General features: G+C 56.4%; 54 protein-coding genes (2 of these 54 running past the window's edge). 20 read left to right on the forward strand and 34 right to left on the reverse strand.

Features of this window, described 5'->3' with window-relative positions:
- The 4 genes from NBV64_RS12750 to NBV64_RS12765 form a co-directional block, all read right to left on the reverse strand.
- On the reverse strand, positions 1-429 hold the start of the coding sequence (locus NBV64_RS12750) for a quaternary amine ABC transporter ATP-binding protein (protein WP_250755905.1). 849 nt of this gene lie to the left of the window's left edge; the window shows 429 of its 1,278 coding nt (coding positions 1-429); it begins with the start codon at positions 427-429; its stop codon lies off the left edge, out of view.
- Entirely contained in the window at positions 426-1,283 is an 858-nt protein-coding gene (locus NBV64_RS12755; protein WP_009456478.1) for an ABC transporter permease, read from the reverse strand. Before NBV64_RS12755 ends, NBV64_RS12750 begins: the two co-directional genes overlap by 4 nt.
- A 164-nt stretch (positions 1,284-1,447) precedes the next feature.
- Positions 1,448-2,491: an ABC transporter substrate-binding protein gene (locus NBV64_RS12760; RefSeq protein WP_009456480.1), complete on the reverse strand. Its 1,044-nt coding sequence runs from the start codon at positions 2,489-2,491 to the stop codon at positions 1,448-1,450.
- Positions 2,492-3,030: 539 nt separating this feature from the next.
- A complete protein-coding gene (locus NBV64_RS12765) occupies positions 3,031-4,269 on the reverse strand; it encodes a class I SAM-dependent methyltransferase (protein ID WP_009456482.1) in 1,239 nt (412 codons plus the stop codon).
- Positions 4,270-4,619: 350 nt separating this feature from the next.
- Between NBV64_RS12765 and NBV64_RS12770 the strand changes: the two genes are divergently transcribed.
- The 12 genes from NBV64_RS12770 to NBV64_RS12825 all read left to right on the forward strand — a co-directional run bounded on the left by NBV64_RS12770 (position 4,620) and on the right by NBV64_RS12825 (position 18,056).
- Entirely contained in the window at positions 4,620-5,768 is a 1,149-nt protein-coding gene (locus tag NBV64_RS12770; RefSeq protein ID WP_250755906.1) for a Bcr/CflA family multidrug efflux MFS transporter, read from the forward strand.
- Between the two features lie 140 nt (positions 5,769-5,908).
- Entirely contained in the window at positions 5,909-6,145 is a 237-nt protein-coding gene (rpmB, locus tag NBV64_RS12775) for a 50S ribosomal protein L28 (protein ID WP_003802782.1), read from the forward strand.
- A gap of 35 nt (positions 6,146-6,180) precedes the next feature.
- The gene (rpmG, locus tag NBV64_RS12780) at positions 6,181-6,348 is read left to right on the forward strand and encodes a 50S ribosomal protein L33 (RefSeq protein ID WP_003802781.1); all 168 of its coding nucleotides are present in this window, start codon (positions 6,181-6,183) and stop codon (positions 6,346-6,348) included.
- A gap of 212 nt (positions 6,349-6,560) precedes the next feature.
- Complete coding sequence (gene leuS / locus NBV64_RS12785; RefSeq protein ID WP_009456487.1) at positions 6,561-9,221, forward strand: leucine--tRNA ligase; 2,661 nt, start codon at positions 6,561-6,563, stop codon at positions 9,219-9,221.
- Positions 9,222-9,223: 2 nt separating this feature from the next.
- On the forward strand, positions 9,224-9,856 hold the full coding sequence (locus NBV64_RS12790; protein WP_026483068.1) for an LPS-assembly lipoprotein LptE: 633 nt from the start codon (positions 9,224-9,226) through the stop codon (positions 9,854-9,856).
- 2 nt (positions 9,857-9,858) lie between these two features.
- The gene (gene holA, locus NBV64_RS12795) at positions 9,859-10,920 is read left to right on the forward strand and encodes a DNA polymerase III subunit delta (protein ID WP_250755907.1); all 1,062 of its coding nucleotides are present in this window, start codon (positions 9,859-9,861) and stop codon (positions 10,918-10,920) included.
- A 68-nt stretch (positions 10,921-10,988) separates the two neighbouring features.
- The gene (locus NBV64_RS12800) at positions 10,989-12,284 is read left to right on the forward strand and encodes a glutamate-5-semialdehyde dehydrogenase (RefSeq protein WP_425541738.1); all 1,296 of its coding nucleotides are present in this window, start codon (positions 10,989-10,991) and stop codon (positions 12,282-12,284) included.
- Positions 12,285-12,287: 3 nt separating this feature from the next.
- Positions 12,288-12,704, forward strand: coding sequence for a CopD family protein (locus tag NBV64_RS12805; protein WP_035272539.1), 417 nt, complete (start codon positions 12,288-12,290; stop codon positions 12,702-12,704).
- Positions 12,705-12,714: 10 nt separating this feature from the next.
- On the forward strand, positions 12,715-15,462 hold the full coding sequence (locus NBV64_RS19180; protein WP_425541739.1) for a THUMP domain-containing class I SAM-dependent RNA methyltransferase: 2,748 nt from the start codon (positions 12,715-12,717) through the stop codon (positions 15,460-15,462).
- A 213-nt stretch (positions 15,463-15,675) separates the two neighbouring features.
- Entirely contained in the window at positions 15,676-16,194 is a 519-nt protein-coding gene (locus tag NBV64_RS12815) for an RDD family protein (RefSeq protein ID WP_026483072.1), read from the forward strand.
- Positions 16,195-16,237: 43 nt separating this feature from the next.
- Positions 16,238-17,149 (forward strand): Hsp33 family molecular chaperone HslO, encoded by a 912-nt coding sequence (hslO, locus tag NBV64_RS12820; protein WP_009456504.1) that lies wholly within the window; start codon positions 16,238-16,240, stop codon positions 17,147-17,149.
- Positions 17,150-17,228: 79 nt separating this feature from the next.
- Complete coding sequence (locus NBV64_RS12825) at positions 17,229-18,056, forward strand: hypothetical protein (protein ID WP_250755908.1); 828 nt, start codon at positions 17,229-17,231, stop codon at positions 18,054-18,056.
- 360 nt (positions 18,057-18,416) lie between these two features.
- Here NBV64_RS12825 and ftsB read toward each other — a convergent pair whose 3' ends face one another.
- The 4 genes from ftsB to NBV64_RS12845 form a co-directional block, all read right to left on the reverse strand.
- Positions 18,417-18,722 (reverse strand): cell division protein FtsB, encoded by a 306-nt coding sequence (gene ftsB / locus NBV64_RS12830; RefSeq protein ID WP_009456508.1) that lies wholly within the window; start codon positions 18,720-18,722, stop codon positions 18,417-18,419.
- A 45-nt stretch (positions 18,723-18,767) separates the two neighbouring features.
- A complete protein-coding gene (gene eno, locus NBV64_RS12835; protein ID WP_009456510.1) occupies positions 18,768-20,054 on the reverse strand; it encodes a phosphopyruvate hydratase in 1,287 nt (428 codons plus the stop codon).
- 354 nt (positions 20,055-20,408) lie between these two features.
- A complete protein-coding gene (locus NBV64_RS12840; protein WP_021446859.1) occupies positions 20,409-20,855 on the reverse strand; it encodes a MarR family winged helix-turn-helix transcriptional regulator in 447 nt (148 codons plus the stop codon).
- Between the two features lie 2 nt (positions 20,856-20,857).
- Positions 20,858-22,426 carry an MFS transporter gene (locus NBV64_RS12845; RefSeq protein ID WP_031232598.1) on the reverse strand — a complete coding sequence of 523 codons (1,569 nt, stop codon included), beginning with the start codon at positions 22,424-22,426 and terminating at the stop codon, positions 20,858-20,860.
- Between the two features lie 164 nt (positions 22,427-22,590).
- Here NBV64_RS12845 and NBV64_RS12850 point away from each other — a divergent pair, with 164 nt between their 5' ends.
- Complete coding sequence (locus NBV64_RS12850; RefSeq protein ID WP_250755909.1) at positions 22,591-23,316, forward strand: SDR family NAD(P)-dependent oxidoreductase; 726 nt, start codon at positions 22,591-22,593, stop codon at positions 23,314-23,316.
- A 125-nt stretch (positions 23,317-23,441) separates the two neighbouring features.
- Here the strand turns inward: NBV64_RS12850 and NBV64_RS12855 are convergent, their stop codons facing one another.
- From NBV64_RS12855 to NBV64_RS12890, 8 genes are all read right to left on the reverse strand, one after another.
- Positions 23,442-23,726, reverse strand: a complete 285-nt coding sequence (locus NBV64_RS12855) for a DUF1330 domain-containing protein (protein WP_009456520.1) — start codon at positions 23,724-23,726, stop codon at positions 23,442-23,444.
- Between the two features lie 18 nt (positions 23,727-23,744).
- Positions 23,745-24,596, reverse strand: coding sequence for a 3-deoxy-8-phosphooctulonate synthase (gene kdsA, locus NBV64_RS12860; protein ID WP_009456521.1), 852 nt, complete (start codon positions 24,594-24,596; stop codon positions 23,745-23,747).
- A 76-nt stretch (positions 24,597-24,672) separates the two neighbouring features.
- Positions 24,673-25,053: a VOC family protein gene (locus NBV64_RS12865; protein ID WP_009456523.1), complete on the reverse strand. Its 381-nt coding sequence runs from the start codon at positions 25,051-25,053 to the stop codon at positions 24,673-24,675.
- Between the two features lie 88 nt (positions 25,054-25,141).
- The gene (gene pyrG, locus NBV64_RS12870; protein ID WP_009456525.1) at positions 25,142-26,788 is read right to left on the reverse strand and encodes a CTP synthase; all 1,647 of its coding nucleotides are present in this window, start codon (positions 26,786-26,788) and stop codon (positions 25,142-25,144) included.
- Positions 26,789-26,936: 148 nt separating this feature from the next.
- Complete coding sequence (locus NBV64_RS12875) at positions 26,937-28,715, reverse strand: aminopeptidase P family protein (protein WP_250755910.1); 1,779 nt, start codon at positions 28,713-28,715, stop codon at positions 26,937-26,939.
- 93 nt (positions 28,716-28,808) lie between these two features.
- Entirely contained in the window at positions 28,809-29,462 is a 654-nt protein-coding gene (locus NBV64_RS12880) for a CoA transferase subunit B (protein WP_009456529.1), read from the reverse strand.
- Positions 29,463-29,481: 19 nt separating this feature from the next.
- On the reverse strand, positions 29,482-30,180 hold the full coding sequence (locus NBV64_RS12885; RefSeq protein WP_009456533.1) for a CoA transferase subunit A: 699 nt from the start codon (positions 30,178-30,180) through the stop codon (positions 29,482-29,484).
- A 122-nt stretch (positions 30,181-30,302) separates the two neighbouring features.
- The gene (locus tag NBV64_RS12890; RefSeq protein ID WP_009456536.1) at positions 30,303-30,725 is read right to left on the reverse strand and encodes an acyl-CoA thioesterase; all 423 of its coding nucleotides are present in this window, start codon (positions 30,723-30,725) and stop codon (positions 30,303-30,305) included.
- Between the two features lie 182 nt (positions 30,726-30,907).
- Between NBV64_RS12890 and NBV64_RS12895 the strand changes: the two genes are divergently transcribed.
- Positions 30,908-32,554, forward strand: a complete 1,647-nt coding sequence (locus tag NBV64_RS12895; protein ID WP_035272529.1) for an electron transfer flavoprotein-ubiquinone oxidoreductase — start codon at positions 30,908-30,910, stop codon at positions 32,552-32,554.
- Positions 32,555-32,639: 85 nt separating this feature from the next.
- Here the strand turns inward: NBV64_RS12895 and NBV64_RS12900 are convergent, their stop codons facing one another.
- From NBV64_RS12900 to NBV64_RS12910, 3 genes are all read right to left on the reverse strand, one after another.
- Complete coding sequence (locus tag NBV64_RS12900; protein WP_031232600.1) at positions 32,640-33,527, reverse strand: DMT family transporter; 888 nt, start codon at positions 33,525-33,527, stop codon at positions 32,640-32,642.
- A 164-nt stretch (positions 33,528-33,691) separates the two neighbouring features.
- Positions 33,692-35,677, reverse strand: coding sequence for an acetate--CoA ligase (gene acs / locus NBV64_RS12905; protein ID WP_250755911.1), 1,986 nt, complete (start codon positions 35,675-35,677; stop codon positions 33,692-33,694).
- Positions 35,678-35,774: 97 nt separating this feature from the next.
- Positions 35,775-37,079 carry an MFS transporter gene (locus NBV64_RS12910; protein WP_026483086.1) on the reverse strand — a complete coding sequence of 435 codons (1,305 nt, stop codon included), beginning with the start codon at positions 37,077-37,079 and terminating at the stop codon, positions 35,775-35,777.
- 346 nt (positions 37,080-37,425) lie between these two features.
- On the opposite strand from NBV64_RS12910, the gene NBV64_RS12915 reads away from it, so the two are divergent.
- Positions 37,426-38,145: a C40 family peptidase gene (locus NBV64_RS12915; RefSeq protein WP_031232602.1), complete on the forward strand. Its 720-nt coding sequence runs from the start codon at positions 37,426-37,428 to the stop codon at positions 38,143-38,145.
- A 112-nt stretch (positions 38,146-38,257) separates the two neighbouring features.
- Here the strand turns inward: NBV64_RS12915 and NBV64_RS12920 are convergent, their stop codons facing one another.
- The 3 genes from NBV64_RS12920 to NBV64_RS12930 form a co-directional block, all read right to left on the reverse strand.
- Positions 38,258-38,593 carry a DUF2325 domain-containing protein gene (locus tag NBV64_RS12920; RefSeq protein ID WP_009456553.1) on the reverse strand — a complete coding sequence of 112 codons (336 nt, stop codon included), beginning with the start codon at positions 38,591-38,593 and terminating at the stop codon, positions 38,258-38,260.
- Positions 38,594-38,799: 206 nt separating this feature from the next.
- A complete protein-coding gene (locus tag NBV64_RS12925; protein WP_009456554.1) occupies positions 38,800-39,750 on the reverse strand; it encodes a CysB family HTH-type transcriptional regulator in 951 nt (316 codons plus the stop codon).
- Positions 39,751-39,836: 86 nt separating this feature from the next.
- Complete coding sequence (locus tag NBV64_RS12930; RefSeq protein WP_009456555.1) at positions 39,837-41,330, reverse strand: CoA-acylating methylmalonate-semialdehyde dehydrogenase; 1,494 nt, start codon at positions 41,328-41,330, stop codon at positions 39,837-39,839.
- Positions 41,331-41,495: 165 nt separating this feature from the next.
- On the opposite strand from NBV64_RS12930, the gene NBV64_RS12935 reads away from it, so the two are divergent.
- Positions 41,496-42,389, forward strand: a complete 894-nt coding sequence (locus NBV64_RS12935) for a LysR family transcriptional regulator (RefSeq protein WP_009456556.1) — start codon at positions 41,496-41,498, stop codon at positions 42,387-42,389.
- A gap of 67 nt (positions 42,390-42,456) precedes the next feature.
- Here NBV64_RS12935 and lptF read toward each other — a convergent pair whose 3' ends face one another.
- Entirely contained in the window at positions 42,457-43,566 is a 1,110-nt protein-coding gene (lptF, locus tag NBV64_RS12940; RefSeq protein WP_021446865.1) for an LPS export ABC transporter permease LptF, read from the reverse strand.
- Positions 43,567-43,622: 56 nt separating this feature from the next.
- Between lptF and NBV64_RS12945 the strand changes: the two genes are divergently transcribed.
- The 4 genes from NBV64_RS12945 to epsC all read left to right on the forward strand — a co-directional run bounded on the left by NBV64_RS12945 (position 43,623) and on the right by epsC (position 47,529).
- Positions 43,623-45,116: a leucyl aminopeptidase gene (locus NBV64_RS12945; RefSeq protein WP_009456557.1), complete on the forward strand. Its 1,494-nt coding sequence runs from the start codon at positions 43,623-43,625 to the stop codon at positions 45,114-45,116.
- Positions 45,117-45,118: 2 nt separating this feature from the next.
- Positions 45,119-45,541, forward strand: coding sequence for a DNA polymerase III subunit chi (locus NBV64_RS12950; RefSeq protein ID WP_009456558.1), 423 nt, complete (start codon positions 45,119-45,121; stop codon positions 45,539-45,541).
- Positions 45,542-45,622: 81 nt separating this feature from the next.
- Positions 45,623-46,333 (forward strand): Bax inhibitor-1/YccA family protein, encoded by a 711-nt coding sequence (locus NBV64_RS12955; protein ID WP_009456559.1) that lies wholly within the window; start codon positions 45,623-45,625, stop codon positions 46,331-46,333.
- A 266-nt stretch (positions 46,334-46,599) separates the two neighbouring features.
- Entirely contained in the window at positions 46,600-47,529 is a 930-nt protein-coding gene (gene epsC, locus NBV64_RS12960) for a serine O-acetyltransferase EpsC (protein WP_021446866.1), read from the forward strand.
- 246 nt (positions 47,530-47,775) lie between these two features.
- On the opposite strand, the gene rarD is transcribed toward epsC, so the two are convergent.
- The 11 genes from rarD to rpoE form a co-directional block, all read right to left on the reverse strand.
- On the reverse strand, positions 47,776-48,681 hold the full coding sequence (gene rarD / locus NBV64_RS12965; RefSeq protein WP_250755912.1) for an EamA family transporter RarD: 906 nt from the start codon (positions 48,679-48,681) through the stop codon (positions 47,776-47,778).
- Complete coding sequence (locus NBV64_RS12970) at positions 48,678-49,283, reverse strand: PIN domain-containing protein (RefSeq protein WP_250755913.1); 606 nt, start codon at positions 49,281-49,283, stop codon at positions 48,678-48,680. The genes rarD and NBV64_RS12970 overlap by 4 nt, the downstream gene beginning before the upstream one ends.
- Position 49,284: 1 nt before the next feature.
- Positions 49,285-49,875, reverse strand: coding sequence for a DNA repair protein RecO (recO, locus tag NBV64_RS12975; RefSeq protein ID WP_026483095.1), 591 nt, complete (start codon positions 49,873-49,875; stop codon positions 49,285-49,287).
- Entirely contained in the window at positions 49,868-50,758 is an 891-nt protein-coding gene (gene era / locus NBV64_RS12980; RefSeq protein WP_009456562.1) for a GTPase Era, read from the reverse strand. Before era ends, recO begins: the two co-directional genes overlap by 8 nt.
- A complete protein-coding gene (rnc, locus tag NBV64_RS12985) occupies positions 50,755-51,513 on the reverse strand; it encodes a ribonuclease III (RefSeq protein WP_009456563.1) in 759 nt (252 codons plus the stop codon). The genes era and rnc overlap by 4 nt, the downstream gene beginning before the upstream one ends.
- Positions 51,513-52,397, reverse strand: coding sequence for a signal peptidase I (lepB, locus tag NBV64_RS12990; RefSeq protein ID WP_009456564.1), 885 nt, complete (start codon positions 52,395-52,397; stop codon positions 51,513-51,515). The genes rnc and lepB overlap by 1 nt, the downstream gene beginning before the upstream one ends.
- Before the next feature lie 64 nt (positions 52,398-52,461).
- Positions 52,462-54,255 carry a translation elongation factor 4 gene (gene lepA, locus NBV64_RS12995; protein WP_009456571.1) on the reverse strand — a complete coding sequence of 598 codons (1,794 nt, stop codon included), beginning with the start codon at positions 54,253-54,255 and terminating at the stop codon, positions 52,462-52,464.
- Positions 54,256-54,498: 243 nt separating this feature from the next.
- Positions 54,499-56,007: a DegQ family serine endoprotease gene (locus tag NBV64_RS13000; protein WP_250755914.1), complete on the reverse strand. Its 1,509-nt coding sequence runs from the start codon at positions 56,005-56,007 to the stop codon at positions 54,499-54,501.
- 24 nt (positions 56,008-56,031) lie between these two features.
- A complete protein-coding gene (locus NBV64_RS13005; RefSeq protein ID WP_230940648.1) occupies positions 56,032-57,057 on the reverse strand; it encodes a MucB/RseB C-terminal domain-containing protein in 1,026 nt (341 codons plus the stop codon).
- On the reverse strand, positions 57,054-57,551 hold the full coding sequence (locus NBV64_RS13010; protein WP_250755915.1) for a sigma-E factor negative regulatory protein: 498 nt from the start codon (positions 57,549-57,551) through the stop codon (positions 57,054-57,056). The genes NBV64_RS13005 and NBV64_RS13010 overlap by 4 nt, the downstream gene beginning before the upstream one ends.
- Before the next feature lie 6 nt (positions 57,552-57,557).
- Positions 57,558-57,671, reverse strand: partial view of an RNA polymerase sigma factor RpoE gene (gene rpoE / locus NBV64_RS13015; RefSeq protein ID WP_009456579.1) — the final stretch only. It continues 489 nt past the right edge of the window; the window shows 114 of its 603 coding nt (coding positions 490-603); the start codon falls outside the window, past its right edge; the stop codon is at positions 57,558-57,560.

Below are 57,671 nucleotides of genomic sequence, written 5' to 3' on the forward strand. Positions count from 1 at the left end.
TTTCTCTTCACGGGCGGCACGTCCTATGCCCTGCACTTGCAGACCGTAAGCCGCGTTCTCCAGCACCGTGCGATGCGGGAACAGGCCAAAACGCTGAAAGACCATGCTGATCTTTTGCTGGCGGAACTGCATCAGCGCCTTGCCATCCAGGCTCATCACATCCACGTCATCGACCAGAATCTGCCCGGCTGTCGGTTCGATCAGGCGGTTGAAATGGCGGATCAGGGTGGACTTGCCCGAACCGGACAAACCCATGATGACGTAAATGCTGCCATGCTCAATGGACAGGCTGATGTCACGTAGCCCCAAGGTGTGGCCGCTTTTGGCCAGTAGCTCGTCCTTGCGGACACCGTTGCGGGCCTCTTCCAGCCAGCGCTCGGGTTGGGAGCCAAAGATCTTGTAGATATTGCGAACTTCAATCTTGCTCATGAGGCCTCCCGTGTCTGAAAGCGGCGGCCAAATTCTTGTGTGATACGGTCAAACAGAATAGCCAGCAGCACAATACCCAAACCGGCCATCAGGCCACGGCCTACTTGCAGACGGTTGATACCTTGCAGCACTTCGTAGCCCAGACCTCGCACACCGATCATGGAGGCGATCACTACCATGGCCAGCGCCATCATGGTTGTCTGGTTAATACCCGCCATGATGTTGGGCATGGCCAATGGCAATTGCACCCCGTAGAGCTGCTGCCAGCGGTTGGACCCGAAAGAACGCGAGGCTTCCAGCACTTCGCTGTCGACCAGGCGTATACCCAGATCGGTCAGACGAATTACCGGCGCAATGGCGTAAATAATGGTGGCAATCAGGGCGGCGATCTTGCCCAGGTTGAACAGCATCACTACCGGAATCAGATACACAAAGCTGGGCATGGTTTGCATCACGTCCAGCACCGGCATCATGATGCGGCGCAGCCAGTTGAAGCTGGCCATCAACAGACCTAGCGGTATGCCTATCAGCACAGACAGGAAAACGGCCACGATCATCAGCGCCAGGGTCTGCATGGCAGCATCCCACAGGCCGATCAAACCAATGACGAACAGCATGGCACCCATGGCCACGGAAAACAGGACGCGACGGCTGGCAGCCCAGCCCAGCACGACCACCACCAGCACAACGGCCCACCAGGGACTGCTGCGCAAGATGGACTCCATAAAGACCAGCATGTCCAGCAAAGGCTGGGTCATGGCGCGCAAGGTACTGGAATAATTGGCAACCAGATCACCCACGAACTGATCGATGGGCAAACGTAAGGCGCGCGGATCAATCAACTCAGGAAACATAAAAAACACTCCGTAAAACTCGTGCATGCGGCGCGGGCATATCGCCCGGCCATGAGCCTGCCGGCCACAATGGGACCAGGCAGAAAAGCGAGGTACGACTCAGTACCCGCACCCGCATGGGGTGCAGTCACCGAGGCCGGCCTCGCCCTACAACGACACGAATACTAAAGAGCGGCTTTTACGCGCTGAGCCACTTCCATGGGCACCCACTTAGACCAGGTGTCCTCGTGCTCTTTCAGGAACCAGTGCGCCACATCCTCAGGCTCGCCTTCGGTTTTTTCCATGTGGGCCATGGTGTCGTTCATCAGCTCCAGGGGCATGCTGACATTGGCCAGGAAGGCCGTCAGTTCGGGAGCCTGCTTGGAGAACTCCGTATTCACAGCCGTGAACACCGGATTTTCGGGGTAATCGCTAGGCTCTGGATTGGCACAATCCGGGTCCGTCAGACACCCGTGCTTTTTCTCGTCATAAGCGGGCAGTTCCAGCTTGACCAGATCCATGGAACCCACCAGCGGCGTAGGGTACCAGTAGTAGAACACCACGTTTTCCTTGCGCTGATAAGCAGAGGTCAGAGCCGCTTTCTGCGTGGCACCAGTACCGGGCGAGAACAAGGTGAAGGTATCACCCAGCTTCAAGGCATTGAACAGATTGCCGCTGACCACTTCACAACCCCAACCTGCCGGGCAGCCATAGAAGCGGCCTTTACCGGGTTCTTCAGGGTCCTTGAATTCATCCTTGAACTTGGGCAGGTCCGCTGCGGACTTCAGTTCAGGCAGGCGCTCGGCGGTGTAGCGTGGAATAAACCAGGCTTCGCCACCCATATAAATATCACCAATACGTTTTACGTTTCCCTTGGCTTCAGCCTGTTTCCAGGGATCAGCCACACTGTTGAGCCAGATTTCAGTGTTGACATCCAGGTCGCCTCGCTCCAATGCGGCCAAGGCCGGAAGCGTCTCGACCGAGATGACCTCAGTCTTGCAGCCATAACCCTTGTCAGCGATAAAACGCTCGACTTCAGTCAGGACCAGATTGGATTCCCAATTCATGCCGCCAAAGCGAACCGTGCGGTCCAGTTCGCAGGCAACCGGGGTAGCGGCTTGTGCGGCGGACGACAAACCCAGCAACACGCTGGTCAGCACAGAGGCTTGAATCAGGGGAAAGCGGTGCAAGCGCGACTTGGCACCGGCGTGAGGGAAGTATGAAGACATGATGCTCCTCCTTGAGTTACTGTGGACGCGTCCTGCATGATCAGTCGGCGCCAAGGCTAAAGGGGTGTGCGGAAGACGATGCTCTTATCGCCAATACATACCTACGTATAGAGCGAGTGCCAGGCACTCACGAAAAACCCGGAACAATATTCAGGGCTGAGCCCTTTTTGTACTGTTCGCTGCCTTGACCGAAACAAAACGGCTGGGCCAGGGTTACACCGCGCGGCGCGATGATTTGGTGCGAATAGAACACGCAGTTTCAGGCGGTTCTAGATCGAATTGATGAATCTGGTAAGGAGGCCATTCTACGGGCCTTTGCAATCAAAAACAAATTCTTACCTCGAAAAACCATCAAAATCCTGGAATATGTCAATGGCAAAAACGCAACAAAACCCTTGTTTGGCGTGGTTTTAGCGTTTTTCTAAATTTTTTTTTGTTACCTATTAATTCAGAATTGATGGAGTGGCGTAAAAGCAGCCCCAAAAAAGACAAATGACAAGGCATAAAGCCTTGTCATTTGCCCCTCCAGACCGCGCCCTCTAACGCTGGTACATATAGTCCCGACGCCATGGATACACCAGGTCTGGCGCGTAATCCAGCTCCTGTGCCCGCCCAGCACTTTGCGCCTGAGCCAGAACCTGGTGCAAGGCAATCCAGCCATGCTCAAAGCCCATGGCGCAACCAGCCAGATAAACCCGGTAAGCACGCAAAGATTTTTGACCCTGCTCGGAATCCAGCGTGGCCTTGGCCTTGTCCAACTGACTTTCCAAGGCATCGCTCCAGGCCCACAACGTGCGTGCATAGTGCGGACGCAGATTCTCAATGTCCAGGCCTTCCAGACCACCTTCAGCCAGATGACGCAACACATGGCTGATATGGGTCAGCTCTCCACCGGGGAAAATGTATTTCTCGATAAAGTCGCCCATCCCGGCACCCAGCTGGCTATTGTCCACGCCACCGGCTGTAATGCCGTGATTCAGAATCAAACCACCGGGCTTGACCAAACGGCGCAACTTGTCGAAATAGGCACTAAGCTGGGCGCGGCCCACGTGCTCGAACATCCCGACCGAGGCCAGCTTGTCATAAGGCTTGAGTTCATCCAGCTCGCGATAATCCAGCAACATCATGCGGGCCCGGCCCGACAAACCTTTCTGCTCGATCAGCCCGTTCACATAGGCATGCTGGTTACGGGACAAGGTGATGCCCGTCACGTCCACATCGTAGTTTTCAGCCGCCCATATCAGCAGCCCGCCCCACCCGGCTCCCACATCCAGAAAGCGCTCGCCCGATTGCAGACGCAGCTTGCGGCAAATGTGGTCCAGCTTGGCTTCCTGAGCCTGCGCCAGCGTCATGTCCGGTTCGCGGTAATAGGCGCAGGAGTAGACCCGACGCGGGTCCAGCCACAAGGCGTAGAAATCATCCGATAAATCGTAGTGAAACTGGATCTGTTTGGCGTCCCTTTCCTGGGAATGGCGCCAGACGGAAGTCAGATGCTTGACGATGGAAGTCAGCCAGCCTGCCTGGGCAGCGTCAACCGGGGAGCCCGGCAAAATATCCGCTGCCAGCTGCATCAGATCCCGCATGGAGCCCTCAAAGTCCATACGCCCTTCCACGTAGGCCTCTCCCAACTGCCCGGATTGCCCGGCGGCCAGCTGCGCCAAGGTGGCATTATCTTTAATGATCAGATGAACCGCTGCATCAGCCGGGCCAACTTGCTCGCCGTTGGGCAAGGTCAGCCGAACCGGAATGCTGAGTTGATCTAATTTGGCCTGGACCATTGATGAAATTGAACTCAACTTCGCCTCCTTGTATGTAAACAAACAAAGATGACAATGTGTCGCCTCTTTCGACACACCGCCCGTAAGCTGTCAATCCTGTAGCCTAATACAATCAGCCCCTGAATCCGTTGCGTCAAAGTCACGAATCATATGCTTTACACCTAAAGCACTTAGACCGGAGTTGAGCTTGCCCCATGCTAAACTGCCTGCCTTTGGCCCATTGCATCGGTTTGCATTGATGCTCGGCACAGGGTAGTGGGTTCAGGCTCTCGGCCAGGATCTGCCCCACCTTAATACTTGGCCCGATGACACGCAACCACTCCCCTGCATTTCCCCCTTGGCTCATCTTGATGGGGCTGCTCACTGCCCTGGGGCCACTGGCCATTGATATGTACCTGCCCGCCTTCCCGGCAATGGCCCAGAGCCTGAACACCTCGGCGGGCATGGTAGAGCGCACGCTGGCGGGTTTCTTGCTGGGTGTGGGCGTGGCTCAATTAGTGTACGGTCCCATGGCCGACCGCTTCGGGCGCAAGCTGCCCTTGCTGCTGGGCGTGCTGATTTTCACCACCGCTTCCTTTTTCTGTGCACGCGCCAGCGATATTGATGAATTGACCGTGTGGCGCATTGTGCAGGCCTTTGGTGGTGCCGCTGGCATGGCTATTCCCCGTGCCGTGATCCGGGATCGTTTCGAGACCCGTGAAGCCGCCCGCGCCCTGTCCATGCTGATGCTGATTATGGGCGTCATGCCTATTCTGGCCCCGCTGATCGGTGGTCAGATCCTGCTGTTTAGCGACTGGCGCGGTATTTTCTACTTCATGGCCGGCTGTGGCGTGCTCTTGTGGCTGCTGACTTTTTTCACCATGAAAGAGTCCCTGGCCCCCGAACGAGTCCTGCCACTGCAACCCAAACTGATTGCCCATAATTACAGTGCCCTGTTACGCGACCGGCCTTTCATGTTTTATTCGCTGGCCGCCGGTTTCAGTTCTGCAGGCATGTTTGCCTATATCGCCGGATCGCCACGCGTCTTTATTGATTTATTTGCAGTCGAGCCGCGCCATTTCGGTTTTTATTTTGGCGCGAATGCCGCCTGTCTGATTGTTTTCTCTCAAGTCAGCGCCCGTTTGCTCAATACGTACAGCCCGCCCACTTTGCTGCGCGTGGCACAGGGACTGCAAGTGATCTTTACCCTGCTGGGTGCCATTCTGACCCTGCTGGGCGTACTGGACCTGGCCTGGCTGATGGTGACGCTGATGGGCTTTATGGCGTGCCAAGGCTTTGTGAACCCCAATTCCGCGGCCCTTGCCCTGTCTGAACAAGGCCATCGCCTGGGAACGGCCTCAGCCCTGATGGGCGCTTTGCAAATGCTTTGTGGTGCACTGGCCGGTTTTGCGGTCAGCAGTTGGTCCTCTTCCAATGCTTTGCCATTGACCGCCGTATTGGCCAGTTGTGCCGTCTTATCGTGGCTGTTTGGCCGCAACGCAGCAAGGAAAGCACGGTAAAACTTGATCTAAGTGATTTTTCCATATTAGAATAATCTTCTTTGTACCCCAGCACTGGGGTTAACACGATCCTAATTTTACAATCGCCCGCGGCTTTTTTCGTTTAGCGGAGGCTGATTTAGATCTCAAGGGGTATGACCATGGCACGCGTATGCCAAGTGACCGGAAAAGGCCCAATGTCGGGCAACAATGTTTCGCACGCCAACAATAAAACCAAGCGTCGCTTCCTGCCAAACCTGCAGTCCCGTCGTTTCTGGGTTGAAAGTGAAAACCGCTGGGTTCGCCTGCGCGTTTCCGCTAACGCTATCCGCACCATCGACAAGAACGGTATCGACTCCGTTCTGGCCGAAATGCGCTCCCGCGGCGAAAAATACTAAGCTGCGCTTCTTAAACATTTAACCAGGAGCTCATCATGGCTAAAGGTATACGCGAAAAAATCAAACTCGAATCGTCCGCCGGCACCGGTCACTTCTACACCACCACCAAAAACAAGCGCAATATGCCTGAAAAGATGGTGATCAAGAAATTTGACCCCGTCGTTCGCAAGCACGTCGAGTACAAAGAAACCAAGTTGCGTTAATTCGCGCACCGCTCCTGCAGCGGATTGGTTTTCAAAAAAAGCCCCTGCCCTGCAGGGGTTTTTTTTGCCCTTCACAGGCTGCTGTGACAGGCCTGCCTCCTGTCTGCCATTACGCTCATGCACACTGCCCACCTTGCAGCCGTCCACAGCGAGATTTGCCCCGTATAATGGCGGATACTCCTTTACTTTTGTCTAAAACGGTATTGCCACTCATGCAGGAACGTTACAACCCCAGCGAGGTTGAACAACTCGCTCAGCAAAACTGGACCGATCGGGACGCCTATCGCGCCGTCGAAAACGCCACCGCTCCCGATGGCTCGCTCAAACCCAAGTTTTACGCATGCTCCATGCTGCCCTACCCCAGTGGCAAGCTACATATGGGCCACGTGCGCAACTACACCATCAACGACATGATGGCGCGCCAGCTACGCATGCGCGGTTTTAACGTTCTCATGCCCATGGGCTGGGATGCCTTTGGCATGCCCGCTGAAAACGCCGCCATCAAATCGCAGGTTCCGCCCGCCAAGTGGACTTACGACAACATCGCCTACATGAAAAAGCAGATGCAGGCGATGGGTCTGGCCATCGACTGGTCGCGTGAAATGTGTGCCTGCGATCCCGAATACTACAAATGGAACCAGTGGCTGTTCCTGAAGATGCTGGAAAAAGGCATTGCCTACCGCAAGACCCAGACCGTGAACTGGGACCCGGTGGATCAAACCGTTCTGGCCAACGAACAGGTTATTGAAGGCCGAGGTTGGCGCTCGGGCGCGCTGGTTGAAAAGCGTGAAATCCCCGGCTATTACCTGCGCATTACCGACTACGCTGAAGAGCTGCTGGACACCGTGAAAACCGGCCTGCCCGGCTGGCCCGAGCGTGTCCGCCTGATGCAGGAAAACTGGATCGGCAAGAGCCAGGGTGTGCGCTTTGCCTTCCCTCACGATATTCGTGACGAGCAAGGCCAACTGATTCAGGACGGTCGTCTGTATGTGTTCACCACCCGCGTGGACACCATCATGGGTGTTACCTTCTGTGCTGTTGCTCCTGAACACCCGCTGGCCGCCCTGGCTGCCCGCAACAATCCCGAGCTGACTGCCTTTATTGAAGAATGCAAGAAAGGCGGCACCACGGAAGCCGATATGGCCACCCGTGAAAAAGAAGGTCTGCCTACCGGCTTGAGCGTCAAGCACCCACTGACCGGTGCGGACGTTCCTGTCTGGGTCGGTAACTACGTCTTGATGAGCTACGGCGACGGTGCCGTCATGGGCGTGCCTGCTCACGACGAGCGCGACTTCGCCTTTGCCCTGAAATACCAATTGCCTATTCAACAAGTGATTGGCGTTGAAGGCAAAGAGTACGACGCCACTCAATGGCAAGACTGGTACGGCGACAAGCAGCAAGGTCAAACCATCAATTCCGGCAAGTACGACGGCCTGGCGCATGCCGCCGCCGTGGACGCAATTGCGGCAGACCTGAATGCTCAAGAGCTGGGCGAGAAACAAACCACCTACCGTCTGCGCGACTGGGGTATTTCCCGTCAGCGTTACTGGGGCACCCCGATCCCGATCATCCACTGCGAGGATTGCGGCCCGGTTCCTGTTCCGGAAAAAGACCTGCCCGTCGTTCTGCCCGAAGAGCTGATTCCCGATGGCAGCGGCAACCCGTTGAACAAGCACGAAGCCTTCCTGAAGTGCACGTGCCCTTCTTGCGGCAAGCCTGCACGTCGCGAAACGGACACCATGGACACCTTTGTGGACTCGTCCTGGTACTTCCTGCGCTACACCACGCCCAATCTGAACGACTCCATGACCGATCCACGCACCGATTACTGGATGCCCATGGATCAGTACATCGGCGGTATCGAACACGCTGTGCTGCACTTGCTGTATGCCCGCTTCTGGACCAAAGTCATGCGCGACATGGGCCTGGTCAAGATTGACGAGCCCTTCACCCGCCTGCTGTGCCAGGGCATGGTGCTGAACCACAGCTACACCCGCCGCACACCTCAAGGTGGTATCGAGTACTTCTGGCCTGAAACCGTCGAAAACGTCTACGACGAAAAAGGCGCGATTATCGGTGCCCGTTTGAAGAGCGATGGTCAGCCCGTGCAGTACAACGGCATCGGCACCATGTCCAAGTCCAAGAACAACGGCGTGGACCCCCAATCCCTGATCGACACGCTGGGCGCGGATACCGCCCGCCTGTTCATCATGTTTGCCAGCCCGCCAGAGCAAACCCTGGAGTGGTCGGATTCGGGCGTGGATGGCGCCAACCGCTTCCTGCGTCGCCTGTGGGCCTTCTGCTATAACCACGCCGATGCTCTGCGCGCTGGCAATGCCCAACAAGCCACCGACTGGAGCGATCTGGATGCGGCCGCCAAGCGTACCCGTCTGGAAATTCACTCCTTGCTCAAGCAAGCCAATTACGACTACGAGCGTATTCAATACAACACCGTGGTTTCGGCTTGCATGAAGATGCTCAACACCCTGGAGCAGACTCAATGGGAAGACACTCCCGCCGCACAACGTGCACTGGCTGAAACCACGTCCATTCTGTTGCGCGTGCTGTACCCTGTCGTCCCTCACATCACCTGGCAGTTGTGGCGTGAACTGGGTTGGGCAGACAGCCTGGGCGATATGCTCGACGCCCAATGGCCTGCTGTGGATGAACAAGCCCTGATTGCTGACGAAGTGGAGCTGATGCTGCAAGTCAATGGCAAGCTGCGCGGTTCATTGGTCGTGCCTCAGGGAGCGGAAAAAGCCGCCATTGAACAAGCCGCAGCCGAACACGCTGCCGTGCTCAAGTATCTGGAAGGCCGCCCCGCCAAGCGCATCATTGTGGTGCCTGGCAAACTCGTTAACGTCGTAGGTTAATCATGCACCTAGCCCGCCTGCTTCCTTCCAGCTCCTTGTCTGTTCCTGCACCCAGGTTCTGGGGACTGGCGGGCTTGATGATCCTGCTCAGTGTTGTTCTGACAGCGTGTGGCTTTCACCTGAAAGGGGTGGCCCCGCTGCCGTTCGACACGATTTACACCAACATTACGGACAACAGTGCGTTTGGCGCGAATCTGCGTCGAACCTTGTCGGCCAGTTCACCGCAAACCCGCTTTGTGGAGCGCCCGCAAGACGCTGAAGCCATCTTGCAACAGCTCTCCCACAGCCGTAATCAACGCGAAATTTCCATCAACGCCAAAGGCCAGGTGGAAGAGTACGAACTGCAACTGACATTTGTGTTCGAGCTGCTGGACGCCAAAGGCCGCGTGATCCTGCCGCCCACAACACTGAACGTCATTCGTGAAGTACCGTACGATGCTGAGGCTGTACAAGCCAAAGATAGCGAAATCGAGATGATTTTCCGCGATATGGAACAGTCTTTGATCAATCGCATTGTGCGTCGCTTGAGCTCGCCCGACGTGACCAGCGCCTACCATTACATAAGCAGCCAACCAGAGGCCAGCTCCATGGAAGAGATGGAACTGCTGCCCACTCGACAACAGGCTCCGCTGTAAGAATGGGACGCAGGGCCGACCACGACACCTTGCTGCGCGAACTGGCCACGCCAACCGCCGCTTTCCAACCGCTTTATGTGGTGTCCGGTGACGAGCCTCTGTTGCTGGTTGAAGCGGCGGATGCGGTGCGCGCCCGCGCCCGCCAGGACGGCTTTACCGAACGCAGCAGTTTTACCCTGGATGCACGGGCCGACTGGTCGCAGCTGTTTGCTGTAGCCCAGAACATTTCCCTGTTTGGCGATCAAAAACTGGTGGACGTCAATATTCCCAGCGGCAAACCTGGCAAGCCAGGCGGCGACGCCCTGCAAAAGCTGTGCGAGCTGATCAACGGGGGGCAAATGGATGGCACCAGCTTTCTGATTCAACTTCCCCGGCTGGACAAAGCTACACGCAACAGCAAATGGTGTCAGGCTCTGGAGCAGGTGGCCTGTTGGGTTGACATTCAGCCCATCAACCGCAACTCTCTGGCAGGCTGGATTGCCCAGCGCCTGAAAGCCCAGGACCAAAGCCTGGAGCGCAACAGCCTGGAATGGATGGCTGACAAGGTTGAAGGCAACCTGCTGGCCGCCCATCAGGAAATACAGAAACTGGCCCTGATCTACCCACCTGGCCAGCTTAGCCAGGAAGAACTGGAAAACGCGGTTCTGAACGTAGCCCGCTACAGCGTGTTTGATCTGCGTGACTCCATGCTGGCAGGCCACAGTCAACGCGCCCTGACGGTGCTTGATGGCTTGCAGGCAGAAGGCGAAGCCCTACCCCTGGTCTTGTGGGCTGTAGGCGAAGAAGTGCGTACCTTGGCCCGCTTGTCACAAGCGCGTCAGCAAGGACAGGACCTGTCCAACCTGTTTCGCCAGTACCGCATTTTTGGCCCGCGTGAAAAACTCGTTCGTCAGGCCCTGGACCGTATCCCGCCTCAAAGCTGGCCCGCTTCGGTTCTGCATGCACACGATATAGACCGTTTGATCAAAGGCCTGCACCCCAACGGACGTCAGCAAGACCCGTGGGAAGAAATGCGCCGCCTGACCATGCGTATCGCGGTCGCGACACAAGCGCCCCGCCGCTAAGCGTCCGATACCCCTTAACTTCTTAATTGTTGCGATAATGCTCTCTTGAACCGGAGAGTTACACGGCTATGAACGATATCACCCAGTCCTCTGCCGCCACCCAGGTCGGCGATCTGTCTTCCATGATGCAAGATTTGGGCAAGCGCGCCCAGCTTGCTGCCCGTCGTATGCGCGCCGCCACAGGCAAAGCCAAGGCCGACGCCCTGCGCTATATGGCTGATGCCCTGATTGAGCAAAAAGCCCAGTTGCAAGCAGCCAACGAGCTGGACTTGCAAGCGGCACGTGAACGTCAGATTGCCCCGGCCATGATCGAACGCCTGGTCCTGTCCGACCGCGCCCTGGAGATCATGACCACCGGCCTGCGTCAAATTGCCGATATGGATGATCCGGTTGGCCAGATCAGCGCCTCGCGTACCCGCCCGAATGGCATGCGCGTGGCTCAGATGCGTGTCCCTTTGGGTGTCATCGGCATCATTTACGAGTCGCGCCCCAATGTGACTATTGACGCCGCTGCCCTGAGCCTGAAATCGGGCAACGCCACGATTCTGCGCGGTGGTAGCGAAGCCTTTCATTCCAACCAGGCCCTGGCGCAGATCATCTCCAGCAGCCTGGAACGTGCTGGTTTGCCCAAAGAAGCCGTGCAAGTGGTTCCCACCACGGACCGCGATGCTGTTGGCCTGCTCGTAACCATGAACGACTACGTGGACGTCATTGTCCCGCGTGGTGGCAAGAGCCTGATCCAACGACTGAGCGCCGAAGCCACGGTTCCTCTGATCAAGCACCTGGACGGCAACTGCCACGTCTATGTGGACGAATTTGCCGATCTGGAAAAAGCGAACCGCATCGTATTCAACGCCAAGACCTACCGCTACGGTATTTGCGGCACCATGGAAACCTTGCTGGTTCACCGCAGCATTGCACCCGCTTTCCTGCCAGAAATGGCCCGCCAATTGCAGGAAAAAGGGGTGGAACTGCGTGGCTGTGAGCAGACCCGTGCCCTGGTTGCCAATGTGGCCCCTGCTACCGAGGAAGACTGGGAAACCGAATTTGCCGCGGCCATTCTGGCAATCCGCATTGTGGACTCCATGGACCAGGCCATGGACCATATCGCACAGTACAGCTCAGAGCACACCGAATCCATCGTGACGGAAAACCTGAGCCTGGCCGAGCGCTTCCAGCGCGAAGTGGACTCCAGTTCCGTCATGGTGAACCTGCCTACCTGTTTTGCTGACGGCTTCGAGTACGGCCTGGGTGCCGAAATCGGCATTTCCACCAACCGTCTTCATGCCCGTGGCCCGGTCGGCCTGGAAGGCCTGACGACCTACAAATGGGTCTTGCACGGCAATGGCCAAATGCGTGGTTAAATCATGCTTTGGCTAAAAACATTTCACATCTTGTTTGTGACCTCCTGGTTTGCAGGGCTGTTCTACTTGCCCCGCATCTATGTCAATCTGGCCCAGGAGCAAGATGCCAAGACCTATGAAACGCTTCTGGGCATGGCCCGGCGCCTGTATCGCTTTATGGCTCCTCTGGCCATTTTGACTTTGCTGACAGGCCTGGGATTGTTTTTGTATTACGGCATAGGCAAAGGACAGGGCTGGATGCACGCCAAACTGACCCTGGTCTTGATCCTGTTTGCCTTTCACGGTGTGTGCGGACGCTATCTGCGGCAGTTCCAGCAAGGGCAACAAAGCCGCTCACACGTATTCTTCCGCTGGTTCAATGAAATTCCGGTCATCGTTCTGCTGCTGGTCCTCATCCTGGTGGTTATAAAACCCTTCTAATACCTTATTCATGTCAGACCAATCTGAACGCAAGACACTAAGCCTGAACCCAGGCGCTAAAAAGAAAGCCAGCAATGCGGAACCCCGCGTGCGCTCGGGTGCGCGCGCACGTGCAGCCAGCCTGCAGCAAGACCGCCTGGGCGGCCCCAAGCGCGAGGCCCGCCCCTACGTAGAGAAACGTGACCAGGACCGCCGCGAGCGCCCTGCTTTCAACCGCGACCGCGCAGATCGTCCTCAATCGGGCGAGCGTCGCGAATTTTCAGGCGAACGCCGTGAGCGTCCCGCATTCAACCGTGATCGCGACAGCCGCCCACAATCGGGTGAGCGTCGTGAGTTCTCCGGTGAACGCCGGGAATTCTCGGGCGAACGTCGTGAACGACCCGCATTCAACCGTGACCGCGACAGCCGCCCACAATCGGGCGAGCGTCGTGAGTTCTCCGGTGAACGTCGGGAATTCTCGGGCGAACGTCGTGAACGACCCGCATTCAATCGTGACCGCGACAGCCGTCCACAATCGGGTGAGCGTCGTGAGTTCTCAGGTGAACGCCGGGAATTCTCGGGCGAACGCCGTGAACGTCCTGCATTCAACCGTGACCGCGACAGCCGCCCACAATCGGGTGAGCGTCGTGAATTCTCCGGTGAACGCCGTGAGCGTCCCGCATTCAACCGTGACCGTGACAGCCGTCCCCAATCGGGCGAACGTCGTGAATTCTCCGGTGAACGTCGTGAACGTCCTGCATTCAACCGCGATCGTGACAGCCGTCCGCAATCGGGTGAACGTCGTGAATTCTCCGGTGAACGCCGTGAGCGTCCCGCATTCAACCGTGACCGCGACGGCCGTCCGCAATCGGGCGAACGTCGTGAGTTCTCCGGCGAGCGCCGCGAACGTCCTGCATTCAACCGTGACCGTGACAGCCGTCCCCAATCGGGCGAACGTCGTGAGTTCTCCGGCGAGCGCCGTGAACGTCCTGCATTCAACCGTGACCGTGACAGCCGTCCCCAATCGGGCGAACGTCGTGAATTCTCCGGCGAGCGTCGTGAACGTCCTGCATTCAACCGCGATCGTGACAGCCGTCCGCAATCGGGTGAACGTCGTGAATTCTCCGGTGAACGCCGTGAGCGTCCCGCATTCAACCGTGACCGTGACAGCCGTCCCCAATCGGGCGAACGTCGTGAGTTCTCCGGTGAGCGTCGTGAACGTCCTGCATTCAACCGTGACCGTGACAGCCGTCCGCAATCGGACGAACGTCGTGAGTTCTCCGGTGAGCGTCGTGAACGCCCTGCATTCAATCGTGACCGCGACAGCCGCCCTCAAACAGGCGAGCGCCGCAATTTCTCGGGTGAACGCCGCGAGCGTCCCGCCTTCAAGGGCGACAAGGAATCTTCGGAGCGTACCCCTGCCGGCAAAATGCCCAGCAAGCTGTTTAGCCCGGCCGGTGACTCCGATGCCTTTCCTCAATATGTCTCGCCTATTCAGCGTGTAGACAGCCCCCAGGCCCCCAAGCCCGGTCAGCGCCTGCCCGATAGCAATATCGAGCAAAACGAGCGCGTCCAGGTCAAGGCTCTGCAAGGGGAACGCTACCGTCTGTTTGCTCCCTGCCCACAAGGGCTGGAAGAAGCGCTGTCGCTGGAACTGCAAGCACTAGGCTACGAGAACGTTCAAACCGGCCGTGCGGGCTGCCATTTTGATGCGGACTGGATCGGTGTCATGCGTGCCAACCTGTCCTCGCGACTGGCGACACGCATTTTGCTGGAAGTCTCGCACGCTCCTGTCACCAACGAAGAGGACATTCTGGCTCTGGCCCGAGTGACTCCTTGGGAACGCTGGTTCGGCCCCGAGCAGACACTGCGTGTCGACACCTCAGCAGTACGCAGCCCCATGCAAAGCTTGCAGTATTGCAATCTGCGCGCCAAAGACGGGATTTGTGACCGTCTGCGTGACCTGGAAGGTGCACGTCCTTCCATCGACACCGTACGCCCGGATGCCAAGGTGCACTTGTTCCTGGACGAAACCAGTGCCACCTTCTATCTGGACACCAGTGGCGAGTCCCTGTTCAAGCGCGGCTGGCGTCACGACAAGGGCGATGCGCCTTTGCGTGAAAACCTGGCAGCGGGCCTACTGGCCCTGTCTGGCTGGGACCCCAGCAAGCCTTTGATCGACCCCTTCTGCGGTAGTGGCACGATTCTGATCGAAGCGGCCTGGATGGCCCTGGGAGCTCCTCCCGGCATCTGGCGCCCCTTCCACTTCGAGCGTCTACGCTGCCACGATCAGCGTTTGTGGCGCGACATCAAAGACGAAGCACGTTCCATGATCGCTCCTCGTCTGGATACGCCGCTGATTGGCTACGACATCAACCCCACCGTTCTGGATGCAGCCCGTTCCAACCTGGAACGCTCGCACCTGACGCTGGAGACGATTCGCTTCGAGCAAGGCGATGCCCTGAAGATTCGTCCCGAAACGGAAGCCGGCTGGATTGTCACCAATCCTCCTTACGGCGAGCGCCTGGAACATCAGGACGAGGATTTCTGGCCCAACTGGGCCAGCAACCTCAAGCAAAACTTCGCCAACTGGAGCGTGAACATGATCAGCAGCGACCTGGAGCTGCCACGTCATATGCGCCTCAAGCCCAAGCGTCGTTACCCGCTGTACAACGGTGCTCTGGATTGCCGTCTGTTCTGCTTTGACATGGTTCCGGCCAGTTATCGCAATAACGAGACAGCCTCGGACGCCAGCGAAGACTCAGCCAGCGCCGAATAAGCGTCAAGCCGTCTTGCACAAGGCGACAAGGGCCAAGTCCATGAAAATGGCTTGGCCCTTGTTTATTGGGACAAGCCCCCATATCTTGATTACTTTTCTACCCTTCTGGGGCCCGCCCGACTCCATGCCTTCTGTTCCAGCCTTGAACTGGCAGCATTCCGTTAGGCAGCGATATACGCGATAATGGCAGTCTTCCCTGCCTCAAGACGCACCATGACACCCACTTTCACTACTCCTGGCCGCTGGCGACGCTTTGCCTGCATGATGTATGAATCCATCCTGCTGTTTGGCGTTATTTTCACCACCGGCTATCTGTTTGATACCTTGACCCAAAGCCGTAGCGGCCTGGATCTGCGTCATGTGCGTCAGGTCGTTCTATTTATTGCGCTGGGGATTTATTTCGTGCTGTGCTGGCGCAAAGTGGGCCAGACCCTGCCCATGAAAACCTGGCATATGCGACTGGTAGACGAGCAAGGTCAGATTCCTGCCCTGCGTACCCTGCTGCTGCGTTATATTCTGCTATGGCCCCTGCCCTTGCTGGGAGCTTTGCTGGTTCAGCTTCTGTCTGGCTACACAGGCTATGCGTCCACGGACCTGCTTATCGTGTTTACGCCTTTTCTGAACTTCATCTGGACCTGGTTCGACAAAGACCAGCAGTTCCTGCACGACCGTCTTAGCAAGACTCGCCTGATCGATGCGCGCCCTACCCGTGTTACTTCGGCAGCCACCTGAGCAGGCAGGCTGCCTCTTCATTTTTTAGTAGTACAGCAAAGTCATGACTGACATTTTAAAAAAATACTTGTTCGCCGACCAAAGCACACGAGCCCAGATTGTTCATCTTGAGCAAGCCTGGCAAATGGGTCTGGAACACCAGCACTATCCTGCCTGCATCCGCGACTTGCTGGGCGAGCTGGTAGCCGCTTCGGTACTGCTGGCGGGCAACCTCAAGTTTGACGGCTCCCTGATTTTGCAAATCCAGGGCGACGGCCCGATCGCCTTGCTGGTGGTGGAATGCACGTCCGACATGGACATACGCGCAACGGTGTCGCTGCGTGAGAACCATCCCGTGCCCCAAACCGGCACCTTGCAAACCCTGCTCAACCCCCAAGGCCAAGGCCGCTTCACCGTAGTACTGGCCCCGCGTCAAAGCAGCAAGGATTTCCGCCCCTACCAAGGCGTGGTGCCTCTGGAAGGCGAGACCGTTGCCGAGGTTCTGCAAACCTATATGCGCACCTCCGAGCAGTTGGATACCCACCTGTGGCTGGCCGCCGACGAAAACCGTTGTGCAGGGCTGTTGCTGCAACGTATCCCGCCCCAAGGCGGCCACAGCCTGGCGCAAAATCTGGACACCTGGGAACGCGCCCTGGCGCTGGGCTCCACCGTCCAGACACAAGAATTGCTGCAACTCGATAGCGACACCTTGATTCATCGCCTGTTCTGGGAAGAAGACCTGCAAGTCTTTGAACCTCAGTCCGTGCGCTGGCATTGCCCCTGTTCCCGTCAACGCGTCAGCAATATGTTGCGCATGCTGGGCCGGGCAGAAATCGAGCAAATGCTGGCAGAACAAGACACCATCAATGTGTCCTGCAACTTCTGCGGCAAGCCCTATCAGTACGATGCAATTGACTGCGCGTCCCTGTTTGTCGACAAGGGCGATACCCAGCCTGGTGACGATACCCTGCACTAAGCAGAAACCGCTACGAAGGACTACACCCGCACAAGTCCTTCTACCAAGCTAAAAGACACTCAGCCATGATGACAACATCATGGCTGATTCTTTTTCCTCACCCCATCATCAATCTGGTTTGGCAGGCACCCACATCATGGTAGCCCTACTGGCCATCATCCTGCTTAGCTGGCTGGTGCTGGACGTGCTGACGCTGTACTCCTTGCGCGTACGCCTGCAACACGGTCTCTTGCATACCGCTCGCCAGGCCAGCGTGCAGCATGCCCGACCTGAAACCATTGCCTCGGCATTCAGCCAAACACTGGCCGCCGCCAAAGTGCCGCTACACGATCAGTGGCAAATCCAGATCCTGTCGCCCTCACCACAGGCTTTTATGCTGCATGGCAGGCCTTCCCGGCTTCATGAGGGGCGTACAAGCATTACCCAGGGCTGGCAGCCGCAACAAGCAGATCAAGCCAGCCACGGCGGCCCCAGCATCTACCAGGCCAACACATTGCACTTGTACCTGCTCTATGCCCATAAGCCGGGCCCTCTTTCCTTGCTTCGCCTGCTACCCAAGCTTGCTGCCAGCATGCCTGGCCCTCCAGGTTCGGCAGCAGTCTGGCTCCGCCTGGAAATCAGACACACCATGCAGTCTGATGCCGTGCAGTGGGATGACTTGGCTGACGGTCGGGTCGTCTATGCCCAGCAGACTGAAAACAAGCATGCCTTGCCAGTTTCCCAAACAGGCTGGTCAGCAGATATAGAGCCAGCGGAAATACCATCAACGGACGGGAGTGCTCGTCTTCCCTCATGGAGTGACTCTATTCAAGGGCCTGGTGCTAGCGCCTCCTCTCCAGAACCAGCCGTACCCACCCCAGACTCAGGAGGAGCTGAATCCCCGCCCCCAAACCCTGCCTGCTACTAACTGCCGCGCTATTCGGGGCGGCTTCAGGAGTCGGCAGCATAGGACGCTATAAACGCATTCCTGCCACAAGTGGTAGACAGAGTTACCGCCTCTTGTGGCCGTAGTCGGGGCAGTGAAGGGAACAAGGAGAAGGAAAGCACGGATAAGGCCGTCACAAAACCAACAAAGCCAAAGGAACTCGATAGCTACTCTGCCACCACTCCGACCCTGAAATGCCTGCGACTTATAACCAAGCCCGATCCAGGCCCACATACAAAGGGCGCAACAAAGCCCGGATCAACGATCCAAACATAAGGTAGAAGAGTAATCAGAAATGAACTGGCCGATCGGCAGTTCCAGCAGCGCCTTGCGCGCTACTTCTTAACGTGGGCTGCTTGTCGTAGCAGCCGAACCACCGGGAGGCACAATCTGCACGAAGATCTCGCCTTCACGCATCATGCCAAACTCGCTACGGGCGCGCTCTTCAACTGCGTGTGTACCCGAGCGTAAATCCTGAACCTCGGCCAGCAAGGCGTTATTACGCGCCGTCAGGGCTTCATTGGTTTCTTTTTGCGCGACCAGCCTGGTCTGCATTTGCCGTACATCCAGCCAACCGCCTTTGCCCCACCATAAAGCGTAATGGGTTACCAGGGTCAGGCACAGAAGAAGCAGGACGATAAGGCGCATGGCGATATAAGAACCGGGTCTTCCGACCCGGTTCATCAAACAGAATTAGCGCAGATTATAGAACGCTTCGCGACCTGGGAAGGTAGCAACTTCTGCCAATTCTTCTTCAATACGCAACAACTGGTTGTACTTGGACATGCGATCGGAACGGGACAGGGAGCCTGTTTTGATCTGCATGGCGTTCGTTGCCACAGCGATGTCCGCAATCGTGGAGTCTTCGGTTTCACCCGAACGGTGCGAAATCACGGCGGTGTAACCAGCGCGCTTGGCCATTTCGATGGCAGCAAAGGTTTCGGTCAGGGTGCCGATCTGGTTGATCTTGATCAGAATGGAGTTGCCGATACCCAGCTCGATGCCCTTCTTCAGGATCTTGGTGTTGGTTACAAACAAATCGTCACCAACCAACTGGATCTTGTCGCCCAGTTGCTGGCTCAGAATGCGCCAGCCGTCCCAATCGTCTTCGGCCATACCGTCTTCGATGGAGATGATGGGGTACTTGTCGCACCAGTTGGCCAACAGATTGGCAAAGTCTTGCGAGCTCAGGGACACGCCGCCTTCGCCAGCCAGGTGGTATTTGCCGTCGCGGTAGAACTCGGAAGCGGCGCAGTCCAGGGCCAGAGCGATCTGGGTGCCAGGCTCGTAGCCAGCTTGTTCGATAGCGCGCAGGATCAGTTCGATAGCGGCTTCATGATTGGCCACGTTAGGAGCAAAACCACCCTCATCGCCCACAGCGGTGGACATGCCTTGATCGTGGATCAGGCCTTTCAGGGTGTGGAATACTTCTGCACCCATGCGCAGCGATTCGCGGAAGCTCTTGGCACCCACGGGCATGATCATGAATTCTTGCAGATCCAGGGTGTTGTTGGCGTGTGCACCACCGTTGATGACGTTCATCATTGGCACGGGCATGGCCATGGCACCACTGCCACCAAAGTAGCGGTACAGGGACAGACCCGAATCATCAGCAGCGGCACGGGCCACAGCCATACTGGCAGCCAGCATGGCGTTAGCGCCCAAGCGGCTCTTGTCTTCGGTGCCGTCCAGCTCGATCAGGGTACGATCGATAAAGGTTTGTTCTTGAGCATCCAAGCCCATCAAGGCTTCGGAGATTTCTGTGTTCAGGTTCTCGACAGCGCGCAAAACACCTTTGCCCAGGTAACGGCTCTTGTCACCATCACGCAGCTCCAACGCTTCGCGAGCGCCAGTGGATGCACCAGATGGAACGGAGGCACGCCCCATAGCGCCCGATTCGAGCAATACATCACACTCCACCGTTGGATTACCACGGGAGTCCAGAATCTCGCGGCCAATAATATCTACGATTGCACTCATGATTTTGACAGTCCTGCCTGAAGTAGCATTAAGCTAGATAAGTTAAACAATCCTGCTGCCGGGCATATCGCCGTAAGCCGATGTGAAAATCAGCTTGAAAAGGCGCCTAGCCTGGAAGTTGAAAAGATCAGCAAGCGCGACAGCTATAGTGCAATCAGCGCCCCCTGCCCTCCTGCTAAAACAGGATTGTACCTGCCCATGACACAGCCGTGCCATGTCTGGTCCCGAAAGCTGGAAAAAAGCCTGGATTCAAGACCCTGCCTTCATCCGGATCGAAACCGGCACGTGTTTATTATCACCAGAAATTCCGAGACTAGGCGGCGTCTCTGTAAATACAAAAAGTACCGATACGTCTCAAAGTAAATCTTTGTCGGCCGCTTTCAACAAGGCGCTTTCCCAGTTGCCCAGCAAGGTGATCAACTGATTCAGATCCTGATCAGAGAAGTCTTGCAGCATGGCTTCCACCAGACGACGCCGCCGGGGCAAGGTAGCTTCCACCAGCTCGCGGCCAGCGGGGCTTAGACGCACATTGGTCAGCCGGTTGTCCTGCTCATCCGTGAAACGCTCGATCAGCCCCAGGGACTCGATGCTTTTAAGCTGCCGTGTCACCGCAGCCGGATCAATGCGCAGCAGACGCACCAACTGCTTTTGAGACAGACTGCCCTCTTCCTGGTACAAGGAAATCAGGATACGCCAGCGTGGCAAGGGCATCCCCAACTGCTGATCAAATGCCGCCATCAGGCTGCGATACGTGCGCCCCAGCTGCTGAGCCGCTTGAAGTTGCGGAAATTCATTCATCATGTTCAAGACTGTTCTTGACGATTAAATCGTATCGGTGGCACTTTGCGTACCCAATAAAAACACCAGACTATCAGCAGCAAGGTCACGGCCATCCCCATATTGACGGCATGTGCCAGGGCGTCGCGGGCCAAGCCCAGATACACCAGCCCTTCCTGCCCGGCCTGCTCCAGAAACTGCGTCTGCTGACTCGCGCTCATCAGAACTTGCGGATCTTGCAGGGAGTTGACCAGGCTTGTGGGCAAAGCCGCCAATTGCGTGCGGATGGCCTCCCCATACTGGTAATTGATCAGGGTTCCAACCACAGCAGTACCCAACATGCCACCCACCATGCGCATGGACTGTAGCATGGCCGTGGCGATGCCCAGCATGGAGCGTTCCACAATTTCCTGCGCAAATACCGTCAGATTGGGCATGATGCAACCGACCCCAGTGCCGGCAATAGTGGCATAGATCACAAAATGCCAGTGCGGATCGGTTTTCTTGATGAACACCATACCCAGGCAGGCGATGGTCAACAGCACCAGACCCAGATACAGCATCAAGGTAGGACGACGCAGACGCGTAATCGTACGGCCATTAATGATACTGCCCACCGTAATGAACACGACCAAGGGCGTGATCAACAAACCGGCGGTTTGTGGTCGCAGGCCATACCCCCCTTGCAACAACAAGGGCGCATAGAACAAGAGACCAAACAGAATAAAGCCCAAGCCCGCAGACAAAACCAGCAAAGAGAATTGGGCTGGGCTACTGAACAAGACCAGGGGCAGCAAAGGTTCTGCCACCCGTCGCTCCCAGGTCACCAGCAGAACAAAAGCAGCCACACTGCACAGGCCAAGCAAAACCATCAAATAGCTGCCCCCATATTGCGGCAGCAACTCTACCAGCAACTGGATACAGGCCAAACCGACCATCAACAAGAAAGCACCCAAGTAATCCATGCGGACCTGGGTTTGACGAAAATGACGGATCTGCGGCAAATAGCGATAGACAAAATACAGGCTTAACAAACCCACGGGCAGATTCACATAAAACACGGAGCGCCAGCCATAGTGCTCGGTCAGAATTCCGCCCAGAAAGGGCCCTATCCCGTTCGCAATCCCAAAGGAAGCGCTCAGCATGACTTGCCAGCGCAAACGCACACGGGGGTCCGGAAACAGATCAGGCACACAGGCAAATGCGGTCCCCACCAGCATGCCCCCCGCAATCCCTTGCAAGGCACGTGCCAGTACCAGCTGCAACATGCTTTGCGCCATGCCGCAGAGCACGGAAGCCAGGGTAAACAAAACGATGGACACCAGCACAAAGCGGCGGCGTCCATAAAAATCTCCCAGACGGCCAAAAATAGGCACGGTAATCACTGAAGTCAGCAAATACGCCGTTGCCACCCAGGCATACAGTTCAAAACCATGCAGCTCGGAGACAATGGTGGGCAAGGCTGTCCCGACCACGGTCTGATCAATTGCCACCAACATCACCACAAAGCACAGCCCCATCATCGCCAGTATGGATTCTGTGACTGACAAGACCCGCCCCGGCGTCTTTTGTGCTGTTTCCGATACGTTTACCATTTCCATTGACCATGCAATTATTGCCTAGTCAACAATTTTACGAGAGTGATAAAAACCTGACAAGCGCTGTCTGAATCAACCCATATCCCGGCATCCCGGTACACAATAGCGACCATCCGGAAAGCACCGCTTTCCAAGCACATCCCCCCCCATAGGAAAACAGTATGAATATCATGATTGTCGGTGCCAGCATGGGGCTGGGACGCGCCTTGATGGACGGCCTGGCCCAAGACGGCAACACGCTTTATGGCGTGGCTCGCCGGACACCCCCGCCATCGGCCAGCCCGCTCAGTCCCGATCCCGGCATCAATCAACACTGGATCAGTGCCGACTTGTCCCAGCCTGACGCCGCCAGCCAATTAGCAGCCGCCTGCCCGGAATCACTGGACGTGCTGATTTATAACCTTGGGATTTGGGAAGACACTGCCTTCAGTGAGGATTACGATTTTCTGTCGCAAAACGATCAGGCCATCCGTCGTCTGGTCGATGTGAATCTGACTGGAGCCTTATTGGCCATACGTCATCTGCTGCCTCATTTACTGCGCAGCAAACAGCCCCGCCTGATTCTGACTGGTTCCACCTCGGGTCTGCGCCAAAGCGGTCGCCCAGAAGTTGCCTTCGGAGCGACAAAATTTGCCTTGAATGGTTTGGCAGACAGTCTGCGTGAAGGCTATAGAGATCAAGGCCTGGCCGTCACTTGCCTGCAACTGGGCTACCTGAATACGGAAGACGGCCTGGATGTGCCACTGCACGCCGCCGCAGAGCGTGACCAGGGCGAGACGATTCCAGTGCATGACGTGCTCACGATTGTGCGTAGCCTGCTGCAACTGTCTCCCGCCAGCTTCATACGTGAGCTGACCCTACCAGCCCTGCGTGATCCGCGTTTCTAAACAGCCACACAACTCCTTCCTGCCATCGTGCTCAAGAAGGTCGGGCTGTGTCCCTGCAAGCATCAAAAAAGGGAGTGTTTTCACACTCCCTTTTTCCTGCCTGACTACATGGCGTAGTCCGCTTCTTACAGACCCTGCACCACGTACATCGTCATGTTGGCAGCACCCTCACGTGCTTGACGAGCACGGCGGTATTCCTCGGAATCGTGGAACGCCTGGGCCTGTTCCAGTGTGTCGAACTCCATAACCACGGTACGCAAAGGCGCATTGCCTTCCAGAGTGACCGTTTCACCGCCACGTACCAACACTTTCACGTTGTGGGTTTTCATGGCAATGCTGGAAAACTCCTGGTACTGCTTGTACTGCTCGGGGTTGGTTACTTCGACATTAGCAATCAAAAATGCGGACATAGTGTCTCCAAACTACTTTTAATAGCCGTGCTGCAAGGCACCGCTGTTTTTAACAATCGAATCGATCTGCTGCAATGTCCGCAGCAAGTCTGCCATCTGCGACAGAGGGACAGCATTCGGGCCGTCAGACAAGGCCTTGTCCGGGTTAGGGTGAGTTTCCATGAACACGCCCGACACACCCGCTGCGACAGCAGCACGCGCCAGGACGGGCACAAACTCACGCTGACCACCCGATGTCGTGCCCTGCCCGCCCGGCAACTGTACCGAGTGCGTGGCATCAAACACGACCGGGCAATCCGTGGCGCGCATGATCGCCAGGGACCGCATATCGGACACCAGGTTGTTGTAGCCAAAGGAAGCACCACGCTCACAGACCATGATGGTGGAGCCATCTCCGCCCATTTCCATCGCTGCCGCACGTGCTTTTGCCACCACCTGCACCATATCCTGAGGAGCCAGGAACTGGCCCTTCTTGATATTCACGGGTTTCAGGGTAGCAGCGCAGGCCTGAATAAAGTCGGTCTGACGGCACAGGAAAGCCGGGGTTTGCAGCACATCCACGACGGCCGCCACATCATCGACCTGGTCCTTGTCGTGCACATCGGTCAGGACCGGCACTTTGTAGTGCGAGCGCACATCCGCCAGAATCTGCAGACCTTCGGCCATGCCGGGGCCACGATAAGACTTGTCCGAACTCCGGTTGGCCTTGTCAAACGAGCTTTTGTAGATAAAGGGGATACCCAGAGCCGAAGTAATCTCAGCAAGCTGGCCCGCTGTATCAAACGCCATTTGACGCGATTCAATCACACAAGGGCCAGCGATCAGAAAAAAGGGCCGATCCAGGCCAACGTCGTAACCGCATAAATCCATAATAGACCTCGTTTCAGTATTTCTGCATTCTCCCACATTCCTGACGGCGCTGCTGCACCGCAGTGCAGCAAGCCTGTCAGCCCAATCGTTCGGAGATTTCGATCAGGTTCAAGTCCGGGTCGCGCACATAGACTGAGCGAATCGGGCCGGTAGCTCCTGTACGCTGCACCGGCCCTTCAATAATGGGCCAAGCTTGTGACTGCAGATGCGCGATCACCTGCTCCAGCGGAATGCTGGCAATAAAGCACAGGTCCAGCGCCCCCGGCACCGGCAAATGCGCCTTGGGCTCGAACTCCTGCCCACGCACATGCAAATTGATCTTTTGCGAGCCAAAGCTGAAGGCAATGCGTCCTTGCCCAAAGACTTCCTGCTTCATGCCCAACACTTGTGTATAGAAATGGGTTGTGGCTTGCGGGTCGGTACAGGTGAGCACCAAATGATCCAGCTGTTCGATCATGACCACTCCCAGGAAAGCGGGCAACACACTCTGTCGCCCCGAATGAAAAAGCCCGCGTAGCGCGGGCCTTTTCAGTCATACCAAATTATCAGGCTGATTTTTTCTGGTGGTCCAGAGCAGCTTTGATATAGCTGGTAAACAGCGGATGGCCATCACGCGGAGTGGAAGTGAATTCCGGATGGAATTGCACGCCCATGAACCAGGGATGATCAGGCAATTCCATGATTTCTGGCAGGTTCTCGGTAGGAGTACGAGCGGAAATCACCATGCCCACTTCTTCCAGACGTGGCACATACAAGGTATTCACTTCGAAACGGTGGCGGTGACGTTCATTTACTTCCGGACCGTAAATGGCTTCAGCACGCGAACCTGGCTTCACTGGGCAACGCTGTGCGCCCTTGCGCATGGTGCCGCCCAAATCGGAGGAACCATCACGGTGCTCAATCTTGCCTTCGCGGTCTGCCCATTCGGTAATCAAGGCCACAACCGGGTGCACGGCCGATGGATCGAATTCGGTCGAGTTCGCGCCCACCAGATTGCCCACATTGCGAGCAAATTCAACCACCGCCAATTGCATGCCCAGGCAGATACCCAGGAATGGCACGCCGTTTTCACGAGCGTATTGAATGGCGCGAATCTTGCCTTCGGTACCGCGTTTGCCAAAGCCGCCTGGCACCAGAATGGCGTCCAGACCTTTCAGGCAATCGGTGCCTTCGTTCTCGATGACTTCGGAATCCAGGTACTCGATATTGATACGGGTACGGGTGTGAATACCGGCGTGAACCAGTGCTTCGCTGAGCGACTTGTAGGATTCGGTCAGGTCTACGTACTTGCCGACCATACCGATACGCACTTCGTGCTCCGGATTTTCCAGGGCCTGTACCAGACGATCCCACATGGACAGATCAGCCGGTGGAGGCGACAGCGCCAGTGCATCGCACACCAGGCTGTCCAGACCTTGCTTGTGCAGCATGGCTGGAATCTTGTAGATGGAATCCGCGTCCCACACCGAAATCACGGCGTCCATGGGCACGTTGGAGAACAGCGAAATCTTGGCCAGTTCGTCGTCAGGAATGACGCGATCCGCACGGCACAGCAAAGCGTGTGGGTGAATACCGATTTCACGCAGCTTTTGCACCGAGTGCTGGGTAGGTTTGGTTTTCAGCTCGCCTGCCGATGCAATGAAAGGCACCAGCGTCAGGTGAACAAAAGCGGTGTTGTTGCGGCCCAGACGCAGATTCATCTGGCGGGCAGCTTCCAGGAAAGGTTGGGATTCGATATCACCCACTGTGCCGCCGATCTCGACGATGGCAACATCGGCCTCACCATTGTAGGCAGCCTTGGCGCCACGAATGATGAAATCCTGGATTTCGTTGGTGATGTGCGGGATAACCTGCACGGTCTTGCCCAGATAGTCCCCGCGACGCTCTTTGCGCAGCACGGATTCGTAAATCTGGCCCGTGGTGAAGTTGTTGACCTTGCGCATGCGAGCGGAAATAAAGCGCTCGTAGTGGCCCAGGTCCAGGTCGGTTTCCGCACCATCCTCAGTAACAAACACTTCACCGTGCTGGAAGGGGCTCATGGTGCCCGGATCTACGTTGATGTAGGGATCCAGCTTGAGCATAGTCACGCGCAAACCGCGGGACTCCAGGATGGCAGCCAGGGATGCAGCCGCAATACCTTTGCCCAGGGAGGACACAACGCCTCCCGTTACGAATACATATTTGGTGGTCATTATAAAAGGCGCCTGAGGTCAAATCAGGCGATAGCGGGAAATTTGGATTATAACGGCAAGCGCCCATGCTTGGCGACCCGACTAGTGGCATTTCACAGCGGAAATACCACTAGCCCTTGCAGCTATTGACAAGAGCAGAGGGTGGCGATCAGATCGCCTGCGTCCTTTGCTCAAGCCACTTGCGTGCATCCCCCTGAACACGAGGCAAGAGACGTTCACGCACTTGCTGATGATATTCATTGAGCCAGTTACGCTCGGCAGCCGTCAGTAGTGCGGCATCTATACAACGCGTATCAATGGGGCACAGGGTCAGGGTTTCAAAACGCAGGAACTGCCCGTACTCGCTGCGCAGGGCCGGAACCGCCGCCACCAGATTCTCGATGCGAATGCCCCATTGGCCGGGACGGTACAAGCCAGGCTCGTTGGAGGTAATCATGCCGGCACGCATGGCGGAATGAGGCCCGATACGACCGCGCCAGGAAATGGACTGCGGGCCTTCATGCACATTCATGAAGTAACCCACGCCATGGCCAGTGCCATGACCAAAGTCCAGGCCCTGCTCCCACAAAGGCTGACGGGCCAGTACATCAATTTGCTGACCGGCAATGCCTTCCGGGAACACCAGCATGGACAAGGACACCATGCCTTTGAGCACCAGCGTGAAGTCACGAATCTGCTCGGCAGACACCTGACCTACCGGCACTACACGGGTAATGTCGGTCGTCCCGCCCTGATACTGCCCACCCGAGTCGATCAGCAATAAACCATTGCCGTCGATGTGGGCATGGGACTGCTGGGTAGCCTGATAGTGCGGCATGGCACCATTGGCGTTATAGGCGGCAATCGTGCCAAAGCTGGGGCTGACAAAACCTTCCTGACGAGCACGCGCCGCGCAGATATGTTCGTCCACATCCAGCTCATTGACATCGCTTTGCTGTTCAAACCAGGCAAAGAACTCGCACAAGGCAGCGCCGTCTTTTTCCATGGTTTCACGCACATGATCCAGCTCGGCATCGGTCTTGCAGGACTTGAGCAATTGAGCGGGATTGATGTGTTCGACCACATTCAAATGCGCAGCCAGTTGGGCGGCCCAGGCCGTGGTCCGAGCCATATCCAGCAAGATGGGCATGGATGCCGGCAAGGCGCGCATGAAGGAGGACAGTTCGGTATAGCCTTGAACTTGCACGCCATCCACAGCCAGCGCCTCCTGTATGCCTGCTGACAGCTTGTTGCTATCCACAAACAGAAACGCCTGATCCGGGCCTATCAGCAGGTACGACAGGAACACCGGGTTATAGGACACATCGCTGCCGCGTAAATTCAAGGTCCAGGCAATATCATCGAGCGCACTCAGCAAATGCCAATGTGCCCCCTGCTCCTGCATGGCCGCCCGCGTGCTGCTCAAGTTTTCCTGACGAGTGCGGCAGGCAAACGGGGGTAAATGCTCCACCACCTGACCAACAGGTGCAGCAGGTCGCTCCGTCCAGATAGGGCTGAGCAAGTCAGCCTCCAGAACCCATTCCAGCTCTGGCGTCGCTTTTTGCCAGGCCAGCAGACTTTGTGCCGACACCGACTGGCTATCCAGTGCGACTCGCGACTGGGCAGGCAAATGTTCCGCCAGCCAGTTGGCTGGCTCCGGCACCCCGGCCTCGCCCGCACGTTGCAATTGAATGCCGCTACCTTCCAGCTCCTTGGCAGCCTGTTCCCAATAACGGCTATCGGTCCACAAACCGGCCCAATCTGCCGTCACCACCAGGAGCCCGGCCGACCCGACAAATCCGCTTAGCCACTGACGGCTTTTCCAGCGATCGGGCAGGTATTCAGACAGATGGGGGTCAGCTGTAGGCCAGATACTTGCCTGCACGGACTGAAATTGCATTTGTTCGCGCAGCGCCTGCAAGCGTGCGGCAACGGGGGGATGGGCCATGCCAACTTCCTTTACATAAACAGCGTTCACGCACCGATCAAGCATAAAAAAAGCTCCGACTCGCGCCGAAGCTTTTTTAGCCAGAGAGACCGATCAGGCCAAAGCACTGACGTCCAGCGGGACGCCTGTCTTGGACTGAATGTACTCAAGGCTGACTTCTGGTGCCAACTCAAGCAACTTTAAACCATTTTCCGTCACTTCCATCACCCCCAGATCGGTAATGATGAGGTCAACTACCCCCACGCCCGTCAGGGGCAAGGTGCAAGAAGGCAGAATTTTCAGGTCTTCTGTGCCGTCTTTCTTGGTGGCCACGTGTTCCATCAGAACCACGACACGGCCAACGCCAGCGACCAGGTCCATGGCACCACCCATACCCTTGATCATCTTGCCGGGGATCATCCAGTTGGCCAGATCACCCTTTTCCGACACCTGCATGGCACCCAGAATCGCGATATTGATCTTGCCGCCGCGAATCATGGCAAACGAGTCTGCCGAGGAAAAGATGGACGAACCGGGCAAGGTGGTGATGGTTTGCTTGCCTGCGTTGATCAGGTCAGCGTCAATCTTGTCCTCAGTCGGAAAGGGGCCGATACCCAGCAAACCGTTTTCCGACTGCAGCCAGACCTCAATGCCTTCGGGCACGTGGTTGGCAACCAGCGTAGGCAAACCGATACCCAGGTTGACGTAAAAGCCGTCCTGAAGCTCCAGAGCGGCGCGTGCCGCCATTTGATCTCTATTCCAAGCCATTATTATCTTGCCTCGCTAATCAGGAAGAACGAACGGTACGCTGTTCAATGCGCTTTTCGGGCTGGGCATTGAGCACGATACGGTGCACGTAAATGCCGGGCAAATGCACATCATCCGGGTCCAGGCTGCCGGTCTCGACAATTTCCTCGACCTCGACAATGGTGATTTTTCCAGCCATGGCCACGTTCGGGTTGAAGTTGCGCGCGGTCTTGCGAAACACCAGGTTGCCGCTGCGGTCGGCCTTGTAAGCTTTAACCAGCGACACATCGGGCACCAGGGCCTCTTCCATCACGTATTGCTGACCATTGAACTCGCGGATTTCCTTACCGTCAGCCACGATAGTACCCACACCCGTTGCGGTAAAGAACGCAGGGATGCCTGCGCCACCGGCACGCAGCTTTTCAGCCAGTGTGCCCTGAGGAGTGAACTCCAGTTCCAGCTCGCCCGCCAGATACTGGCGCTCGAACTCCTTGTTTTCGCCCACATAGGAGGAAATCATCTTGCGGATCTGGCGTGTTTCCAGCAACTGACCCAGACCAAAGCCATCCACCCCGGCATTATTGCTAATGCAGGTCAGGTTTTTGACTCCGCTATCGCGCAGCGCAGCAATCAGCGCTTCGGGAATTCCGCACAGGCCGAATCCACCTACCGCGACTGTCTGTCCGTCGGCAACGACCCCCTGCAACGCCTCCTTGGCGCTTGGATAGACTTTATTCAATTGACTCTCCAATAACTCTTTAATTGGCCTAAACAGCAAACTTTGCCCAATAATGCCGCTATGCACCATACAGTGCTATCAGGCATTCTACGACTTGACTATGCTTTCCGTATACGTAAAGCTTAACCCTGAAAAACCGAGTGTATCTGTTTACGCTCATCTTCGGTCCAAGGTTGTGAGCCGCCTTGGGGGTTAATGGACACGAGCACACAGCGGCCACGTGCATAAATGACATCAGCTTGATTTGCGTCACATACAAAGACTTCCAACTCAATGCTGCTGCCACCGACTTTCAGCAATTTGTGCACAATCCGCACAGTGGCCGGATACAGGACCGAACGCAGGAAATCCAGGCTGGCGTGCGCCAGCACCCCGGTACGTGGAGAAGGTGGCACCATGCCCAGCTTCATCATTAACTGGACACGGGCTTCCTCGATGTAGCGAAAGTAGACCGTATTGTTAACATGATTCATGGCATCCAGATCGCCCCAGCGCACGGCAATATCAAAAGTGGCTCCTGCACCAGAATCTACTACTTGTGTCATTACATGCTCTCCTTACTGATATTTACTGATGAAGCCGGAAGCCAAGGGGCACTGCCTCTGGCCTCTGAACTCAAAACGGGATTGCTCAGACTACAATACAATCGACCGTACGCACAGTACACGAATTTCACCCGCCAACAATCAAGAACAAAGCGCTAAGCCGTAATAGGAGATCAGCAGCAATGTCTGAACGTGAATCGATGGAATATGACGTTATTATCGTCGGCGCTGGCCCTGCAGGCCTGGCCACCGCGATACGTCTTAAACAGCTCGCCCAAGAAAAAGAACAAGAAATCAGCGTCTGTGTCCTGGAAAAAGGCGCTGAAGTGGGTGCCCATATCCTGTCAGGCGCTGTCATGGACACGCGCGCCCTGGACGAGCTGCTGCCAGACTGGAAAGCGCAAGGCGCTCCTATTTCGGTAGAGGTGACTGAAGACAAATTCCTTTTCCTGACCGAAAAAGGCGCACGCAGCACCCCGATGTGGTTGCTGCCTGACTGTTTTAAAAACCATGGAAATTACATTGTTCGCCTGGGCAATGTCGTGCAATGGATGGGTGAGCAGGCCGAGGCCCTGGGCGTGGATATTTTCCCCGGCTTTGCCGCTGCCCACATTCTGTATGACGACAACGGCGCGGTCCGTGGCGTCCTGACGGGCGATATGGGTGTGGCCCGCGACGGCACGCACACCGCCCACTATCAACCCGGCATGGAACTGCTGGCGTCCTACACCATTTTTGCCGAAGGTTCGCGTGGCCACCTGGGCCGTGAGCTGACCGAGCGTTTCAAGCTGGACGAGTCCCGCAATGCCCAAAGCTACGGCATTGGCATTAAAGAATTGTGGGAAGTAGACCCCTCCCAATCGCAGCCCGGCCTGGTGATCCACACCGCTGGCTGGCCACTGGATTCGGACACCTACGGCGGCTCTTTCCTGTACCACCTGGATAACAATCTGGTCATGGTCGGGATGGTAGTCGGTCTGGATTACGCCAACCCCTGGCTGTCTCCCTTTGAAGAATTTCAGCGCTACAAAACCCACCCTGCCCTGCGCGCCACGTTTGAAGGCGGCAAGCGCATTGCTTACGGGGCTCGCTCCCTGACCGCCGGTGGTCTGCTGGCGCTGCCCAAGCTCAGCTTCCCCGGTGGTGCTTTGGTCGGTTGTGATGCCGGTTTCCTGAATGCTTCGCGCATCAAGGGTAGCCACGCTGCGATCAAATCCGGCTCCCTGGCCGCTGAGGCCGCTTTTGAAGCCTTGCAAGCCGGACGCAAGCAAGACGAGCTGTCACAATTTGCCGAAAAGTTCAAACAGTCCTGGCTGCATGAGGAGCTGAACAAGGCCCGCAACTTCAAGCAATGGTTCAAGAAAGGCCGCTCGATTGCATCCGTCATGACCTTTGTGGAGCAAGGCCTGTTCAAAGGAAAAATGCCTTGGACACTGCGCAACAACAAGCCTGACCACGCCTGTTTGCAGCCTGCAGCCGAATGCGCGCGTATCGACTACCCCAAGCCAGATGGCAAGATCACCTTCGATCGTCTCAGCTCCGTGTTTATTTCAAACACCAACCACGAAGAAGACGAACCTGTCCACCTGACGCTGAAAGATCCGTCCGTTCCTGTGGCGGTGAACCTGGCTCGCTACGGTGGCCCCGAAGCCCGTTTCTGTCCGGCTGGCGTATACGAGTTCATCAAGACTGAAACCGGCGACGACAAGCTGCAGATCAATGCACAGAACTGCGTGCACTGCAAAACCTGTGACATCAAGGACCCCACCCAGAATATCGTCTGGGTTCCCCCGCAAGGCGGCGAAGGTCCGGTGTACAACGGCATGTAAAAACAAATCTGGCCTTGGTGTCACCGCCAAGGCCAGAAGTATTAATGTCGAAAAAGCCACCCCTCAGGGTGGCTTTTTTTTTGCTCTATGACTTGCGAGATCGGCTGGGCCAATTCACTACGAACAGCCCCAATAGAATCAGGCCTGTCCCCATTAACTCCAGTTGAGTTGGCCATTCGTCCAACAACAGCCAGGCCAGCAAAACAGTCAGTGCAGGCACGCCCAGACTGGACATCCCCGCCAAGGTCGCGCTGACACGACTGACTACCGCCATCCACAGCAGCCAACCTACCCCAGTTGCAATCACGCCCAGGTACAGAACGCCACTGAACATCTGCCATTCCATCACGATAGGACGCTGGGAAATCAGGAAGCTCAAGGGCAGAACAATCACAATCCCCAGAAGACACTGCCAGACTGTGGCATTGAGCAGCTCCACTCGATGACGCTCAAATAGCTGTTTGGAGAAAACCGCCCCCAAGGCCCAGCTCACGCCACTCAATGTCGCCAGAACCGAACCAAGTATGCCGCCCATTCCTTCCCAGGGCGCAATCAGAAGCATCAAGCCCAAAATCGCGGGCACCATACCCATTACGTGACGTTTCTGAGGTCGTTGCCCCAACATGGGCCAGGACAACAGCAGAATCCAGATTGGCATGGTGTAGGCCAGGGCCACCATCTTGCCTGCCCCACCGGCTTGCAAGGAAAACTGGCTAAGCAGTTGAAAGCCGGTAGTCTGGAAAATGGCAACACCCAGGCTCAGCTTCCATGGCGTAGGCCGTAAATGCCCGCCTTTAAGACGCAGCACCAGCCATAAAAAAACAAATGCCACCGCATAGCGTGCTGCAATCAGATCCACTGGCCCGATGTAGACAGTCATCGCCTTCATCACGACCCAACTCATGCCCCAGGTCAGTACCACCAAGCCCATCAGCGCCAAAGCGCCCCTGTCTGCCTGCTGTTCCCCGCTCAAACCTTTCCCCTTTTCTTTGAATTCATGGACCGATGTTTTGGCCACGGACTCAATGCTAGGCTAATTCCACACTGCGCAGGTTTTCAGTAACAAAATAATCAGGAGAAATAAAAAAACCCTGGCTCTGCAAAGAAACCAGGGTCAAACAGGAACTACCAAAAAAATTAGTGTGCTTCGGACAACTGATCCAGAATGGCCGGATTCTCCAGCGTGGATACGTCTTGGGTGATCGGCTCGTTATTGGCAACAAAGCGCAGCAAACGACGCATGATCTTGCCCGAACGTGTCTTGGGCAGGTTTTCACCAAAGCGAATCTCACGAGGCTTGGCGATAGGACCGATTTCCTTGCCTACCCAATTGCGCAGCTCAGCGGCAACCTTGTCGGCCTCTTCGCCGGAGGGCAGATCACCATTCAGCACCACAAAGGCCACAATGGCTTCACCCGTCGTGGGGTCAGGCTTGCCCACAACAGCGGCTTCAGCGACCAGCGGGTGTGCCACCAGGGCAGACTCCACTTCCATCGTGCCCAAGCGGTGACCCGAAACGTTCAGCACGTCGTCGATACGGCCCATGACCCAGAAGTAACCGTCAGTATCACGCTGTGCGCCGTCACCGGCCAGGTAATAGCCTTTCAGCTCGGGGGGGAAGTAGCTTTTCACGAAACGGTCTGGATCGCCCCAGATGGTGCGGATCATATTGGGCCAAGGCTTGCGAATAACCAGGAAGCCGCCATTGCCGCGTTCCGCTTCTTCACCCACCTCGTCCACAATGGCAACGTCCATGCCGGGGAACGGCAGGCCGCAGGAACCGGGTTTCAGGGGAGTGGCGCCAGGCAAGGGAGTAATGACGTGACCGCCGGTCTCCGTTTGCCACCAGGTATCCACAATAGGGCAACGCTCGCGGCCCACATTCTTGAAATACCACATCCAGGCTTCGGGGTTGATGGGTTCACCCACCGAACCGATGATGCGCAGGGTATCCAGATTGTATTGCTTGGGATGAATGGCCTCGTCCGCCTCGGCTGCCTTGGTCAAGGAGCGAATAGCGGTAGGTGCGGTGTAGAACACCGTCACGCCGTGGCGTTCAATCATGTTCCAGAAACGGCCGGCATCCGGGTAGGTAGGCACGCCTTCAAACACAACCTGCGTCACGCCGGCAGCCAGAGGGCCGTAAGTAATGAAGGTGTGGCCTGTTACCCAACCGATATCGGCGGTACACCAGAACACATCGCTGTCCTTGGCATCGAAGGTCCACTGCACGCTCAGTATGGCACCCAGCAGATAACCTGCCGAGGAGTGCTGCACGCCTTTAGGTTTGCCCGTAGAGCCGGAGGTGTACAGAACAAACAGAGGGTGCTCTGCATTCACGGACACGGCTGGGCACTCGCTACCTTGACCTTTGACAGCATCTTCCCACCACAGATCGCGACCTTCATGCCAGGCAACGGGACCGCCCGTGCGCTTGTACACAATGACGTGACGCACGGCTTCGCAGTCACCGCCGCTCAGGGCTTCGTCAACTGCATTTTTCAGGGGGATGGCACGGCCACCACGACGCTGTTCGTCAGCGGTAATGACCAGGGAGGCACCCACGTCCACGGCACGTTCGTGCAGGCTCTTGGCCGAGAAACCACCAAACACGACGGAGTGAGTAATACCCAAACGGGCACATGCTTGCATGGCCACAATGGCCTGCACCGACATGGGCATGTAGATCAGGGCACGTTCGCCCGTCTTGTAACCCAGGGCTTTCAAACCATTGGCAAACTGGCAAACCTGTTCATACAGTTCGCGGAAGGTCACTTTGGTGACTTCACCACCGTCGGCTTCAAAGATCAGTGCAGTTTTGTTTTCAGTGGGGGTGCCAAGGTGCTTGTCCAGACAGTTGGCCGAGACGTTCAGCTCGCCATCATGGAACCACTTGTAAAACGGGGGCTTGCTGTCGTCCAGAACCTGGGTAAAAGGCTTGGTCCAGACCAGACGATCGCGGGCCAACTCCGCCCAGAAACCGGGGTTGTCCTGCTCGGCTTTCTGGCAAAGCTCCTGGTAGGCCGCCATGCCAGCAATGCTTGCTTCGCGTTCCAGTTTGGGGAACACGGGAAAGACTCGGCTTTCCGACAGGACGGATTCAATAGACGTTGGACCGCTCATGGTGTTGGCTCCTTTATTTTCCAGATTTGGTGTTTTTTTTGGGCCACGCATGGGCAGCCCAGCTTAATTTTATATAAACGTAACGCGCCTTACTTACTCAATCCTGACAACTGAGATCGGCTTGATTCTTGGCCAAAATGCCGCGCTGAAAATTCAAACGCGACAGGATCAGCAGGCCCGCCAGAAAGAATAATCCCGTGCAGGCCAGAGCCAAGCGGTGGTTCCCGCCGCTTAGCCAAGTCACCAGACCGTAAGACAGCGGACCACATACTGCGGCCAGTTGAATGGCAAAGGTCCACAAGGCGAAAAACTCAGCCAGACGACTCTTGGGAGCCAGCAGTCCAACCATGGCTCGCCCCGCACTTTGGCTACTCCCTATGCATAGCCCGGCGACGGCTGCCGCCGCCCAGAACCCCGCCAAGGAACGCGTGCTGACAGCAATGCCCACCATGACCAGCCAGGCACACAGCGTCAGTGCCAGAGCACGTCTATGGCCGATGCGATCCTGCACATGTCCAAACAACAAAGCCCCCACAGCGGCCGCAATATTGACGGTAAAGATCAGTGTCATGGTTTGCGCCATGGTGAAACCCATGGCCTCGGTGGCATACACCGCCGACAAAGTAATAATGACGGCAATCCCGGCTTGATAGGCAGCACCACATAACAACAAGGTGCGGAAATCGGGAAAATGCTGATGCACATCACGCGCCGATGCAATCAGGCGCGACAACATGCCCTGCTGCTCTGCCCCGCTGGGTGCACTGCGTTCGCGCAGAAACAGAAAAGAAGGCAAGGCTGACAAGGCAAACAAGGCAGCCGTAATCAGGGCAATTCCCGGCACATACTCCTGAGCCGTCCACCCTTGCGAGGTCGCCCAGGTCAGAAAAGCCAGGGAAAGTCCCAAGGCCAACATGCCACCAAAATAACCAAAACCCCAGCCCCACCCGGAGACACGCCCCAAGGCGTCAGGCCGGGCAATTTCCGGCAAGAAAGCGCCGATGATGGACTCGCCTATGCAGTAGCAATAATTGGATAAAGCGATAAAAACCAGGGCCCAGACGATGTCATTGGGACCGGCCCAATACAGCATCACGGTTGCCGACACACAGCCTATGGTGCTGCTGAACAAAAGTCGCCTTTTGCCTTGACGTGCATCGGCTTTTGCACCGAGCCCCGGCATGGTCAACATGATGCTCAAATACGAAGCGGACAAGGCCAAGGTCCACGCCAAGGTAGCCCAGCTGCGGCCTTCGGCGACGACACCAACAAAATAGGCACTGTAAACACTGGTCAAAATGACGGTGGTGTAGCCAGAGTTTGCGAAATCATACATAGCCCAAGCCCACAACTCGCGCAGCCGTACTCCTTCGTTCAGGGCTTTCCCTAGGGCCTGTCCCATAAATCGCATCATTCAATCCCTATAAACAGTAAAACTTCGCTCTATTTCGGCTAACTTCCAACAAGTCAGCAAGAAGAGCACTGGACCCATGCACAGGGCCTGAAAACCGCTGTCAGCCGCACTTTGCAACAGTATGATTCAATCGCAAAATACACTCCTACAATGCTTTACGGTGCAATTATCATCCGGTACACTGCCAAACATTCAACGCACAGCAACGTCCGGCAAAGTATGGTGCTTTTAGCCATACTTACAGCCCTGATACCCATCAATTGCTGCTAATTTCAGCAAAAATAGGCATCAAGGTTGTGCTGCTGCCCACCAAGTCCTTAAAAAAGCCCTGGTCATGCCGCCACATTACCTGAATCCACCCGCACTTTTGCACATTACCTATCGCAGCGCCAAGTATCTTTTGTTAGCCGGCGCGCTCGCTCTGACAGGGTGTGCCACCACTGGAACTCAACAGTCCAGCCAGAACAAAGATCGTGCAGAACTGGATCACGGCTATTACGCCGACTACGAATTCCAGACCGAGTCCGACCCGCTGGGTACATATCTAGCCAACCGCGCTCGTAACGACATCAATATTGCTTACAGCAGCGATCGTCGCCAAGGGCGCGCCGAAAGCCGCAGTAGCCAAGCTTCTTCCTCTACCCACGGCCTTGCCAACGCCGCCCTGGACTTCCTGGGCGTGAAGTACAGTTTTGGTGGCGATGCTCCCAGCACTGGCTTTGATTGCAGCGGTCTGGTGTCCTACGTGGCTGAAAAGTCCCTGGGTCTGAAGCTACCCCGCCAATCCAAGGACATTGCCAAAGAAGGCACTTCGGTTAACCGTAGCGAGCTGCGCAAAGGTGACCTGGTCTTCTTCAATACTCGTGGCGCTCGTTTCTCTCACGTAGGCATTTACCTGGGTGATGACAAATTTGTCCACGCCCCTCGCACTGGCGCTGTTGTCCGCGTCGAGAACATGGAAGTGGGTTACTGGAAAAAACGCTATAACGGCGCACGCCGTCTGGCGGCTGCCGATACGCAGCAGTCGGAAGCTCGTTTGCGTAGCGTCAAATAAGACCGCCCTGCTGCCAAACCGGCAGCACACAAAAAAGCCACTGTTTCATAACAGTGGCTTTTTTTTGATCTGTAAAGATTCCTTCTTTGCCCCAGTAAGTCATGCCGCCAATCTAGTGGCTCTTGGACTTACCGAGCGGACAAGATTCACAATAGCCGCATTGGGTTAAGGCTTGCTTCATGCTACAAACCGAGCGTCGGCAGGCAACTACTCGAATACCGGACTTCAAGGCAGCAGCCCGGAAGGTTTTCATGACGTTGTGACCCAGGAAGTCGGTCAGCAAAATCAGCAAATCGGTGCCGGAAGGCAACTGCAGGGTTTTTTTCTGGTGGGCTGGATCACGCCCGCTAATATGATGTTTGATCGAGATATTGTGGATCTTGAGCAAGTCGGGAATGTTCCCCAGACGGTCTGCTCCAACCACGACTGCACTGACGTATTGAGACACAGGAAGCTCCATTGGCTAAGAAAGTTGGATAATGATAATCATTCTTATTATCATAGTCAATTGAGTCGATAGCTTGTTTCAATTTTTACTTATAGCCTTTGACCATAAGCTCTCACCTGCCCTGCAAAACCACGCCGACCGCACAAACAATAAGGGCCACCGTGTAATCACGATGGCCCGTATTTCCAACTAAACAGCGGCTAGCTCTACAACGGGCCACCAGCTTGTTTCTCATCCAGAGCGCTCAGCACCACATCCCGGGTCAATTCCGGTGCCAGCATCTCCAGCAGTTCAAAAATATAGTCACGCAGGAAAGCCCCGGCTTTCACCGCCACCTTGGTGTGGTGTGCGCCAAACAAATGCCCCGCTGGCAGGCCCACCAGACCTTTGTCACGACGCGGATCGAACGCGATGCCTGCGATGATACCGATACCCAGACCGACATCAACGTAGGTTTTGATCACGTCAGCATCAATAGCTTCCAGCACAATATCCGGAGTGATGCCATGCTTGGCAAAGGCCTCGTCGATCGAACCTCGACCCGAGAAAGCATGGTCATAAGTCACGATGGGGTACTGCGCCAGGGTTTCAATGGACAGCTGCTTGTTGGCAGGCAGATCAGCCAGTGGATGATCCGGCGTCACCACCACCGTATGCTCCCAGGTGTAGACCGGCAAAGCGACCAGGCCCGGCGTCAATGCCAGGGTTTCGGTAGCGATGGCCACGTCAGCCTGCTCATGTATCACCATCTGGGCCAGCACAGGCGGGCTGCCTTCAGCCAAGGACATATGGACCTTGGGAAAGCGACGGCGGAATTCAGGGATCACCTTGGGCAGCAAATATCGTGCCTGGGCGTGGGTACAAGCGATCACCAAGGTGCCTTCATCACGGCGGGCGAAGTCGTCGCTGACACGCTTGAGGTTGTCGATCTCGCGCATGATGCGGTCGATCACCTCGGCGACAGCTTCGCCCGGTCGGGTCAAGCCCTTAATGCGTTTTCCATGACGTTCAAAAATCTTGATGCCCAGTTCATCTTCAAACTCGATGATCGCTTTGGACACCCCCGGCTGGGAGGTATAGAGCGAGCGAGCGGCTTCAGTCAGATTGAAGTTACGTCGGATGGTCTCTCGGACAAAGCGGAATTGTTGAATATTCATATGTTAATAGCCCCAGGTACAGGGCTATTATATGTAATAAGGAACAGCTCGCTTATTGCATTAAGTTATATATATAGATTCAACAATTACGTCATGCTGATTGTTGTATTCATCGTATTGGCATGAGCTTGCCAGCGGGCCGTCACGGTTTTGGTCTGTGTCCAGAACTGAACGGCTTGTTTGCCGTTCGGACCCAGATCACCCAGCTTGGACGCACGCGAGCCAGTAAAACTGAACCAGGCCACCGGCACAGGGATAGGAATATTGATACCGATCTGGCCTACGTCAATACGGTTCTGGAAGTAGCGCGCATGGCCGCCGTCCTGGGTGAAGATGGACACGCCATTACCGTTGGGGTTGCGGTTGATGAACTGCACCGCCTCTTCCAGCGTATTGACACGCACAATGCACAGCACGGGTCCGAAGATTTCTTCTTCGTAAATGCGCATATCGGCTTTCACATCATTGAAGATGGTTGGGCCGACAAAGTTACCGCTTTCATAGCCAGGCACTTTCACGCCACGACCATCCAGCAAGAGGCTGGCACCTTCCTGTACACCGGCTTCAATCAAGGATTCCACACGCTGGCGAGCACGCGGCGAGACCAAGGGGCCCAGATCGGCCTGACGGTCCGTACCTACGTTGACCTTCATGGTGGCAGCACGTTTGACCAGTTCATCAACCCACTCGCCAGTTTCGCCGACCATCACGGCTACCGAGATCGCCATGCAGCGCTGGCCGGCCGCGCCAAAAGCAGCGCCCAGCAATTGGTTGATCGCCACATCACGATCCGCATCAGGCATCACAATGCAGTGGTTCTTGGCGCCCATCATGGCTTGCGAGCGCTTGCCTGCTTCAGTGGCACGACGGTGAATTTCGGTGCCAACGGCCGTCGAACCAATAAAGGACACAGCCTTGACTTCAGGATGGGTCACCAGGGCATTGGCAATATCTGCACCGCCGTGGACCACGTTCAGCACTCCTGGAGGCAGGCCAGCTTCCAGAGCCAGTTCAGCCAGCATCAGACTGGCGCTAGGATCCTGCTCGGAAGGCTTGAGCACGAAGGTATTACCGCAAGCCACAGCCAGCGGGAACATGAAGCAGGGCAGCATCACCGGGAAGTTGAACGCGGTCACACCGGCACACACGCCCAAGGGCTGGATCAGGGTGTAGACATCAATACCGCCCGCAGCGTTTTCTGCGTATTCGCCCAATTGCATCGAAGCAATGGAACACGCGTATTCGATCACTTCCAGGCCGCGGCCTACTTCACCTTCAGCGTCAGGCATAGTCTTGCCGTGTTCACGCGAGATGGCTTCAGCCAGCTTGGCACTGTTTTCACGCACCAGACGCTGCAGATTCAGCATGACGCGCATGCGCGCGCCCTGGCTGGAATGACGCCAGCTCTCATAAGCCTTGGCCGAGCTGGCAATAATGGTTTCCAGCTCTTCCATCGTGGCGTAAGGCACTTGGGCCACGACTTCCTGGGTGGCTGGATTGAGCACATCGTCCCAACGGGTGCTCTTGGATTGAACATGTTGTCCATCGATCAGCAAAGGTACACGAACCACTTCCGTCATAGCATGTCTCCAATGAATTGCTCAGGCGGCTAAGCCTTATTTGTTATCCCACTTGTATGAGGGTTCTCATCGAGTGTAGAAGCCTCAAGACCCGTTTACCATGTTGAAAAATGCACAGGAGCTGGGCATTTATGCACAAGTCTTTTTCAGGGCGGGCCCATCACGATGGACTGGGATAATCTGCGTTACTTTCTGGAAGTGGCCCGCTGCCAGCGTATCAGCGTTGCCGCTCAACGGCTGGGCGTTCAACACAGCACCGTGGCACGCCGTATCCAGGCGCTGGAGCAGGAGCTGGGCTTGCGGCTGTTCCACAAATCCACGGTCAGCGGCTATAGCCTGACCAGCGAAGGGCAGAATCTGCAGCAACGCATGGAGCCGGTAGAGAGCCGCTTGCTGGCGGCTCGCGATGCGATTACGGGCAAGGCCAGACCCTTGACCGGCAAGCTGCGCCTGGGCTGCACCGAAGCCTTTGGCAGCTATGTGCTGACGCCCTTGCTCAGCATTTTCCAGGCCCAATACCCAGAGCTGACCCTGGAGCTTTTGCCTGTACCCCGCCCTATCAGTCTGTCACGCCGGGATGCCGACTTGGCCATTGCACTGGAGCGCCCCCAACGCGGCCCTTACTGGTGTACGCGCCTGGCAGACTACAGCTTGCGGCTCTATGCCCATCAGGATTATTTGAACAGCCATCCGCCCATAGAAAGCGTGCAGGATTTGTCCCAGCATCGCTTTATTGCCTATGTGGATGATCTGGTGTTCAGCGACAGCCTGCGCTATCTGGAAGAAATCGTCAGATCCGCCGCCGTACGCTTTCGCAGCACCAGCGTGATTGCGCAGTACCAGGCCACCTTGCAGGGGCAAGGAATTGCCGTTCTGCCCTGCTTCCTGGCAAAAACCGATCCGCGCCTGCGTTGTGTTCTACCCGACCAGGTGGAATTGCGTCGACGCTTCTGGATGTTCTGTCATGAAGAGCAACGCCAGAACCCCAGCCTGACTCGGCTGTGGCACTTTCTGAAGCAGTCAGTGGAAGAGCGGCAGGATTTGCTGGATGGGGCTTGAGCCGCCAAACCGATCAAAAAGCCATTCGACAGGCACAAAAAGGGGGCTGGACGCCCCCTTTTGCCGATCAGCTTACTGCTGGCGGTTTAGGTGCCTTGATGCGCAATTTACGCCACATCATGAAGAGCATGATCAGCAAGAAGATGGCATGAACCAGCCACAAACCGATTTCAAAACCCAATTGGCCATTACGAATCCAGCCGCGCGAGAGGTTGATCAGGTTCATATAGAGCAGACCTACCAGACCAGCCACCAGAATATTGCCTGAGCGTCCCATCCTGGGATTCACCGCTCCCAGAGGAATCGCCAGCAAGGCCAGATTCAGTGCCGCCAGGGGCAAAGCCAAGCGCCACATGATCTGTGAGCGCGCCTCGGCATCGTCATCACTGAGTAACAAGGTGGTTTGACGAGCCTTGATCTGCTGCTCGGCACGGGCGCGGATCGTTTCAGCGGTATTGCCTGCATCACGGCTCTCCAGACGCATGCCATAACTTTCAAAGTCCACCATACGGAATTCAGCCTGACCGGGCTTCAAGTCGTAGCGATGGCCTTCGCTCAAGACCAGAAAGCGATCGCCATTGGGCTGCTCTTCCATGCGGGCACTTTGCGCAGTCACAATGCTGAGCCACTGCGGGTCGATCACGCGGGCGATCACATTACCCAGCTCATCCCCTTCTTTTTCTGGGGAGTCGGCGTAAAACACACGGGCACCATCATCGGACTCGATAAACTGCCCGGCGGTCACCTTACTCAGGTCCGAGCGCTGCTCAAAACGCTGGCGGTACTCGGCAATCTGACGATAAGCCCATGGCGAAGCCTGCAAGGTCAGAACGGCAATCAGAATGGCAACCGGCACTGCACACTGCAAAACGGGCGTTACCCAGTTTTTCAAGGACAGGCCGCTGGCAAACCAGACCACCATTTCGGATTCCCGAAAGCTGCGCGTCACCGTAGTGAGCACGGCAATGAACAGGGAAACGGCCAGAATAATCGGCAAGGCGGTAATACTGGAAAAGGCGGCCAGACCCAGCACCACGTCAGGGCCAATCGTGCCATTGGCCGCTTCGCCTAACAAACGCACCAGAAGTACACTAAGCCACACAATCAGCAAAGTGGACAGTACAACGCCACTGTGACTTAAGATTTCGGATACCGCAGAGCGTTTAAATAGAGACATATGAGAATTTGCGAGATAATCGCAGGTACGATTTGCGACACACTGAGGATAGTTGAATGGAATTTAGCACACAGACATCCGCTTCTTTGCACCAAATTAAGACGGCCGCACTAGGCGTAGGCGTCTTTGCCGAGGGCATTCTAAGCCCCGCAGCGGAACTTATCGACCGCGCCAGCAACGGAGCTGTGAGCGCTGCTGTCAAAGCCGAGTTTAAAGGCAAGCCCAATACCCACCTGGTGCTGCGCAATCTGCCCGGTGTTAAGGCCGAACGCGTTATTTTAGTCGGCTTAGGCGCTCAAGAGGAATACAAAGCAGCAACTCATACGCAAGCCCAGGCCTGCCTTGCTTCTTACTGCCTGAAAGCAGACCTGAAAGAAGCCGTTTCTGCCCTGGCCAGCATTGATTGCAAAGGCACCACCTTGCGCAGCCGCGCTCAGGACGCTGCCGTGGCCGTATGCCGCGCCAGCTACCGCTACACCGCCACGTTCAGCAAGCCCGAACCTGCTCCCCAGCTGAGCCAGTTCCTGCTGTGGACGGCCCGCACCCAAGCCAGCGAAGCCAAGGCCGGTCTGGAGCAAGGTCAGGCCATTGGTAACGGCGTCAACCTGACTCGCTTGCTGGCCGACCTGCCCGGCAATATCTGCACTCCTACCTACCTGGGCAAAACCGCCAAGCAGTTGGCCAAGGAATTCAAGACGCTGAAGGCCGAAGTGCTGGAGCGCAAGCAGATCGAAGCCTTGAAGATGGGTTCGTTCCTGTCGGTGGCCAAGGGCTCGGATGAACCGCCTGCGTTCATCGTGCTGCGCCATACCCCCAACACCAAGACCAAACACGAGGACGGTCCTATCGTTCTGGTGGGTAAGGGCCTGACCTTCGACTCGGGCGGTATCTCCATCAAGCCAGCCGGCAATATGGACGAAATGAAGTACGACATGGGCGGTGCTGCCAGCGTTCTAGGCACCATGCGCGCCATTGCCGAACTGAACATCGACCGTGAAGTGATCGCTGTAGTGGCTTCTTGCGAGAACATGCCCAGCGGCCGCGCCAATAAACCGGGCGACGTCGTGACCAGCATGTCTGGCCAGACCATCGAGATCCTGAACACGGACGCCGAAGGCCGTCTGGTCCTGTGCGATGCCCTGACCTACGTCGAGCGCTTCAAACCCGCTGCCGTGATTGATATGGCCACCCTGACCGGCGCTTGCGTGGTCGCTCTGGGCCACGTCAACACCGGCCTGTTCTCGACCGACGACGACCTGGCTGATGAACTGATGCAAGCTGGCAAGCAAACGGGTGACACGGCATGGCGCATGCCCATGGACGACGCCTACCAGGAGCAACTGCGCTCGAACTTTGCTGATATGGCCAATATTGGTGGCCCACCAGCCGGTTCGGTAACCGCCGCCTGCTTCCTGTCCCGCTTCACCAAAGCGTACCGCTGGGCTCACCTGGACATCGCCGGCACTGCCTGGCGCAGCGGCAAGGACAAGGGCGCCACAGGCCGTCCCGTGCCTTTGCTGGTTCAGTACCTGCTTAATCAGTGTCGCTAAGCATGAGCCGCGTCGATTTCGCTTTCGGCGCGCCAGATCGCTTGCGTATGGCCTGCGAGGTCGTGCGCAAGCACTACGAGGCGGGCCGTCAGGTGGTGGTGTATCTTTCCGATGCCCGCCAACTGGCCCGTTTCGATCGCCTGCTCTGGGGTTTTGAATCCACGGCTTTTGTCCCGCACGTCGGTGTGGAAGACCCCTTGGCAGCCACCACCCCTGTTTTGTTGACCAGTGCCGCCCCCGTGCCCGCAGGTGAGCAAAGCTGGCTGTTGAATCTGGATGCCCAATGCCCGCCCGGTTTTGAACAATTCCCGCGTATATTGGAAATTGTCTCCGAACGGGAAGCTGACCGTACCCAGGCTCGCGAACGCTGGCGTGTGTACCAGGCACAGGGCTGCCAAGTGCATGCCCATAAACTGGGTGCTTGAATAATAAAGAAGATTCTTGATTATTCAGGTAGTTGTCAGTTATTCTTGACCACTGATCTCTCTGTATTCTAAGGACTCATCATGAGCGAATTTCGTCAATCAAGCTTGCCTGAGCATAACGGCACCCTGGGCGCCCAGTCGCTGATTGCTCGCAATCGCGTCCTGCGCAACACCTACTGGCTGCTGGCCCTGTCCATGATTCCCACCGTGCTGGGAGCCTTGCTGGGCCTGTCCTCCGGCATTAACCGGGTTATGGGCGCCAGCCCAGGCCTGAGCGCCATTGTTTTCCTGGTCGGTGCCTTTGGCCTGATGTTCCTGATCGAAAAGAACAAGAACAGCTCGCTGGGTGTCGCCCTGCTGATGGCCTTTACCTTCTTCATGGGTGTGATGCTGTCCCGTCTGCTGGGCTTTGTCCTGGGCATGGGTAATGGCGCACAACTGATCATGCTGGCCTTTGGCGGTACCGCTGCGGTCTTTGGCGCCATGGCAACTATTGCCAGCACCACCAAGCGTGATTTCTCCGGCATGCAGAAATTCCTGTTTGTCGGTGCCGTTATCTTGCTGGTTGCGGCCTTGGCCAACATCTTCCTGCAACTGCCTGCGCTGATGCTGACCATCTCCGTGATGGCTATCGGTATCTTCTCGGCCTTCTTGCTGGTTGATCTGCAGCGCGTCATCAACGGTGGTGAAACCAACTACGTGTCGGCCACCCTGGCGATCTATCTAGACGTCTACAACATTTTCAGCAACCTGCTGGTGCTTTTAGGCGTGCTGGGCGGTAACCGCGAATAAGATCGCGAACCCCACACTCCCCAAGCCCCCTTTTCGAAGGGGGCTTTTTTTATTATCCGCACGCTCAAGCACTTTGGCTTGAAAACCTGACCATGCCCCTCATCTGCTTGGTCTTGCCCCAAGCTCATGGGGCCTTGAAGCGGCACGACCAGGCCTGAGCCATGGCAAAGGGAATCACCCTGACGCAGCGCCCTGTTTTTCGTGTCCTTGCTCAGACGCGCGGGTATAGTAAACCTTGTAGAAAATTTCCCCTTTGGAGAACACTGGTGGCAGTCTTTGAAACTCAACATATCGTCGACAATCTGCGCGGGGCCCGCGAAGAGTGGCGACAGGCGCATCAACGCTTGAACGAGCTTGAAGGCCAGGAATTTCCGTCGGTACAAGCTTTGATTCAAGTGACCGAGCAGCTCAAAGGCATTCTGTTTCCCATGCGTCTGGGCAGCCCGGAGCTGCGTCGCGAGTATGAAGACCACTTTGTCGGCCACCACCTGGGCCAGGCGCTCAATACGCTGCTGCAACAGGCGCGTATCGAACTGCAGCGCGCCGCTTTGCTGCGTGGTGACAAGTACGACCGCGAGACCATTGAAGAGCAGGCACACAAGGCCATACAGGCTTTTGCCAACAAGCTGCCAGACCTGCGCCGCACCCTGGATCTGGACGTGGTCGCCGCCTATCAAGGCGACCCGGCTGCCCGCAATGTGGACGAGGTACTGCTGTGCTATCCCGGTCTGCTGGCCATGATCCATCACCGCATCGCCCATGCTCTGACCAATCTGGGACTGCCCCTGACGGCGCGCATTATTGCAGAACTGGCCCATAGTCAGACCGGTATTGATATTCACCCCGGCGCGCAAATTGATCACTCCTGTTTCATCGACCACGGCACCGGCGTTGTTATTGGCGAGACCGCCATCATCGGCAAGCGGGTTCGTATTTATCAGGCCGTCACCCTGGGTGCCAAGCGCTTTAGCAAGGACGAAAAAGGCTTGCTGCTGAAAGGCCAGCCACGTCACCCCATCGTGGAAGACGACGTGGTTATTTACGCGGGTGCCACGATTCTGGGCCGCGTCACGCTGGGTGCGGGCTCCACGATTGGTGGGAATGTCTGGATTACGGAAGACGTACCAGCGGGTTGTTCGGTGACCCAGGCAAATTTGTTGCGCAATCAACCTGACTGCCCGGAGAAACTGCGCTAAGCAGCCTGCTTATATCGCGCAGGACCCAGTCTGGTACGGCCCGGACTATCTCCTCTAGAAGAGCCCCGTAGTAAAAAAAACGACTCCTGTCATGTCCTTCCAAAAAGCATGGATAGCTATCCAACTTTGGAGAGGGTCTTTCAGGAGTCGTTTTCAATTGGAGTTCTGCTTCACTCAGAAAGCCCCCAGAACGTCTGGGCAGACGCTAACTGCCCTTCGGCACTGGCTGGTACTAACTAGCAGAATTTACGCCTTGGGAGGCGGCACAGGCGGTCCGGGTCGCCACATTTTGATGAAACCTTCCATCGCCATCAAGGAAATGGCAATCCAGATCGGAATATAGGTCCACCACTGATTCGCGCTCATGGGCTCGTCCAGCAGCAAATACGCCACCCAGAACAAGAGCACCGGCTCCACATAACCCAGAATGCCAAACAAGGCCAAAGGCAACTGACGACTGGCAGACAGATAGCTGACCAGTGCAACGGAACTGATCAGGCCCAGAACCGGGACCTGCCAGATCAAGCGAGGCTGATCCGCGAACAGGCCCCACATCTGCGTGTCTTGAACAAAGAGCAGCCAGCAAGCTGGCAGGAACAAGAAGCTCAGATCAAACCAGAGTGAAGCCAGCGAGCCCAGACGCAGATAACGGCGCAGCATGAAATAAGGTGGATAACCCACAACCACCACCGCTGTCGCCCAGGAGACGCTCCCTACGCGGAACAGCTCGTGCAGCACACCCACGCCGGCCAATGCCACAGCAATCCACTGAATAGTGCTCAATCTGTCTTTGTAGATCACCCGCCCTACCAGCACCATCATCAGCGGCAAGAGGAAGTAGCCCAGGGACACGTCCAGCGCCATCTGGTGCAAAGGCGCCCAGACAAAAATCCAGAGCTGTACCCCGACCAGGGCTGCAGCCAGCAAGAGCAAGGCAAAATAGCGCCAATTACCGGGCCAGTGTCGCAGAACCCAACGTACCTCCCGCCAGCGTCGTGCGCGCGTGATCACCAAAGCCAAGGCAGGCAAGCCCAGCACAATGCGCCAGGCAAAAATCTGCTCGCCACTGAGCGGGTGCAAGACGGTAGCGTAGTAGTACAGGCAGGCAAATAAAGCGGAGGCCAGGACCGACAGCAATACACCTTGCTTCATGAGTGCGCCTCATCCATTTTCTGACGCCGCAAATAAGCCTGCCCCACACTGAACAAACGATCACGCTTTAACAAAGTATGCGTATCCAGTGCCTGCGCTTCGGGCGTCAGCATCAAAGCGGGCAAACCATCCAGCAAGCGCTGCATCACATCCGGATGAGCGGCCATGAGCAAACCCAAAAACTGATCCGGCTCCCACAGGCTGATTCCCAGACGTCGCAGCTCGGAACGATTAAAGTCTTTCAGATTACGGGTCAAGATTCCCACCGGCTGACCGGGATAACGCTGCTGTGCCAAACGGGCAGTGGCGATCACATGCCAGTCCTTGGCATCGGAGTAGCGCAAGTCCTTCTTGAACTCGCTGCTATCGCCTAAATCGGCTTCGGGGTAACGCTGTTGCAGCGCTTCCCACTGCTCCTCGATAGAGGTGGGCATGACTTTCCACAACCTGCCCGCATTGCGCCGCCATTCGTCCCCGATCACCGGACTCCAGACAGGCTTGAACAACTGCTCGTCAGCCAGGGCCAGGAGCAGGCGGCGCAGTACGTTGGAGATCAGTACGCAAGTGTCCAGAACCAGCACGGTAGGAAGGGAGACGGTCATATCAATAGCGTTGCAGCTGCATAAGAACGGAGCGGGTATGCAAGGGACGACCCAGCAAGCTGTTCAGGCGTTCACGCAAGCGTATGCGCAACTCTGGCTCACCAACAGGATCGTCGAAGTCCGGCGTGGCTTCATCAAAGCCATACCCGGTTTCGGTCAGCAGCACCCACTCAAAGCGCCGCAAGGCCCCCGCCACGGGTGGACGAGGAATCTGGGCCAAGTGCACCAGAGCCTCTTCGTAGGCATCGAACAGAACAGGATGTGGGTCTTCACGCGGCAACAAACGAATCAGCAATTCGTTCATGTACCAGGCCGACATCAGGGCACGACCTTTCAAGGGGCGAATCCCGGCGCAGTCCGCCCGTGTCAGCGTTTTGACTTCATTCTTGCCCGACCAGGCCAATAACAAAGGCTGAAACACAGACAAAGCAGGCCGCAAAATGGAATGCGGCCTTTTAGCGCCTTTCGCGACCAGGGGCACCAGCCCGTGGTTACGCGTAAAGGCATGACAGATCAGGGACGTTTCACGCCAGGCACTGGTGTGCAGTATGTAGCCCGCTTCGTCCTGAAAGCGATGACGGGGATTACTCATACCCCAGGTCGCGCAGGACCGCTTCACGATCGGACCAGCCCTTGCGCACCTTGATATACACATCCAGGAACACAGGCTTGTCGATCAGCTTGGCAATATCTTGGCGAGCCTCGGTTGCAATGCGCTTCATGTGCATGCCACCCGCTCCCAACAGAATCGGACGGTGGCTTTCACGCTCCACCACCACGCATGCCGAAATACGCGCGCCCTGCTCGTTCTCGTCCCATTGTTCGATAACCACGGTACACCCGTACGGCAGCTCGTCACCCACCAGGCGGAAGATCTTCTCGCGCAGCAGCTCCGAGGTAATGAAGCGCACCGAGCGGTCGGTAATGGTGTCAGCGTCAAACATGGCCTCGCCTTCAGGCAGGCGGGAGGCGATCTCGTTCAGCAAAGGGTCCAGTTGCAGACGCTTGGCAGCACTGACCGGAATCACGGCACCATAGTCGAATTCCTGCGACAGGCGGGCGATATAGGGCAGCAAGTCATTCTTGCTTTTCAAGGCATCCACCTTGTTGATGACCAGAATGGTCTTGCCACCTTTAGGCAGCATGGGCAGCAATTCGGCGTCCGAAGCGGACCACTTGCCGGCTTCGACCACATGCACCACCACGTCCACATCGGCCAGGGCCTGGGTCACGACGCGGTTCATCATGCGGTTCATGGCCCCACCGTGCTTGGTCTGAAAACCGGGGGTGTCCACAAACACCATTTGATCGTGATCACGCGTCAGCACACTGTTGATGCGGTGACGCGTGGTCTGCGCCTTGCGCGACACGATCGAAATCTTGCTGCCGATCAGGGCATTGGCCAGCGTGGACTTGCCGACATTCGGTCGTCCAACAATAGCCACGAAGCCGCAGCGAAAAGGGGTCTCTGTCATTCTGTTTCCTGCGACACTGCCACAGGCAGTGTCAATTGTGAGGGGCGACGATGGCGACTGGCGCGCGTCGTCTTGGCTGGAAATTCAGCTTCTAAAATAGCAATGGCCTGCGTAGCGGCGGCTTGTTCAGCCGCACGACGGCTGCTGCCACTGGCACGAACATGGATGTTGAGCTTGGCGATCGTGCATTCGATATCGAAGAGCTGATCGTGGGCTGCGCCATGGGTGGCCACCACGGTATACACCGGCAAATCCAGCTTGCGACCTTGCAGCAGCTCCTGCAGCAAGGTCTTGGGATCTTTCCCCAAGGTTTTGGGGTCCACATCTACCAGCATGGGCTCATAGAGCTGGGTGATGACGGTTTGGGCTTGCGTAAAGCCCGCGTCCAGAAAGACAGCGCCAAAAATGGCTTCCAGCGCGTCTGCCAGAATGGAGGGACGACGGAAACCACCGCTTTTCAGCTCCCCTTCCCCCAGACGCAAATAATCCGACAAACCCAGACGAGTAGCAATTTCCGCCAGAGCGGCCTGTTTGACCAGATTCGCTCGCAGGCGGGACAGATCGCCTTCATCAATGCGTTGGAAACGGTCGAACAACAAGGCCGCAACCGTGAAGTTCAAGACCGAATCCCCCAGGAACTCCAGCCGCTCGTTATGGCGAGCGCTGTGGCTACGATGGGTCAAGGCCTGCTCAAGCAGGCCTGTGTCTTTGAAGGAGTAGCCGATAGCGGCTTCAAGCAAAGCAAGACGTTTCATTAATGGAAGCGACCTATACGGCTAAGTTCGCGGAAATTCATCCAGATAAAGAAGGCGCGTCCCACAATATTCTCATCGGGCACAAAGCCCCAATAACGACTGTCCAGACTATTGTCGCGATTGTCTCCCATGACGAAGTAATTACCTTCGGGCACCACACAAGAGATACCGTTGGAGAAATACTCACAGGAGTCGCGGTTGGGGAACGCCACGATAGGCATCAAACCCTGAGGCTGAGTCTTGTTCAGCAAGATGTTGTGCTGCACTTTGCCCAGCTCTTCCAGATAGCGCCCAATGTAGGCGGAGCGATCCGGTTCGTAGTAATCGCCACTGCGCACTTGGGTAATGACTTGACCATTGACGGACAGCACCTTGTCGCGGTACTCCACACGGTCACCCGGCACACCGACCACACGTTTGATGTAGTCCACCGTGGTATCAACGGGGTAACGGAACACAATCACATCACCACGCTCGGGATGGCCCAAAGGCACAACCTTGGTGCCGCTAACGGGCAGGCGAATGCCGTACTCGTATTTGTTCACCAGAATCAGATCGCCATTTTTCAGCGTGGGCAACATGGAGCCTGACGGGATGCGAAACGGCTCAATGATAAAAGAGCGCAATACAAACACGAACAGAATGACTGGGAAAAAACTGACGCCATACTCAATCCACCACGGCATGCGGTTGGCCTGGTCATAAGCGTCCTGGCGCAGTTGCTGCAAGTGCTCAGGGTCTTGAGCTGCCGTTTCCGGTACCGCCTGCATCGCGGCCTGCGCACGCGCCAGACGGCGCGAGCGCAGGGAGAAACGATCCAAAAACCAGATTGCGCCGGTCAATATCAGCAGTACAAACAAAATCAGAGCGAAATCCCAGCTCATCGGTTTCCTTTAAAGAAATTAAAGCAGTCCTGGCTGTGGTCGGCTTGAGCTGCCGACCAGAGCATTACTTATCCTCGACCTGCAAAATTGCCAAAAAGGCTTCCTGCGGAATTTCCACGTTCCCAACTTGCTTCATCCGCTTCTTACCGGCTTTTTGCTTCTCAAGCAGCTTTTTCTTACGAGAAATATCGCCGCCATAACACTTGGCCAGCACGTTCTTGCGCAATGCCTTGACGTTTTCGCGAGAAATAACTTCGGCGCCAATGGCAGCCTGAATCGCAATATCAAACATCTGCCGCGGAATCAGAGAGCGCATCTTGGCGACCACTTCGCGTCCACGGTAACGGGCGTTGCTACGGTGCACAATCATGGACAGGGCATCAACCCGGTCGCCGTTGATCAGGATATCAACCTTGACCACATCGGCCGAACGGTATTCCTTGAACTCGTAGTCCATGGAAGCGTAGCCGCGCGATACCGATTTGAGTCGGTCAAAGAAGTCCAGCACGATCTCGGCCAGAGGCATCTCATAGACCAGGTTCACCTGACGGCCATGATAGGTCATATTTAACTGCAAACCGCGCTTGGCTGTACACAGGGTCATGACCGGGCCTACGTATTCCTGCGGCATTAGCAGCGAAACCACAACAATAGGCTCGCGTACGTCTTCGATATGGGCCACTTCCGGCATGCGGGAAGGGCTTTCAATCATCAAGACTTCGCCGTCACGACGCTCGACCTCGTACACCACCGACGGTGCGGTGGTGATGATATCCATGTCGAATTCGCGCTCCAGACGCTCCTGGACGATTTCCATATGAAGCAGGCCCAGGAAGCCGCAACGGAAACCAAAACCCAGCGCCTGGGACACTTCGGGCTCGAACATCAGGGACGAGTCGTTCAGCTTGAGCTTTTCCAGAGAGTCGCGCAGCTGGTCGTACTCACTGCTTTCCACCGGGTACAAACCGGCAAACACCTGAGGCTTCACTTCCTTGAAGCCCGGCAAGGCTTTTTCAGCCGGTTTGCCGGCCAGAGTGATGGTGTCACCAACCTTGGCGTGTTCCAGCTCTTTAATGCCGGCAATAATGAAACCCACCTCGCCTGCAGACAGATGAGGACGGTTTTCAGACTTGGGGGTAAAGACACCGATATGCTCGACCAGGTGCGTCGCACGGGTGGCCATCAGCAGAATTTTTTCCTTGGGCTTGAGCACACCGTTGACGATGCGCACCAGCATGACCACGCCCACGTAGTTGTCAAACCAAGAGTCAATGATCAGGGCTTGCAAGGGAGCAGTCGGATCACCCACTGGCGGCGGAACACGCGCCACGATGGTTTCCAGAATCTCGTCGATACCCAGGCCGGTTTTCGCACTGGCGGCAATTGCGTCACTGGCATCAATGCCAATCACGTCTTCCACTTCCTGGCGAGCGGCATCCGGGTCAGCCGAAGGCAAGTCCATTTTGTTGAGCACTGGAATCACTTCCACGCCCTGATCCAAAGCGGTATAGCAGTTGGCTACAGTCTGCGCTTCCACACCTTGGGAAGCGTCCACGACCAGCAAGGCACCTTCACAGGCCGACAAGGAACGGCTGACTTCATAGGAGAAGTCAACGTGGCCGGGGGTGTCGATCAGGTTCAGGTTGTATACCTTGCCATCCTGAGCCTTGTAGTGCAAAGCGGCGGTCTGGGCCTTAATCGTGATGCCACGCTCTTTCTCGATGTCCATCGAATCCAGAACCTGGGTCGACATCTCGCGGTCGGCCAGGCCACCACAGCGTTGGATCAGGCGGTCAGCCAAGGTCGATTTGCCATGATCGATGTGGGCAATAATAGAGAAATTGCGGATGTGATCCATAAACCCGTTAATAAACAAAGAAAATGTTGAGGCGCAATGCCAGAGAGACGGCACAAGAAAGGGGCGCACATGACGCCCCTTTTCAGTCCACGCGCCGAAAACGCAAGACCCGTCCTGTCAGACGGGCGCACGTGGAGCCAGTATCCATTCGGGGCAGACTGCCCCCGCGAATAGCGGCGGAAAAACTCCGGCCCCTGGCCGGAGTTCATCAATGACTACCATTTTAGCCGTTTTACAGAATTTTTATTTCGATGGCGTAATCAAAACCCATTGCGACTGCCCTGCACGCAGGACCAGCAAGGCTGCTGCTTTGGATTTATCCAAGGAAGCCACCATTTTAGCGTATTGATCCGGCGTCCCTACGTCTTTATCGTTGACACGCAAAATCAGGTCACCAGGCTGCAGACCGGCTTCGCTGGCAGGGGCCGTGGCCTCTGTTACCTGAACCGCACTTTCAACGCCCAAACGCTTCAGATCAGCAGCAGGAACTGCCGTCACTTTCAAGCCAAAGGCATCGGCCGTGCTGGCAGCAGAACTGTCTTTCTCGTCCTTGGCGGCAGCAGTTGGGCTGCTGGAAGGCATTTCTTCGACATCAATCTTGATGGTCTGCAACTTGCCCTTGCGCCAGATTTCCAGTGTGGAGCTTTGACCTGGTTTGGTGCTTCCCACAATACGGGGCAAGTCTGTCATTTGATCAATGGTGCGACCGTTGAACTTCAGGATCACGTCGCCAGACTGAATACCGGCCTTGGCGGCAGGACCGCCCTCTTCCACGCTGCTGACCAAGGCTCCCTTGCTGTCTTTCAGACCCAGTGCGGTAGCGACATCATCGGCTACCGGAGTGATCTGCACACCGATACGACCGCGAGTCACCTTGCCGTCAGACTTGAGCTGCTCGACCACATTCATCGCTTCGTCGATAGGAATGGCCAGGGAAATACCCATGAAGCCACCGCTACGCGAAATGATCTGGGAGTTCACACCCACTACTTCACCATTCAGATTGATCAGCGGACCACCGGAGTTACCAGGGTTCACAGCCACGTCGGTCTGAATGAAAGGCAGGTAATCGCCGGTTTCACGGTTGATGGCGCTGACAATCCCGGAGGTCACGGTGGATTCCAGACCGAAGGGCGAGCCAATAGCCAGAACCCACTGTCCTTTCTTGAGCTGCTTGGAATCACCGATCACCATGGGCTTCAGGTCTTTGGCTTCGATCTTGATCAGGGCCACGTCGGTGCGCTCGTCCGTCCCGATGATCTTGGCTGGATATTCCTTGCCGTTGCTCAGCGTGACGAAAATGCCATTGGAGTCGGCCACCACATGGTTATTGGTCAGGATGTAGCCGTCAGCAGAGATGATGAAACCCGAACCCACACCACGTGGCACTGTGCGCTCTTGAGGCTGCTGGCCTTCATTGCCACCGCCACGAGGGCGCTGCGGCGCCATGCCGGGCGGCATGAAATCGGGCCCAAAGAACCAGCGGAACATATCATAAGGATCCGAGCCCGGACCCATGGCGGGGGAGCGCACCCGGACGGCCTCGGTGGTACGGATATTGACTACTCCATCCTCGGTCTTGGCAACAACGCCAGTAAAGTCAGGCAGCCCCAGCGTCGTGCCCTGGACTTGCTCGGTTGTCGTGACAGGCTGAGCCTGCGCGTAGGCCATAGGCGCACCCGCCGCCAGCATCACGGCCGCCGTCAAGGCCGAGAGAACAGGAATACGCATTTTTTGACTCGATTTTTCCATTCAAAGACTCCTGGTGGACGATAGTCAATGTGTCCGGGATAGAGGGGTGAACTGGGTACCTTCCAGCAAGGCGCGCAAGGTCTGTACAGGTACGGCACCCGTGCTGGTCAAAACATAATCATTAATGCGACTGCGGTACATATTCATGGAGCCACGGTGAAAGGCACCCAGGCTGTTTTCTTCTGCTTCAGGGGTCCCTACCTTCTCCAGAAACACGGAAATGGCAGCCAGACCATCAGACAACATCAAATGGGTGACCTGACGCCCCGCACGCATGGGCCGGAGCATTTCGGACCGCAAGGTAAAACCGGCAGGCATGGCCAGATGCCAACCCAGCTCGTTCAAATCTATTTTTCGTACTTCGGGTTCGACCACTTCCCACTTGCTGGGGTTCCAACTGGTACGCAGTTCCTGCAAATCCACCTGCTCGCCAAAGGCAACAGAGGCAAAAGCGATCTGATCCACTACCTCTTGTTGTGGGTCCAGAGTCTGCATTTTCAATAGCAAATGATGATCGGTATCGGCACACACGCGGTAGCCGTAACGCTGATCATCCTTGGGAACCAGCTCGATCAGGTCGCAAGGGCGACCGGCCACGCGCTCGCGCGATGGCAAGCGGCGCATATCGTAAAAATTGGGTAATTGGCTGACATCACCAACCAGAAAACTGGGAAAGCGTTCGTTTTCACGACGCTCGATCACCACCATTTTCTTTTCGGGAATCAGGCATTGGGTGACTTCGTTCTGACGCAGAAACTCGCGCGGCTCGCCGTCCAGAATCTCCAGACGCTCGCGCTCGCCGGTACCATCAATAATGTGGACCAGTTTCATGGACTGGCTGGCCTGATCCTGGGTGTAAATAATGACCCCGGAATAATCCAGGTCACGCGCCGCTTTATGGACTTTCTGCAACCAGGGCAGATCCAGGGGCTCCAGCCCGCTGGCATCCTGAGCCAGTACAGGTGTGCACAGCACCGCCAGAGAAAGGGCAAACAAGCCCTTATAGAGACGCGCCAAGCCCATCTGCGACGGCATACGTACAGACCTCATTGACCCAGGGCTCCACTTTCAAAGGAAACATGGCGTACCGGACCGGTACCAACAAAGTCGCGGTGCAAATCCGCGTAATCATTCCAGAGCTGATCATCCTGGGCGCTGGCCACCAGCGTGCCTGGCACGGAGTTCACCCCCATATACGGCAGGCCTACCCACAAGGCGGCAGCCACGGCAGCCACCACGGCCAGGCCGCTGACACCATAGCGCTGCACCAAGGGTCGTTTCATGGCATTCGGGGCGAGCACGGTAGGCTCTTCGTCAATTGCTTTGGACAGACGCGCGTAAAAGCGATCCGACGTACGGATCGCCAGCGCATCGGTACGCATGATGTCACCAATCAAATGGTAGGTATCCCAGACTTGACGCCCGTAGGGGGAGTCCAGTTCCTCGGGGCGTATTTCAGCCTCGCCATCCACCCAGGAAGACACGGCGGCCTCCCAGGCATTGAGTTGATCATCATCGGAATGGGATTTCAGGGCTTGCATCATCAATCCTTACCACCGTCGTTCACTATCTTCACCATCGAGTATGGGACGCAATTGCGCAGCAATGGCGTCACGGGCTCGAAAGATGCGTGAGCGTACAGTTCCTATAGGGCAGTCCATGGT

This window comes from Alcaligenes sp. DN25 (genome assembly GCF_023674485.1).
In the GTDB taxonomy this organism is placed as follows: domain Bacteria; phylum Pseudomonadota; class Gammaproteobacteria; order Burkholderiales; family Burkholderiaceae_B; genus Alcaligenes; species Alcaligenes phenolicus.

Coding starts and splice junctions, on each gene's coding strand:
- NBV64_RS12815 (WP_026483072.1), top strand. CDS start 15,676: ATGACACCCACTTTCACTACTCCTGGCCGCTGGCGACGCTTTGCCTGC.
- NBV64_RS12845 (WP_031232598.1), bottom strand. CDS start 22,426: ATGGTAAACGTATCGGAAACAGCACAAAAGACGCCGGGGCGGGTCTTG.
- kdsA (WP_009456521.1), bottom strand. CDS start 24,596: ATGGATTTATGCGGTTACGACGTTGGCCTGGATCGGCCCTTTTTTCTG.
- rpmB (WP_003802782.1), top strand. CDS start 5,909: ATGGCACGCGTATGCCAAGTGACCGGAAAAGGCCCAATGTCGGGCAAC.
- hslO (WP_009456504.1), top strand. CDS start 16,238: ATGACTGACATTTTAAAAAAATACTTGTTCGCCGACCAAAGCACACGA.
- pyrG (WP_009456525.1), bottom strand. CDS start 26,788: ATGACCACCAAATATGTATTCGTAACGGGAGGCGTTGTGTCCTCCCTG.
- NBV64_RS19180 (WP_425541739.1), top strand. CDS start 12,715: ATGTCAGACCAATCTGAACGCAAGACACTAAGCCTGAACCCAGGCGCT.
- lepA (WP_009456571.1), bottom strand. CDS start 54,255: ATGGATCACATCCGCAATTTCTCTATTATTGCCCACATCGATCATGGC.
- NBV64_RS12865 (WP_009456523.1), bottom strand. CDS start 25,053: ATGATCGAACAGCTGGATCATTTGGTGCTCACCTGTACCGACCCGCAA.
- NBV64_RS12970 (WP_250755913.1), bottom strand. CDS start 49,283: ATGACCGTCTCCCTTCCTACCGTGCTGGTTCTGGACACTTGCGTACTG.
- NBV64_RS12890 (WP_009456536.1), bottom strand. CDS start 30,725: ATGACACAAGTAGTAGATTCTGGTGCAGGAGCCACTTTTGATATTGCC.
- NBV64_RS12755 (WP_009456478.1), bottom strand. CDS start 1,283: ATGTTTCCTGAGTTGATTGATCCGCGCGCCTTACGTTTGCCCATCGAT.
- lptF (WP_021446865.1), bottom strand. CDS start 43,566: ATGTCTCTATTTAAACGCTCTGCGGTATCCGAAATCTTAAGTCACAGT.
- lepB (WP_009456564.1), bottom strand. CDS start 52,397: ATGAGCTGGGATTTCGCTCTGATTTTGTTTGTACTGCTGATATTGACC.
- rnc (WP_009456563.1), bottom strand. CDS start 51,513: ATGAAACGTCTTGCTTTGCTTGAAGCCGCTATCGGCTACTCCTTCAAA.
- NBV64_RS12850 (WP_250755909.1), top strand. CDS start 22,591: ATGAATATCATGATTGTCGGTGCCAGCATGGGGCTGGGACGCGCCTTG.
- NBV64_RS13000 (WP_250755914.1), bottom strand. CDS start 56,007: ATGGAAAAATCGAGTCAAAAAATGCGTATTCCTGTTCTCTCGGCCTTG.
- recO (WP_026483095.1), bottom strand. CDS start 49,875: ATGAGTAATCCCCGTCATCGCTTTCAGGACGAAGCGGGCTACATACTG.
- era (WP_009456562.1), bottom strand. CDS start 50,758: ATGACAGAGACCCCTTTTCGCTGCGGCTTCGTGGCTATTGTTGGACGA.
- acs (WP_250755911.1), bottom strand. CDS start 35,677: ATGAGCGGTCCAACGTCTATTGAATCCGTCCTGTCGGAAAGCCGAGTC.
- NBV64_RS12760 (WP_009456480.1), bottom strand. CDS start 2,491: ATGTCTTCATACTTCCCTCACGCCGGTGCCAAGTCGCGCTTGCACCGC.
- NBV64_RS12855 (WP_009456520.1), bottom strand. CDS start 23,726: ATGTCCGCATTTTTGATTGCTAATGTCGAAGTAACCAACCCCGAGCAG.
- NBV64_RS12935 (WP_009456556.1), top strand. CDS start 41,496: ATGGACTGGGATAATCTGCGTTACTTTCTGGAAGTGGCCCGCTGCCAG.
- NBV64_RS12930 (WP_009456555.1), bottom strand. CDS start 41,330: ATGACGGAAGTGGTTCGTGTACCTTTGCTGATCGATGGACAACATGTT.
- NBV64_RS12805 (WP_035272539.1), top strand. CDS start 12,288: ATGCTTTGGCTAAAAACATTTCACATCTTGTTTGTGACCTCCTGGTTT.
- NBV64_RS12910 (WP_026483086.1), bottom strand. CDS start 37,079: ATGGGACAGGCCCTAGGGAAAGCCCTGAACGAAGGAGTACGGCTGCGC.
- NBV64_RS13005 (WP_230940648.1), bottom strand. CDS start 57,057: ATGAGGTCTGTACGTATGCCGTCGCAGATGGGCTTGGCGCGTCTCTAT.
- NBV64_RS12875 (WP_250755910.1), bottom strand. CDS start 28,715: ATGGCCCATCCCCCCGTTGCCGCACGCTTGCAGGCGCTGCGCGAACAA.
- NBV64_RS12840 (WP_021446859.1), bottom strand. CDS start 20,855: ATGATGAATGAATTTCCGCAACTTCAAGCGGCTCAGCAGCTGGGGCGC.
- NBV64_RS12825 (WP_250755908.1), top strand. CDS start 17,229: ATGGCTGATTCTTTTTCCTCACCCCATCATCAATCTGGTTTGGCAGGC.
- NBV64_RS12770 (WP_250755906.1), top strand. CDS start 4,620: ATGGGGCTGCTCACTGCCCTGGGGCCACTGGCCATTGATATGTACCTG.
- NBV64_RS12955 (WP_009456559.1), top strand. CDS start 45,623: ATGAGCGAATTTCGTCAATCAAGCTTGCCTGAGCATAACGGCACCCTG.
- NBV64_RS12880 (WP_009456529.1), bottom strand. CDS start 29,462: ATGGCTTGGAATAGAGATCAAATGGCGGCACGCGCCGCTCTGGAGCTT.
- holA (WP_250755907.1), top strand. CDS start 9,859: ATGGGACGCAGGGCCGACCACGACACCTTGCTGCGCGAACTGGCCACG.
- eno (WP_009456510.1), bottom strand. CDS start 20,054: ATGAGTGCAATCGTAGATATTATTGGCCGCGAGATTCTGGACTCCCGT.
- NBV64_RS12800 (WP_425541738.1), top strand. CDS start 10,989: ATGAACGATATCACCCAGTCCTCTGCCGCCACCCAGGTCGGCGATCTG.
- NBV64_RS12765 (WP_009456482.1), bottom strand. CDS start 4,269: ATGGTCCAGGCCAAATTAGATCAACTCAGCATTCCGGTTCGGCTGACC.
- rarD (WP_250755912.1), bottom strand. CDS start 48,681: ATGAAGCAAGGTGTATTGCTGTCGGTCCTGGCCTCCGCTTTATTTGCC.
- ftsB (WP_009456508.1), bottom strand. CDS start 18,722: ATGCGCCTTATCGTCCTGCTTCTTCTGTGCCTGACCCTGGTAACCCAT.
- NBV64_RS12895 (WP_035272529.1), top strand. CDS start 30,908: ATGTCTGAACGTGAATCGATGGAATATGACGTTATTATCGTCGGCGCT.
- leuS (WP_009456487.1), top strand. CDS start 6,561: ATGCAGGAACGTTACAACCCCAGCGAGGTTGAACAACTCGCTCAGCAA.
- rpmG (WP_003802781.1), top strand. CDS start 6,181: ATGGCTAAAGGTATACGCGAAAAAATCAAACTCGAATCGTCCGCCGGC.
- NBV64_RS12925 (WP_009456554.1), bottom strand. CDS start 39,750: ATGAATATTCAACAATTCCGCTTTGTCCGAGAGACCATCCGACGTAAC.
- NBV64_RS12950 (WP_009456558.1), top strand. CDS start 45,119: ATGAGCCGCGTCGATTTCGCTTTCGGCGCGCCAGATCGCTTGCGTATG.
- NBV64_RS12790 (WP_026483068.1), top strand. CDS start 9,224: ATGCACCTAGCCCGCCTGCTTCCTTCCAGCTCCTTGTCTGTTCCTGCA.
- NBV64_RS12945 (WP_009456557.1), top strand. CDS start 43,623: ATGGAATTTAGCACACAGACATCCGCTTCTTTGCACCAAATTAAGACG.
- NBV64_RS12915 (WP_031232602.1), top strand. CDS start 37,426: ATGCCGCCACATTACCTGAATCCACCCGCACTTTTGCACATTACCTAT.
- NBV64_RS13010 (WP_250755915.1), bottom strand. CDS start 57,551: ATGATGCAAGCCCTGAAATCCCATTCCGATGATGATCAACTCAATGCC.